Source organism: Amycolatopsis plumensis, assembly GCF_042652605.1.
In the GTDB taxonomy this organism is placed as follows: Bacteria; Actinomycetota; Actinomycetes; order Mycobacteriales; family Pseudonocardiaceae; genus Amycolatopsis; species Amycolatopsis plumensis.
Window position 1 is genome coordinate 5,682,839 of sequence record NZ_JBHSJY010000001.1, and the last position, 56,697, is coordinate 5,739,535.

Here is a 56,697-nt window from a genome sequence, read left to right on the forward strand (position 1 = left end):
TCATCGAGCGGTCGATCACCGACGAGATCATGTACGCCCTGATGGAGCTGTCGGGCCAGGAGTACGTCGACATCTACGCGGCGAAGGCGAAGGAGCTCCTGGCGGCGGAGGCGGCCGGGGTCAAGCCCGCGGTGCCCGCCCAGCCTTCCGCGCGCGACGCGGCCCGGGTGCCGGATTCCAAGGTCGGCTGAGCCACCACTCTCCGCCTTCCTCCCCACCACCACCCTCAACGGAGGCGCTTCGCGCCGCTGCTACCTTCCCGAAGTGCGTTTTTTCTACGACACCGAGTTCATCGAAGACGGCGTGACCATCGATTTGGTGTCGATCGGGGTGGTGGACGAGCAGGGCCGCGAGTTCTACGCGGTCTCGACCGAGTTCGACCCCTCGAAGGCGGGGCCGTGGGTCCGGGACAACGTCCTGGACAAGCTGCCCTCACCGGCCGACCGGGCGTGGCGGAGCAGGGAGAGGATCCGCAACGACCTGCTGGAGTTCTTCGGCAAGCCCCCGGGCGGCATCGAGCTGTGGGCCTGGTTCGCGGCGTACGACCACGTGGCGCTGGCCCAGCTGTGGGGCCCGATGCCGGCGTTGCCCCGGCAGCTGCCGCGGTTCACACGGGACCTGCGCCAGCGGTGGGAGGACGCGGGGAAGCCGAAGCTCCCGGCGGCACCGACGGACCAGCACGATGCGCTGGCGGACGCGAAGCACAACCTGGCGCGGTGGGAAGTCATCGAGAGCTACTTCCCGCGGCGCTGATCCTGTCGGCCGAGAGCCGGGGCCGCGGGGGCGCCCCCCGTTTTCCACGCTACCGGCAGGCACCGACACTTTCGCGCCGCTGACGCCCGGCTTGCCGGGGGTCCGAACGCAGTGAATGACTCATTCCTGGCATGGCACGCCAGGAATGAGTCATTCACTGCATCGCGACGGCGGCGCGAGCCCGGCCCGAACGTCGTGAATGACTCATTCAGGACCTCCGACGCCAGGAATGAGTCATTCACTGCACACGATCGAGCCCCGCCCACCCGGCCGCCCGGCACCTCGGAAGCGCGCAGAGCCACCCAGAGCCACCCGGAATTGTCGGTGCTCTCCGGTAACGTAAAAACCGGGGGACCCCCAGGCCGGGGACCTCTCAGCGCCGCGCCCGCACCGCCGAGGCCAGCTCGTCCAGCAGCGGCGCGGTGTCGTCCCAAGCCAGACAGGCATCCGTGATCGACTGCCCGTAGGTCAGCTCCGCGGCGTGCCCCAGCGAAAGCTCCTGCCGCCCACCGGCCAGGAAGCTCTCCATCATCAGCCCCGAAATCCCGCGCTCACCCGCAGCCAGCCGCGCGGCCAGCTCGGAAACCACCACACCCTGCCGCACGTGGTCCTTGCCGCTGTTGCCGTGCGAAGCGTCGATGATCACCCGCTCCGGCAGCCCCGCCTTCGCCAGCCGCGCCAGGGTGTCCGCGACAGTGGCGGCGTCGTAGTTCGGCCCGCCGTTGTGGCCGCGCAGGATCACGTGGCAGTCCGGGTTGCCCGACGTCGTCAGCAGCGCCGCCAGCCCGTCCGTGTTGATGCCCGGGAACACGTGGCTCGCCGCCGCCGCGCGGGTGGCGTCGATCGCCACCTGGACGTCGCCCTCGGTCGAGTTCTTGATGCCCACCGGCATCGACAGCGCGCTGCACAGCTGGCGGTGCACCTGGCTGGCCGCCGTGCGCGCGCCGATCGAGCCCCACGTGACGATGTCCGCGATGAACTGCGGCGTGATCGGGTCGAGGAACTCACACCCCACCGGCAGGCCGAGCGCCGACACGTCGAGCAGCAGCTTGCGGGCCATCCGGAGGCCCTTGTTGACGGCGAACGTGCCGTCGAGGTCCGGGTCGTTGATCAGGCCCTTCCAGCCCAGCGTCGTGCGCGGCTTCTCGAAGTACACGCGCATCACGATGTGCAGCTCGCCGCGCAGCTCCTCGGCCTTCGCGGCCAGGCGGCGGGCGTAGTCGAGGGCCGCCTCGGGGTCGTGGACCGAGCACGGGCCGACCACGACGAGCAGCCGGTCGTCGCGGCCTTCGAGGATGTCGACCGTCTCGGCCCGGCCCTGGCGCACCACCTTGGCGACGGCGGCGTCGACCGGATGGTCTTCGCGCAGCAGCGCGGGCGAAATGAGCGGACTGATCGACGTGGTGCGCGCGGCGTCGAGGTCACCGATGGTGGCCGGTCCGGCGGAGAGCGTCATGGCGGGGGTGTTCCTTCCTGGTGGACACCGACCCGCGGGGGACTCGCCGAGCCGGTTTCGAAATCCGGCTCGGGGTGGGAGTCAGCGCAGGTTCACGCCGCCGCGCCCACCCGGGGCCGGCTTCGTAAACCAGAAATAGCGCTGCACGGGGTCAACGTAGCACAGCCGCCACGAAGACCGATCCGGCAGGTGGTACGCCCTGCACCGATCAAGACGAGAGCCGCTACTCTGACGTCTGACGAAATGTGACTGTCATCTCCCGAGAACAGACGGAGGCTTCTCATGCGTGTCGGTGTGCTGACCGGCGGCGGCGACTGCCCGGGGCTCAACGCGGTGATCCGCGCGGTGGTGCGCAAGGGCATCGAGGTGCACGGCTGGGACTTCGTGGGCTTCCGCAACGGCTGGAACGGCCCGCTCACCGGCGACAGCCGCCCGCTGGGCCTGAACGACGTCGAGGACATCCTCACCCGCGGCGGCACCATCCTGCGGTCCTCGCGCACGAACCCGTACAAGGTCGACGGCGGTGTCGACAAGATCAAGCAGGTCCTCGCCGACCAGGGCGTCGACGCGCTGATCGCGATCGGCGGCGAGGACACCCTCGGCGTCGCGAAGCGGCTGACCGACGACGGCGTCGGCGTCGTCGGTGTACCGAAGACGATCGACAACGACCTCGGCGCCACCGACTACACCTTCGGCTTCGACACCGCGGTCTCCATCGCCACCGAGGCGATCGACCGGCTGCACACCACGGCCGAGTCGCACCACCGCGCGCTCGTCGTCGAGGTCATGGGTCGGCACGCCGGCTGGATCGCGCTGCACTCCGGCCTGGCCGGCGGCGCGAGCGTCATCCTGGTGCCGGAGAAGCACTTCAACGTCGACCAGGTCGTCTCCTGGGTCGAGCGCCGCTTCGAGAAGGAGTTCGCGCCGATCATCGTCGTCGCCGAGGGCGCGCTGCCCGAGGGCGGCGAAGAGAAGCTGCTCACCGGCGAGAAGGACGCCTTCGGGCACGTCCGCCTCGGCGGCATCGGCACCTGGCTGGCCGACGAGATCGCCCACCGCACCGGCAAGGAGTCCCGCGCCGTGGTCCTCGGCCACGTCCAGCGCGGCGGCACCCCGACGGCCTACGACCGCGTCCTGGCCACCCGCTTTGGCCTCAACGCGGTCGACGCGGTCGCGGACGGCGACTTCGGCGTGATGGTCGCCCTCAAGGGCACGGACATCGTCCGCGTGAAGCTGTCCGAGGCGACGGCCGAGCTGAAGACGGTCCCGGTCGAGCGCTACCAGGAAGCCGAAGTCTTCTTCGGCTGAGCCATCCGCCGAAGGGCCGCTCCGGGATTCCCGGGGCGGCCCTTCGCGCGTTCAGGGCCGCTGCCGCACCGCGTCGACGATCCCCTGGCTCACCACGGCATCGGTCCCGGAGCCGCGGTAGGCGAAGGTGACCGGGTCGAACAGGAACTCGGCCTGGTTGCCGATCCCGTGCACGGTCGTGCTGTCCCAGGTGACGCCGAGGACGGTCCGGCCGGTGGCGTCCTTCGCGTCGGCGCGGGCCACCAGCCCGGGCACCTTCGCCACGGCTTCGTAGAGCGCGGCCCGCACCGCCGGGCGCAGGTAGCCCTCGGCCAGCTCGATGATTTCGCTGCCGAGGTCGTGCAGGGTGTCGCCTTCGCCGTGGGTGCGCTGGTGCAGGTAGGCGAGCATGGCGTCGGCGTCGGTGGGCAGGTCCGTGGGGGCGGCCGGGTGCGGCACGCACCGGTTCGTCACCGTCCTCCCGTGGCTCTCGTGCTGCACGCGCTTCCCGTCGCGGCACCCCGCCAGCGAGGCTTCGTGGCCGTAGAGGAACTGCAGCCCGTCGTGGGTGCCGTCCACCGACGCCCACGTCTCGTTCTCCCGGCCGTCCGCGAGCCGCGTCCTCGTGTAGACGAACTGGTCCGGCCGCGGGACGACGTCCGCCACGGCGCGCGCCTTCGCGGCCGCGGCGTGCAGGATGCGCACCGGTTCGGGCTCGGGATCCGGCGGGACCGGGGTCGCGGCCGGAGTCAGGACGACGGCGGCGGCCGCGGCCGCCGCGAGCCCGGCCGCCGTGACCCCGCCCCAGAGCACCCGACGACGCCGGGGACGGACCGAGGCGGCGGCGAGCAGTTCCGCTCGCTTCCGGGCCAGGTCTTCGGGCCCCGGCAGCCCGGCGGGGCCGGCGAAGTCGCGCAGCAGCTGCATCTCATCCATGGTTCGAGACCTCCTCGGGTGCCAGCGCGGTGCGGACCTTCCTGCGGGCCCGGTTCAAGCGCGACCGGACGGTGCCGACCGGGATCCCCAGCGCGGTCGCGACCTCCTCGTAGGCCAGCCCCTCCCAGGCGATCAGCAGCAGGACGTCGCGGTCCCCGCGGGCCAGCCCGGCGAGCGCGGCGGCCAGCCGGCCGTTCATCGCCTGGGCCGTCACGCGCTCGGCGACCCGGTCCGCGTGGCCGTCCTGCTCGGCGGGCGGCCCGAGCGCGGCGCGCAGCCGGTATTCGCGGGCCTCTTCGCGGCGGCGCTGCCCGACGAGGTTGGTGGCGATCCCGTAGAGCCACGGCCGCGCGCTCGGGAACGCCGGGTCGTAGCGGGCGCGCCCGCCGAACGCGACGAGGAACGTCTCGCCCATCAGGTCGTCGGCGGCCTGACCGCCGAGCCGCCGGGCGAGGTAGCGATGGATGTGCGGCGCGTGGCGGTCGAAGACCACCGCGAACCGCTCGGGGTGCTTCAGCGACGCGGTGATGACGTCCGCGTCATCCCCGGCTTCACCTGGTGAACTCAAGGAACCGCCTGCCTGTCGTGAGGCCATCTGCCCCGTTGTTGGCGGAACGGGCGATCCGGGTTCACGGCTAGATGCGGGCGAGGGAGTCCAGTACCCCGCCGGCGGCGGCGATGTCGTCGGTGAGCGGCCGGTCGTCGAGGCCGGGATCGAGCACTTCCGACGCCGCTTCGAAGGCGTCGCGCACCGGCAGCTCCACCAGGTCCGCCTCCCGCATGCGCAGCGCGCGGACCGCGGCCACCAGCTCGCACGCCAGCACCTGCTGGTAAGCCGAGCACGCCGCCGTCGCCGCGCGGGCCGCCTGGGTCGAGAAGCTCGCGTGGTCCTCGATGCCGCGCGAGACCACCGCCGTGCCGAGGGTGGCCGGGAGCGCCGCCTGCCGCAGCTCCGTCAGCGCGTCGTGGGCCACGTACTCCAGGATCATCACGCCCGAGCTGCCCGGCGGCCCCGCCGCCAGGAACGGCCGCAGGCCGGTGAACTCCGGCTCCACCAGGTCGCCCAGGCGCGCCACCGACAGCTCCGCCACCTGGTGCACGGTCGCCCGGGCCTGGTCCAGGGCCGTCGACACGTACGCGGTGTGGAAGTGCGCGTGGTGGTAGGCGTCGCCGTGGACGGCCGAGATCATCGGGTTCTCCGTGCTCGCGTTGATCTCGACGGCGAGCACGTCCCGCAGATAGTGGATCGCGTCCAGCGCCGGGCCCTGGACCTGCGGGAACGCCCGCAGGCCGAACGGGTCCTGGATCCGCCGTCCCGGCTTCGGCGTCTGGTGCATGCCCAGCAGCCGCCGCATCTCCGCGGCACAGGCGACCTGCCCCGCGTGCGGCCGTGCTTCGTGCACCGGCGTTGCGTACGCCTCCGGGTTGCCGTCGAGCGCGACGTACGTCAGCGCCGCGACGGCGTGGCTCGCGCGGGTCAGCGTGTCGAGCCGCATCGCCGCGAGGGTCGCTTCGGCGAGCGTCGCGGCGTTGCTGCTCATGAAGGCCAGCGCGTCGCCTGCCCGCACCGGCACCGGCGGCACGTGCCCGGTGACCCACGGCCGTTCGCCGGTGAGCGCCAGCGCCGCCTCGGCCAGCGGCGCCAGGTCACCGGTACCGATCGCGCCGAGCCGGTGCACCAGCGGCCGCGCGCCGGTGCGGACCGCTTCGGCCAGCGCGCCGATCAGTTCGGGGCTGATCCCGGAGCGGCCGGCCAGGAGCTGGTTGAGCCGGATCAGCAGCATCGCCCGCACCTGGCCGGCCGGCAGCTCGTCGCCGCTGCCACCCGCGTGGCTGCGCAGCAGCCGCAGGCCGTGTTCCACCGAGCTTTCGACGGTGTCGTCCTTGTTGGCCCCGACGCCGGTGGTCCGGCCGTAGACGACCCGGCGCGTGCTCAGTTCTTCGGCGAGCTTCCACGCGTGCTCGGCCGCCCGCAGCGCGGCGATCGAGACGTCGATGCCCAGCGGGCCTTCGGTGCGCGCCGCGGTCACGACGTCCGCGCACCGCAGGGTCCGGCCGTCCACCCGGATCAACGGCAGCCTCCTTCCGGCTGCCCTCACTATGCGGCTAGGCCGACGGCGGCTGCCAGGGGGGCTTCGCCCAGTCCCACCGCGGCACGGGTTCGTGCGGGTCCGGTTCGGCGCCGGGTGCGGAGAAGATCACGGCCAGGCGGCTGCCCCACTCGAGGTAGCCCGCGAAGGAGGCCCGGAACTCCGGGTCGTCCGGCAGGCCCGCCTCGTCGGCGGCGTCGAGCAGCAGGGTGACCCAGCGGCGGCGCTGCTCTTCGGTGATCCCGCGGCCCAGGTGGCGGCCGACCATGTGGGCGTGCCCGCCGTGGCTCGCGGAGTACTCGGCGGGTCCGCCGAAGACCTCGCCGAGCCACACCGCGACGTGCTTCGGGTGGTCCGGGTCCATGCCGCGGAAGACGGGTTCGAGCAACGGGTCTTCCAGGACGTGGCCGTAGAAGATGGTCAGCAGCTTCACGAGGGCTTCGTGGCCGCCTGCCCAGTCGAAGAGGGTGGGGCTTTCTGGCACGATCACCGGATCAGGCAACCAGGGGTGCTCCGGCCGGGCAACCACGTACTTTCCGGTGCGTAGGGGGGAGCGGGATGAAGCGGTACCACTGCGCGACGGAACTGGCGGTCGACCTGATCGGCGGCAAGTGGAAGCCGGTGATCCTGGCGCACCTCAAGGAGGGCGCCCACCGCTACGGCGAGCTGCGGCGCCGGATGCCGGGGGTGAGCGAGAAGATGCTGACCCAGCAGCTGCGCGAGCTGGCCGCGGACGGCCTCGTCCGCCGCGAGGAGTTCGACGGCCGGGTCCCGCACGTCGAGTACCACCTGACGGACGTGGGGGAGGAGCTCCGGCCGGCGCTGCAGGCACTGTACGAGTGGGGCGAGCGCCGCGCGGCCGAGCGGGGGATCACCTTCGAGCCGGCGCCGGAGCCCGAACGCCCCTGACCCAACGCAGTGAATGACTCATTCCTGACGCTGGACGCCAGGAATGAGTCATTCACTGCGGTCCGGAAGGGCTCAGGCGGGGTCGGTTTCGTCGAGACGGCGTTCCAGGGCGTCCAGCCGGTCCGACCAGAAGCGGCGGTAGGGCGCCAGCCAGGCGTCCACCTCGGCCAGGGGTTCCGGGCGCAGGGCGTAGCACCGCCGCTGCGCCGCGACCCGGACCGTCACCAGGCCGGCCTCGCGCAGCACCCGCAGGTGCTTCGACACCGCGGGCTGGCTCAGCTCGAGCCGCTCGACGAGCTCGCCGACCGAGCGCTCGCCGTCGCGCAGCAGGTCGAGGATGGTCCGGCGCCGGGGTTCGGCGAGGACGTCGAAAGTCTGCATCACCCCTGAAATGTGCTCTGCCGGGCATATTCCTGTCAAGGAATGCGCACCTTCGCTGGTCTGGACCATTGACCTAGTGGTCTAGTCCACTTACGGTGAGTGTGGTCCCCACCACTCCGGCAGCGTTGCCGTGAGTAATTCCCGGGAGGAAGAACGCATGTCCCGTTTCCGCAGGAAGAGCTTCTCGGCCCTGCTGACCGTGGCGGCCGCCGCGGGGCTCGTCGCGGGCGGTGTGAGCGCCCCCGCCGCCACCGCCGCGACCGAGACCGCGGAGGCCTCCGTCGGCAAGGTGGTCGGCTACTTCACCGAATGGGGTGTCTACGACCGCAACTACCACGTCAAGAACATCGAGACGTCGGGCTCGGCGAGCAAGCTGACCCACATCAACTACGCCTTCGGCAACGTGACGAACGGCGGCTGCGCGATCGGCGACGCCTACGCCGACTACCAGAAGACCTACGACGCCGCGGGCAGCGTCGACGGCGTCGCCGACACCTGGGACCAGCCCCTCGCCGGCAGCTTCAACCAGCTCAAAAAGCTCAAGGCCAAGCACCCCGGCCTGAAGGTCCTCTGGTCCTTCGGCGGCTGGACCTGGTCGGGTGGCTTCGGGCAGGCCGCGAAGAACCCCACGGCGTTCGCGAACTCCTGCTACAACCTGGTCAACGACCCGCGCTGGGCCGGCGTCTTCGACGGCATCGACATCGACTGGGAGTACCCCAACGCCTGCGGCCTGTCCTGCGACACCAGCGGTGCGGCGGCGTTCAAGAACCTCCTCCAGGCCCTGCGCGCCAAGTTCGGCTCGAAGCTGGTGACGGCGGCGATCACCGCCGACGGCACCAGCGGCGGCAAGATCGACGCCGCCGACTACGGCGGCGCGGCGCAGTACGTCAACTGGTACAACGTGATGACCTACGACTACTTCGGCGCCTGGGCGGCGCAGGGCCCGACCGCTCCGCACTCCCCGCTGACGTCCTACTCCGGCATCCCGACCGCGGGCTTCTACTCCGACGCGGCGATCCAGAAGCTCAAGAGCAAGGGCGTTCCGGCGAGCAAGCTGCTGCTGGGAATCGGCTTCTACGGCCGCGGCTGGACCGGCGTCACGCAGAGCGCCCCGGGCGGCACCGCGACCGGCCCGGCGCCCGGCAAGTACGAGCAGGGCATCGAGGACTACAAGGTGCTCAAGACGTCCTGCCCGTCGACCGGCACGGTCGCCGGCACCGCGTACGCCAAGTGCGGCAGCAACTGGTGGAGCTACGACACGCCCGCGACGATCGCGGGCAAGATCTCCTACGCCAAGACCCAGGGCCTGGGCGGCGCGATGTTCTGGGAGCTCTCGGGTGACACCACCAACGGCGAGCTGATCACGGCCGTCGCGAAGTAACCCTTCGGGGGCACCGGCGAAAGTCGTCGGTGCCCCCGTTTACTGTCGTCCGCGTGAAGTTCAGCGGATTCGGCGAGTACGCCATCGACTTCTACGACGGTCTCGTGCAGGACAACTCCAAGCCCTACTGGGACGACCACGTCGAGACCTACAAGAGCGACGTGCGGGCCCCGATGGAAGCGCTGCTGGCCGAGCTGGCGCCGGAGTTCTCCGACGGCTTCGGCGAGCCCAAGGTGTTCCGCCCCTACCGCGACGTCCGCTTCGCCAAGGACAAGACGCCGTACAAGACCCACTGCGGCGCGGTGATCGAGCAGGGCCGCGGCGGCGGCGCCTACTACGTCGAGGTCGGCCCGGACGGCCTGCGCGTCGGCGGCGGCTGCTTCCACCTCGCGTCCGACCAGATCGCGCGGTTCCGCAAGGCGGTCGACACCGAGCTGCACGGCGAAGCGCTGCAGAAGATCCTCGCCAAGCTGGAGCGCGCGGGCTGGGAGGTCAAGGGCGACCGCCTGAAGTCGAAACCGCGCGGGTTCCCCGAGGACCACCCGCGCCTCGATCTCCTGCGGTACCGCTCGGTGTACGCGGTGCGCGGCTGGGAGCCCGACGACGTGCTGCACGAGCGGGGTGCCCTGGACCGGGTCCGGAAGGCGTGGCGGCAGTTGCGGGAGTTCAACGAGTGGGCCCGCGACCGCGTCGGCCCGAGTGAGCAGCCTCGTCGCTGAGTTCGCGGCGCGGCGGCCGGTGTCGGGCCAGGCCGAGCCGGGTGAGCGCCGCGCAGGCGGGCGTGACCGCGCCGGCGGTGATGAAGGCGGTGTCGAGGTCGGCCCGGCGGCAGTTGTGGGAGTTCAACGAGTGGGCCCGCGACCGCGTCGGCCCGAGCGAACAGCCGCGTCGCTGAGGTCGCGGCGCGGTGGCCGGTGCCGGGCCAGGCCGAACCCGGTGAACCCCGCGCAGACCAGCGTGACCACACCCGCCGTGACGAAGGCGGTGCCGAGGTCGGCCGAACCGCCGGCGACGGCGCCGAGCACCGCCACGCCGAGCACCGCGCCGATCTGCCGGGCCGTGCTGCTGATCCCGGAGGCCAGGCCGCCGTCGCGTGGGTCCACCGCCTGGATGGCCGCCGCGGTCAGCGGGGACATGGCCAGTGCGAACCCCAGGCCGGCGACGGCCAGTCGCCACCACACGGCCCCATAGCCGGTGGCGGCGTCCACCCGGCCGAGCGTCACCAGTCCGAGCCCGGCCAGGACCAGGCCGGCGGTGACCACGACTCGAGGGCCGTGGCGGGCGGCGAGCCGCCCCGCGAACGGGCTCGCCACGACCATCGCCACCGGCGTGGGCAGGGTCTGCAGGCCGGCGCGCAGCACCGAGCTGCCCTGGACGTGGACGAAGAACTGGGAGAAGAAGAACGACGAGCCCATCAGCGCGAAGCCGACCACGAGCATCGCCGTGACCGGCACCGCGAACGGACGCCGCCGGAACAACCCCGGCGGCAGCATCGGCGCCGGGCTCCGCCGCTCGACGATCAGGAAGCCCCCGAGCAGCACCGCCGCGGCGGCGAACGCGCCCAGGACGGACGGCGACGTCCAGCCGCGGGACCCGCCCTCGATCAGCCCGTAGGTCAGCGCGCCGACGCCGAGGACGGACAACACCGTTCCCGGGACGTCGATCGCCGGGGCGCCGGGTGCGCGGGACTCGCCGAGGACCCGGAGCCCGGCCACCAGCAGAACCACGCCGATGGGGATGTTGACGAGGAAGATCGCCGGCCAGCCGGCCGCTTCGGCGAGCACGCCGCCGGCCACCGGGCCGGCGGCCAGGCCGATGCCGCTGAGCCCGGCCCACAGCCCGATCGCCCGCACCCGATCGGCCGGCACCGGGTGGGCGGCGGCCAGGAGGGCCAGCGAGGCCGGGCTCAACGCGGCCGCCCCGACGCCCTGCAGCACCCGGCCGGCCACCAGCCAGCCCAGCGACGGCGCGGCCGAGCACACCGCCGAGGCGGCGGTGAACACCGCGACCCCGGCGAGGAACACCCGCTTCCGGCCGAAGCGGTCGGCGAAGACACCGCCGGAGAGCAGCAGCATCGCGACCAGCAGCACGTAGGCGTCGACGATCCACTGCAGGCCGCTCAGCCCCGTGCCGAGCCGCCACTGCATGTCGGGCAGGGCCGCGCCGACGATCGTGCTGTCGAGCAGCACCATGAACTGGCCGAGGCCGGTCACCGCGAGCAGGGCCGCCCGTCCGGTGCGCACTTCCGTCTGCACTGTTCGATCCCCCCAGAGGTCCGCTGTTCGCCGCCAGAATAGTTCGACAATCCCGAAATGTCGAAGGATAGGTACCATCGGGGCATGCGACCGCTCCCTCAGCCCGCGCGCGACGCCTTCGCGCTCCCGGCCGTGCTGCACGCCCTCGGCGACCCGGTGCGCCTCGAGCTGGTGCGCCGGGCGCACGCCCGGCCCGAGTCGACCTGCGCGGTGCTGGCCGGCGGCCTGGGCGTGCCGCTCTCGACGGTGTCGAACCACTTCCGGATCCTGCGCGAGGCCGGCGTGGTCGGGATGACCGCCGACGGCAGGCACCGCCGGGTCCGGGTGCGCGCCGAAGACCTGCGGGAACGCTTTCCCGGCCTGCTCGAACCGATCCTCCGCGGGGCTGCGGAAGAGCGGCCGCCGGGAACCTGACCGGACAGGTTTCTGAACATCTTCTTGAACATTCGGGATCGGTACAGACGAACGCGCGAAGAGGGTCTACGCTATGTGGACGTGAGCCGACGCGCGAAGATCGTTTGTACCCTGGGCCCTGCCACCGCGACCCCGGACAAGATGCGGGCCCTGGTGGATGCCGGCATGGACGTGGCCAGAATGAACTTCAGCCACGGCAGCCACAGCGACCACAAGCAGGTCTACGACCTGATCCGGGCCGCCGCCGCGGAGAGCGGGCGGGCGGTCGGCATCCTCGCCGACCTGCAGGGCCCGAAGATCCGCCTGGGCACGTTCGCCGGCGGGCCGGTCGAGTGGCACAACGGCGATGTCGTCCGGATCACCGTCGAGGACGTCGCCGGCACGCACGACCGCGTCTCGACCACCTACAAGGGCCTGGCGAAGGACGCCAAGCCCGGCGACCGCCTGCTCGTCGACGACGGCAAGGTCGGCCTGGTGGTCAAGGGCGTCGAGGGCCCGGACGTCGTGTGCGAGGTCACCGAGGGCGGCCCGGTCAGCAACAACAAGGGCGTCTCGCTGCCTGGCATGGACGTCTCCGTGCCGGCGCTGTCCGACAAGGACATCGAAGACCTCGAGTTCGCGCTCGAGCTGGGCGTCGACTTCATCGCCCTGTCCTTCGTCCGCTCGCCGGCCGACATCGACCTGGTCCACCAGGTGATGGACCGGGTCGGCAAGGGACGGCTGCCGGTCGTCGCGAAGATCGAGAAGCCCGAGGCCGTCTACAACCTCGAAGCCATCGTGCTGGCCTTCGACGCGGTGATGGTCGCCCGCGGCGACCTCGGCGTCGAGCTGCCGCTGGAGCAGGTCCCGCTGGTGCAGAAGCGCGCCATCCAGATCTGCCGCGAGAACGCGAAGCCGGTCATCGTCGCGACGCAGATGCTCGAGTCGATGATCAACAACTCCCGGCCGACCCGCGCCGAGGCCTCCGACGTCGCGAACGCGGTGCTCGACGGCGCGGACGCGCTGATGCTCTCCGGCGAGACCTCGGTCGGCCGGTACGCCATCGAGGTCGTGGAGACGATGGGCCGGATCATCGAGGCGGTCGAGACCGACTCGCCGATCGTGCCGCCGCTGTCGCACGTCCCGCGCACCAAGCGCGGCGTCATCTCCTACGCCGCCCGCGACATCGGCGAGCGGCTGAACGCGAAGGCCCTGGTCGCGTTCACGCAGTCCGGCGACACTGTGCGCCGCCTCGCGCGGCTGCACACGCGGCTGCCGCTGCTGGCGTTCACGCCCGAGGAGTGCGTGCGCAGCCAGCTGTCGATGACCTGGGGCACCAACACCCACATCGTCCCGCAGGTCAGCTCCACCGACCAGATGATCCAGCAGGTCGACCACGCGATGCTGGAGATGGGCAAGTACCAGAAGGGCGACCTGGTCGTCATCGTGGCCGGCTCCCCGCCGGGCACCGTCGGGTCGACCAACCTGATCCGCGTGCACCGGCTCGGTGAAGACGACCACGCTTGAGAGACCGACCGCTCAGTATGCACGTAAATTCCGCCTTCCTCCCCGCCGCCACCCTCAGCGGAGGCGCTTCGCGCCGCTGTAGTTTTCTGTCATGACTGAAATGGCCAGGGCCGCCGCCGAAGACGAACTCCCCGGTGGCGGCCAGCCGGTGCTCGACCGCCTGATCGCGCTGCTCGACCTGGAGAAGATCGAAGAGAACATCTTCCGCGGCGTCTCGCCCGCCCACTCGCCGGTGCGGGTGTTCGGCGGGCAGGTCGCCGGCCAGGCCCTGGTGGCGGCCGGGCGCACGGTGCCCGAGGAACGCCGGGTGCACTCGCTGCACGCGTACTTCATCCGCGGCGGTGACCCGAGCGTGCCGATCGTGTACGAAGTCGACCGGATCCGTGACGGCCGGTCGTTCACCACCCGGCGGGTGGTCGCCATCCAGCACGGCAAGGCGATCTTCTCGCTCTCGGCGTCGTTCCAGACGGACGAGCCGGGCATCGAGCACGCCGAGGTCATGCCGGAGGGCGTTCCGGCGCCGGAGACGCTGCCGACGCTGATGGAACGCGCCGAGGGCTACGCGATCGGCGCGCACGCCCGGCCGCGGCCGATCGACCTGCGGTACGTCAACGAGCCGCCGTGGGTCACCCGCGAAACCGGCGAGCGGCCGGCCCGCAACCAGGTGTGGATGCGCGCCGACGGGAAACTGCCCGACCAGCAGCTGCTGCACGTCTGCGTGCTGACCTACGCCTCGGACATGACGCTGCTCGACTCGGTGCTCGCGCGCCACGGCGTCTACTGGGACACCGACAAGGTGCTCGGGGCCAGCCTCGACCACGCACTGTGGTTCCACCGCCCGTTCCGCGCGGACGAGTGGTTCCTCTACGACAGCGCCTCGCCGACGGCCTCCGGCGCCCGCGGTCTGGCCACCGGCCGGTTCTTCGCCCAGGACGGCACGCTGATCGCGACGGTCGTCCAAGAAGGACTCCTGCGCGTCTTGTGAAGTTCGCCGGGAAATCACCCTCACGGGCGACGAATGGCCCGAATATCGGCCGCGGGAAAAGGGCATTCGGCCCGGGTGAGGGGGCCGGGACCGATCGGGGGACGGCCCCGGACCCCTCCGTGTGATGATCGCGCGGCACTTCGCGCGGTCATCGTCTACCCTGCTCAGAGGCCGGTCGAGAGCACGGCTGGCCGACTGACGGGCGCCCGGTGCAGTGCAGGGTGCGAGGATACAAGAGCATTCTGCAAATTGCAGATTCCGGCGCCGGAATCGACTCGGGTTAATGCTCCACCGACTCCGCGCCCGGATGGTTGGATACAGGTAGCACTCGACATCCGGAGGTGCCGCGATGGCAAGGGGACAGAGCCCCACGGTTCGCCGCCGGAGGCTGGCGGGAGAGCTGCGCCGGCTCCGCGAGGCCGCCGACCTCACCATCGACGAAGTCGGCGAGAAGCTCGAGTGCTCGGCCTCGAAGATCAGCCGCATCGAGACCGGCCACGTCGGCGTCACGCCGCGTGACGCCCGGGACATGCTGGCCCTCTACGGCATCATGGGCGACGAGCAGGAGGCACTCGTCCAGCTGGCCAGGGAAGCCCGCAAGCGCGGCTGGTGGCACGCGTACAACGAGGTCTTCACCGGCACCTTCGTCGGCCTCGAAGCCGATGCCAGCTCGCTGCGCGCGTTCCAGGCGCTGCTCGTGCCCGGGCTGCTGCAGACCGAGCGCTACGCCCGCGCGGTGATCCGCGCGCTGCGGCCGGACGCCGACGAGGCCGAGATCCGCCGCCGCGTCGCCGCCCGGATGGCCCGCCAGGAACTGCTGTCCGAGACCCCGCCGCCGGAGTACTGGGCGGTGATGGACGAGGCCGTGCTGCGCCGCGTGGTCGACAGCCCCGAAGTGATGGCCGAGCAGCTCTACCGGATGGTCGCCGTCGCCGAGAAGCCGAACGTGACCGTCCAGGTCGTGCCGTTCGGTGCGGGCGCGCACCCCGGCATGGAAGGCCCCTTCCTGATCATGGGGTTCCCCGAGCAGGCCGACCCGGACGTCGTCTACGTCGACGACAGCACCTCCAGCGGCCTCTACCTGGAGGAACCCACAGACGTCCGGCGCTACGGGCTGATGTTCGACCATCTGCGCGCGGCCGCACTGAAGCCGGACGACTCGGTGGAGCTGATCGCCGAGGCGGCCGGACGGTTCGCCGAACAGGCGGCCGTACCGGCTCCGGTGCACCATCCGGAACCGAGGACACAGTAAGGAGTGGGGACCATGGAAGCAGAACTCTCCGGGGCGCGGTGGCGCAAGAGCAGCCACAGCGGCGGCGGCAACGACTGCGTCGAGGTGGCGTTCGTCGGCGGCGGCGCCGCGGTGCGCGACTCGAAGGACCCCGAAGGGGGTGCGTTCCGCCTGCCCGCGTCGGGCTGGCGGGGGCTGCTGGCCGCGGTGCGGACCGGCGGCCCGGCCCTCGACTGAGTCACTGAGACACGAGGCGCTCGGGAAGACCCCTTACCCCCGCCGAGCTGGGCTCGGCCGGGAGTAAGGGGTCTTTTCGCGCCCAGGCCTGCGTGATCACCCGATGCCCGGGGTGTGCCCTCAGGACGAACCTGAGTGCTACCAACCGAGGAACAGGGGAACACGATGCACAGCGATCTGATGCTCGACGCGGTCCGTGCCGAAGCGGCCTACCGGGCCGAGGAACTGCGGAAGGCCGGGCGCAGCGCCTGGGCCGCCCGCGCCCGCCGCGCCGCCCGGCACTTCAGGGCCACGAGGACGGATGTCGAGGTACCGGCTCAGCAGCGCCGGGAGGCGTCGCGGGCGACCGCCGAAACCGCCCGGTAAGGGCAGCGGGATGGTGTCGAAGGCGATAAGCGGTCGGAAACTGTCGGTGGGGTAGGCAACAATGCTCCTCGTGCCCCGACTCGGCTCCGGAATCCCGCTCGTCGCCCGTACCCACGAGATGCGGCGGCTCCGCGCTGCCTTCGCCCGTGCCGAACGTGGCGAGGCCGGCGCGGTGCTGCTCTCGGGGGACGCCGGGGTCGGCAAGACCCGGCTGCTGACCGCGCTCGGCGAGCACGTCGCGGCGTGCGGTGGGCTGGTGCTCACCGGCCGCTGCATCGACGTCCGCGAGGGCGGTCTTCCTTATCTTCCGTTCGCCGAGGCGCTCGCCCCGCTGGGCAGCGCGACGGATCCGGCGGTCGCCGCCGCGGTGCGGGCCCGGCCCGCGCTCGGGCGGCTGCTGCCGCAGGGCCCGGGCTTCGAGGAGCCCCGGGCGGCCGAACACCCGCCGATGACCTCCAACGACCGGGAAACCATGGTGCGTCCCCGGCCGGAGCAGGACCTCGGTCAGCTGCAGTTGTTCGACGCGGTACTGGGGGTGCTGACCGAGGTCGCCGAGGCGCGCCCGGTGGTGATCCTGCTGGAGGATCTCCACTGGGCCGACGCCTCGACCCGCAACCTGCTGTCCTTCCTGCTCACCCGGCTGCGGGCGCAGCGGCTGCTCGTCATCGGCAGCTACCGCGAGGAGGACGTCCACCGGCGTCACCCGCTGCGCGGCGTGCTGGCCGAGCTGGTCCGGCTCGCCACGGTGGAGCACGTCGACCTGCGGCCCTTCGGCGCGGTCGACGCCCGCAAGTTCGTCGAGGCGCTGGCCGACGAGCCGCTGCCGTCGGACGTCGTGGCCGACATCGTCAGCCGCTCCGAGGGCAACCCGTTCTTCGCCGAGGAGCTGCTCGCCACCAAGACCGAGTGCAACGACCTGCCCGCCGGGCTGGCCGAGGTGCTGCTGTCCCGGCTCGAGCGGCTCTCCCCGGACGCCCGCCGGGTAGCGCGGGTGATCTCGGTGGCCAACGAGCCCGTCATGCACGCCGCGCTCGCCGAGGTTTCCGGGCTGGGGGAGCTCGAGCTCGACGACGCGCTGCGCGAAGCCGTCCAGCACCACGTGCTCGTGGTGCTTTCGGACGGCTCGTACACGTTCCGGCACGCGTTGCTGCAGGAAGCCGTGTACGGCGATCTGCTGCCGGGGGAGCGGTCGCGCACGCACGCGGCGTACGCGGCGCGGATCAAGGCGCGCGCCCAGGGCCGCGGTCATGACGCGAAGCTGGCCTACCACTCGATGCAGAGCAGCGATCTGGCCACCGCGCTGCCGGCGTTGCTGCGCGCGATGGACGAAGCCGAGAAACTCGGTGCGCCCGGGTCGGCGCTGCAGCACGTCGAACAGGCGCTGTCCATCTGGGACGCCGTCACCCCGGCGGACCGGCCCGAAGGCGTCGACGAGCTGAAGCTGCTCTACGAAGCGTCGTACTTCGCGGGCACCTCCGGCGAGCCCGAGCGGGCCGCCGCGTTCGCCCGCTCGGCCACCCAGGCGCTGACGCCGGAGATCCCCAACGACCGGGCCGCCAAGGTGTGGCGGCGGCTGGCGGACGCGCTGCTGGCGCTGGAAGGCACGCTCGACGAGGCGGTCGCCGCCATCGACCGGGCCTGGGACCTGGTCAAGGACACCGATCCCAGCTCCGCGCGCGCCTGGGTGCTGGCCAGCCGGGCCGGCTTCCTCCGGATCCTCGACCAGCCCGAGGCGGCGCTCGACAGCGCGCTCACCGCGGTCGCCGACGCCCAGGCCGTGGGCGCGACGGGAGCGGAGGCGTCGGCGCTGGTCACCCTGGGCACGCTGGCCGACTCGCGCGGCGACGCCGCCGAGGCCCGGGAGCGGCTGCGGCAGGCCCAGCGCAAGGCGCGGGACGTCGGCGCGTACAACACCGAGATCCGCGCGACCTACTTCCTGGCGTTGAGCCACGACGACCAGGGTGAGTTCGCCGAAGCGCTGGAGCACGCCACCCACGGCGTCGCCCGCGCCGAGGAAGCCGGGCTGAGCTGGAGCGTCTACGGGCTGGAACTGCGGGCGCGGCAGCTGATGCTGCGGTACCTGATGGGCGACTGGCCGGACGAGAGCGCCGGGCGTGCCGGGCGCGGGGTGTCCAACGCGGTCGCCGCGCGGATCCTGGCCATCTGGTCGCTGTTCGTCGTCGCCCGCGGCCGGTCGGACGAGGCCGCGAAGCTGCTGTCCGGGCTGCGGCAGCACTGGACGGCGGACATGCAGATCCCGCTCTCGGCCGGCGCCGCCGGGATCGAGCTGGCGTACTGGCGCGGCGACCACGCCGACGCCGTGCGCCAGGCCGAAGACCTGATCGGCTGGCTGGAGCGGATCGAACCCGGGCTGCTGGCCGGCATCCGGGTGGCCGCGCTCGGCGTGTCCGCGGCGGCCGCGCTGGCCGCCGAGGCCCGGCTCCACGGTGACCAGACCGCCGCCGAAGCCGCGGTGGCGGCCGGCGAGCGGCTCCTGGCGCACGGCCGGATGTGCGCGGTCGTCGGCCAGCCGCGCTCGGGCACGCTCGGACCGGAGGGCCGCGCGTGGCTGGCCCGCCTGGAAGCGGCGGCCACCTGCCTGTCCGGTCGCGGCGACGCGGACAAGTGGGCGACCGCGGCGGAGGCGTTCGGCTACGGCGCCGTCTACGAGCAGGCGGTCTGCCGCTGGCACGAAGCCGAAGCGCTGCTGGCGGCCGACATGGACGCGGGCACGGCCCTGGAGGCGGCCCACGAGGTGGCGGTCCGGCTCGGCGCGATCCCGCTGCGCGACGCGGTCCGCGACCTGGCCCACCGCGCCCGCGTCGAGCTGGACGGCGTCGAGCCGTCACCCCCGGCCCGCACGGTCACCGACCCGCTCACCGACCGCGAGCGCGACGTCCTGGAGCGCGTCGCCCTGGGCCGCACGAACCGCCAGGTCGGCGAAGAGCTCTACATCAGCGAAAAAACGGTGAGCGTCCACCTTTCCCGCGTGATGGCCAAGCTGGGCGCCAGCCGCCGCGCCGAAGCAGTGGCCATCGCCTACGACCGAGGCCTCCTCACCGCCCCCACCGCCGAACACGCGTGATCAGAGAGTCGACACGCGTGATTGGAAGGTCGACACGCGTGATTGAAGGGTCGACACGGCCGGGCCCGCGGGTTTCGCCGTGTCGACCCTCCAATCACGAGTGATGACCTTCCAATCACGCGTGCTGACCCTTCAATCACGTCAGCGGGGGAGGCGGCGGAGGGCTTTGAGGCCGAAGGTCATGCCTCGGGACCACAGGGAGCCGGGGACCGCGCGCGGGGGACGCAGGGCGAGGCCGCGCTGGAGGGCGATCGACTGGGACTCCGTGTACTTCAGCAGGCCTTCGGCGCCGTTGCGGCGGCCGACGCCGGAGTCCTTCATCCCGCCCATCGGGACGCCGACGCTGCCGAACGTCGCCGCGTAGCCCTCGTTGACGTTGACCGTCCCGGCCTTCAGCCGCGCCGCGACCTCCCAGGCGGCGCGGCCGTTGCGCGACCAGACGCTGGCGTTGAGCCCGAACGGCGTGTCGTTGGCCCGCTCGATCGCGTCGGTGACGTCGGTGTAGCCGTAGATCGACACGACCGGCCCGAACGTCTCCTCCGCGAACGGCAGCATGTCCGGGGTGACGCCGGAGAGCACCGTCGGCTCGTAGAACAGCGGCCCGAGGTCGGGCCGCGCGCGGCCGCCGGTCAGCACCGAAGCACCCTTCGCGCGGGCGTCCTCGACGTGCTTCGAGACCGCCGCGAGCTGCTCTTCCGACGTCAGGGACCCCATCTGGACCTGGTAGTCCAGCGCCCCGCCGAGCCGCAGCGCCGCGGTCCGCGCGACGAACGCGCGGGTGAACTCGTCGCGGATGTCCTCGTGGACGTAGATCCGCTCGACCGACACGCACAGCTGCCCGGCCGAGGAGAAGCACGCGGTCACCGCACCCGTCGCGGCCTTCGCGACGTCGGCGTCGGGCAGCACGATCATCGGGTTCTTGCCGCCGAGCTCCAGCGAGTACGACGTCAGCCGCTTCGCCACCTGGCCGGCCAGTTCCTTGCCGGTCGGCGTGGACCCGGTGAAGCACAGGTAGTCCGACTCCTCGACCAGCGCGGTGCCGATCTTCGAGCCGCGGCCGAGCACGATCTGCCACGTCCCCGCGGGCAGCCCGGCCTCCTCGGCGAGCTCGTGCAGCCACAGCGCCGAAAGCGCGGTCTGGTTGTCCGGCTTCTGTACGACGGCGTTGCCCGCGGCCAGCGCCGGCAGGACGTCCATCGCGGTCAGGGCCAGCGGGTAGTTCCACGGCGAGATGATCCCGACGACGCCCTTCGGGTGCCGGACCTCGCCCGCGCGGGTCAGCCCCGGGATGACGCCGGCGACGCGGCGGGGCGCGAGGAGCTTCGCCGCGTGCTTGCCGTAGTAGGCCGCCACCAGCGCGGTCGCGCTGACCTCGTCGAACGCGTCGAGCCGCGCCTTGCCCGCTTCGACCTGGACCAGGTCGAGCACCTCGTGCTGCTTCGCGAGCACCAGGTCGTGCAGGCGGGTGAGGACGCGGGCGCGCTCGGCGGGGGAGCGGTCCGCCCACGCTCGCTGGGCGGTGCGCGCGTCCGCGAACACCGCGCGGACGTCGGCGTCGGTGGCCTGCGGGAGGGTCGCGATGGGCAGCCCGGTGAACGGCGCGGTCATCCGGATCGGAGCGGAGTCCGCGCCGCCGGTCACGCGGGCGACGAGCCGGGCCGCCCGCGCCGCGCCCGGCGCCCCGGCGACGCCGCCGACGGTCGGCGGCAACGAGGTGTCTTCGACTGCGTTCGCGGGGGTCGTGCTGGTCATGACGTCTCCGTTCCGGCGGAGTCCGCGCGACGTCGCGCGGGGGTTACCGACGAGTACACCATACCGTCGGTACGTCAGATGTCCAGCGTGATACGAATAAGATTCACGTATTGGGCGGGTGGAGCGGCGGCAGCTGGTAGTTCGGCTGGGTCGGATCCTGCTGCGCCGGGTGCGGCTGGGCCTGCGTCGCGCCGCCGTACGGGTCGTCGGGCTGCTGCGCCGGGAAGGGGTGCGACGCCGGACCGCCGTACGCGGGCGGCGGCTGCGGGCCGGTCTGCGGCGGCGGGGCCTGCGCGGGGAACGGCTGCGACGCCGGGTACCCCGGGGGGTGAGGCTGCGCGAACTGCTGCGGCGGTCCCGGGTACGGCCGCGGCTGCTGCTGGTACGGCCCCGGCGGCGGCCCGCCCGGTGCGGCGGCCGGGGTGTGCCGCCCGGCGAGCACCGCGGACACCAGCGCGATCAGGGCGACGATCCCGCCGCCGATCAGCAGCCAGAAGCCGATCCCGGTCGTGTAGTGCGACTTGATCGTCCCCTCGTCGGTCTCGTAGCTCAGCGTCGCCGAGACGTCCATGCCGAGCATCCACACCGCCGCGGCCGCCCCGGCGGCCCCGGCGACCAGTGCGGTCCGGGCGCCCGCGCGCACGCCGGGCCCGGCCGAGCGGCGCGCCCCGGCGAACGCCAGGCCGGCCCCGGCGAGCAGGACGACCGCGCAGGCCGTGAGCGGGATGCCGTACCGGGCGACGTGGGTCTGTTCGTAGAACTTCTTCGTCTCCTCGCCGGGGTCGACGGAGAACGAACGCGACCAGGCGCTGACCGTCTGGCTGCTCTCGGTCTTGCCGTTCACCACCTGCTCGAACGACGTCTGCGGCAGGAACGACCCGGCGATCACCAGCACCGCGGCGAGGACGCCGAGGATCGCGGCGAACAGCCGGAAGACGGCGCCCGGGTCGGCCTGCTGCGGTGCGGGCGGCGGGCCGTAGGAGTACGGGTACGGGGCGGCGGTCATCGGAACTCCCCTCGTTCGGAGGGGATTGGACCACGAAATCCGCCTGCGGATAAGGGGCAAAGCACCCTGGTGGTCAGCTCGGCGCAGCGGTGGCGTCCTGGTAGAGCAGGATGGCGATGCGCTTCCACTCCTCGAGCAGCTGCCGCCGCCGGTGCGGGTCGCCGCCGAGCTCGGCGTCCAGCGCGAGCCCGCGGGTGAGGTTCACGGTGAGCCAGAACAGCATTTCCGCGCGTTCCGGCGGGAGTTCGCCGGCGACCTGGGTGACGTGCTCGAGCGTGGCGCGGCCGAGCGCGCGGTCGACCGGGCGGATGGCCGCGCGCAGCTCGGCGTCGGTGCGGGCGGCGACCCACAGTTCGGTGACGGCGGTCGAGAGCGTGCCCGAGTAGCCGGCCCACAGCAGGTCGATCGCCGCGGCGACGCCGGTGCCGCCGCTCGGCAGATCGTCGAGCGAGGCCGCGAGCTGGCGGCGCAGCTTGGTCGTCAGGTGCTCGACGGCGGCCGCCATCAGCTCGGCCTTCGCGGTGAAGTGGTGCTGCACCGCGCCCTTCGACACGCCCGCGCGGGCGCAGATCTCCTGCACCGACGTGCGCGCGTAGCCGACCTCGACCAGGCAGTCGATGGTGGCGTCGAGCAGTGCCGTGCGGGTCTGCTCGCGCCGCTGCGCCTGGGTCCGGTGCGCCGTCTCGGTCACCGCGGCCTCCCTGCTTTACCTACCGGACGGAATGGATGTACATTCCGATCAGAACTTACATGCTGATCGGAATGTTTTCCAGCAGGAGGGTCCCGTGCCACTGCAACTGCCGAAGAGCTCGTGGAGCACGACCGAGCTCGATGACCTCCGCGAGCTCGCGCGGTCGTTCCTGCAGAAGGAAGCCGTCCCGCACCAGGAGCGCTGGGCGGCGGAGAAGAAGGTCGACCGCGAGCTGTGGACGAAGGCGGGCGACGTCGGCCTGCTCTGTCTGTCCATCCCCGAGGAGTACGGCGGGGGCGGCGGCACCTTCGCCCACGAAGCCGTCCTCTACGAGGAGCAGGCGCGGGCCGGCGACAGCGCGTGGGGCGTCACCGTCCACAATGGAATCGTCGCGCACTACCTGCTCGCCTACGCCTCGGAAGAGAAGAAGCGCGAGTGGCTGCCGAAGCTGGCGAGCGGCGAGATGGTCGGCGCGATCGCGATGACCGAGCCCGGCACCGGCTCGGACCTGCAGGGCATCAAGACGCGCGCGGTCCGCGACGGCGACCACTACGTCATCAACGGCGCGAAGACCTTCATCACCAACGGCTTCCACGCCGACCTGGTGGTTGTCGCGGTGAAGACCGACCCGGACGCGGGCGCGCAGGGCGTCTCGCTGATCGTGGTCGAGACGGACACGCCGGGCTTTCGCCGCGGCCGCGTCCTCGACAAGGTCGGGCTCAAGGGCCAGGACACCGCCGAGCTGTTCTTCGACGACGTCCGCGTGCCCGCGGCCAACCTCCTCGGCGACGCGGAGGGCCAGGGCTTCTTCCAGCTGATGCTGCAGCTGCCACAGGAACGGCTGATCATCGCCGTCACCGCGGTGGCCGGGCTGGAGGCGGCGGTCGACCTCACGCTCGAGTACACCAAGGAGCGCACGGCGTTCGGCCGGCCGATCTTCTCCTTCCAGAACACCAAGTTCACCCTCGCCGAGGCGGCGACCGAAGCCGCGGTGGCCCGGGCGTTCCTCGACCAGTGCATCGAACGCCACCTCAAGGGCGAGCTCGACGTCCAGGGCGCGGCGATGGCCAAGCTGTGGACCACCGAGCGCGTCAACAAGGTGATCGACGACTGCGTGCAGCTCTTCGGCGGCTACGGCTACATGACCGAGTACCCGATCGCGCGCGCGTGGGCCGACGTCCGGATTTCGCGGATCTTCGGCGGCACCAGCGAGATCATGAAGGAAATCATCTCCCGCTCGCTCTGAAAGGACCTCGGTCATGAAAGCAGGTCCGCTCAGCGGCCTGAAGGTGGTGGAGCTCGCCGGTCTCGCGCCCGGGCCGTTCGCCACGATGATCCTCGCCGACCTCGGCGCCGACGTCGTCCGCGTCGACCGCGCGCAGCCGGGGGAGGACGTGCTCGGGATCGGGACCGACCCGCTGGCCCGCGGCCGCCGGTCCGTCGGCATCAACACCAAGACCCCCGAAGGCGTCGAGCTCGTGCTGAAGCTGTGCGACACGGCCGACGTCCTCATCGAGGGCTTCCGGCCCGGGGTCGCCGAGCGGATCGGGCTCGGCCCGGACGTCGTGCACGCCCGGAACCCGCGGCTGGTCTACGGCCGGATGACCGGCTGGGGCCAGGACGGGCCCCTGGCCACGGCGGCCGGGCACGACATCAACTACATCGGCATCGCCGGCGCCCTCGAACCGATCGGGCGCGCCGGCGAGCGGCCGGTCCCGCCGCTCAACCTCGTCGGCGACTTCGGCGGCGGCGGGCTACTGCTGGCGATGGGCATCCTGGCCGCGCTGTACGAACGGAACACGTCCGGGCGCGGCCAGGTCGTCGACGCGTCGATGGTCGACGGCGCCGCGCTGCTCACCACGAGCCTGCACGGCATCAAGGCGGCCGGCCTCTGGTCGGAGGGCCGCGGCGAGAACATGCTCGACGGCGGCGCGCCCTTCTACGACACGTACGAAACGGCGGACGGCAAGTACGTCGCCGTCGGCGCGATCGAGATGCGGTTCTGGAGTGCGCTGGTGCAGGTGCTCGAGCTGGACCCGGCGGAGCTGCCGCTGCACGTCGACCGGACGCAGTGGCCCCGCCTGCGGGAAATCGTGGCGGGGGCGATCGCCAAGCACACGCGCGACGAGCTCGTCGCGCGCGCCGAAGGCACCGACGCGTGCCTGACGCCGGTGCTGTCGCCCGAAGAAGCGGCCTCGCACCCGCACAACGCGGCGCGCGGCACGTTCGTCGAGATCGGCGGCATGGTCCAGCCGGCCCCGGCACCGCGGTTCGACCGCACGCCGCCGTCGACGCCGGAAGCGCCGCGGGCCAAGGGGTCCGACACCGAAGCCGTGCTCGCCGAACTGGGCGTCACGGACCTCGGTGGCCTGCGGGCAGCGGGGGTGATCGCCTAGGGCTTCGCCAGGTCGGAGCGCACGACCGAGTACATGACGTGGTCGCGCCACTCGCCGTCTCGGAAGTCGTAGCCGCGAAGGATGCCTTCGCGCGTGAAGCCGGCTTTCTCGAGCGAGCGCTGTTCGGCGCGGTTGCCGGCCTCGGTCGTCGCTTCGACCCGGTTGAGCTGGGTGTGGGCGAAGAGGTACTCGACGAGCAGTCGCTGGGCCTCGGTGCCGTAGCCGTGGCCGCGGGCCTCCGGGGCCAGCACCAGCCCGATGTTCCAGCAGTAGGACGCCGGCCCGGTGCGGGTCCGGTGCCAGGAGACCAGGCCGAGCACGCGCCCGCCCAGCGTCGGCACGAGCATGCCGGTGTCGGTGGTCAGCATCCCGGTCTCGAGCCACCGGCGGCGCAGGTAACCGGGATCGTGCCAGCCGAACCACTGGTGCTCGCCGGCGGCGACGGGATCGTTGGTCAGCCGTTCCAGCAGGCCGAGATCGCTTTCGGCCACCGGCCGGAGCTCGACTCTGACACCGTCGTCGTCCATCCGGAGACCTTATCGGCCGCTTGACCGGAAACCGGGGGGCCCACGCGCGATCCAGCCGGTCCGGTGAACGACGGCTGCGGACCGTGGCCGCCCGCGTCAGTCGAAGCTGCCGTGGCGGCCCGCGCCGCCCGCGAACCGGGCCGCGCCGTCCACCGCCTCCGCCGCGAGCACCCCCGTGCCCATGGCCGCCGCGAACTCCGCGGCCAAAGCGTCCTCTTCGGACTTGCCCCACTGGGCCAATGCCGAGAGCCGGTCGCCGCGCAGGCACGCCTGGGGGAACGCCGCGAGCTGCCGGGCCAGTTCCTGCGCGGCCGTCACCGCTTCGCCCGCCGGGACCAGTCGGTTGGCCAAGCCGATCTCGAAGGCCTCGGCCGCCTCGACCGGGCGTCCGGTGAGAATCAGGTCCATCGCGCGGGACTGGCCGATCAGCCGGGGCAGCCGCACCGTCCCGCCGTCGATCAGCGGGACGCCCCAGCGGCGGCAGAACACGCCGAACACCGCCGTCGTGTCCGCGATGCGCAGGTCGCACCACAGCGCCAGCTCGAGCCCGCCCGCGACGGCCGGTCCGTGCACCGCCGCGACCACCGGCTTGCCGAGGGTCATCCGGGTGGGCCCCATCGGGCCGTCCCCGTCCGGGTGAGTGCGGTTCACCCGGTCGGTGCCGATGGCCTTCAGATCGGCTCCGGCGCAGAACGCGTCACCCGCTCCGGTGAGGACCGCGACGGCCGCGTCCGGGTCGGCGTCGAAGGCGTGGAAGGCGTCGGCCAGCTCCGCCGCCGTCGGTCCGTCGACGGCGTTGCGCGCCGCCGGCCGGTCGATGGTGATCGTCGTCACCACGCCGTCGCGCTGCACCAGCACGTTGCGGGACATCGCCGCTCCCGGGGTTGATCGAGGTGTCTTCCGTGGACGCCTTCCCTACAGTATTGGGGTGGCCACTCCCAGGACGGGGACGGCGAGCCGGGGAGGAAGCTCATGTCGGGCGGCGTGAAGAAGATCCTGATCGTCGGCGTGGTCGCGCTCGTGCTCTTCTTCCTGATCACCCAGCCCACCCAGTCCGCCGATTTCGTGCACCGCGTGCTCGGCTGGCTCAAGGACGGCGCCGAAGCGATCGTCACGTTCTTCCGGGCGCTGTTCTCCTGACCTGGTGCTTCTCCGTGCCGGCGCCGCCACGGGCGGTGCCGGTGACTACTCTGCGTCTTAACGGACGGTAAATCACCCAGTGTCACCAATCCCGGATTTCGGACTCCACCACTCGACCATCCGGGTGGATTGCGGCCGAAAACACGCAGGTCGTCGAATTCGTGGCATCCGGGGTCTGGCGAAGACGACCACCCCGGCCCTACGGTGCTCACATTGCGTGATCGGGTGGTTCGCCATCCCCCCGGAGAACCCCGGTACGCAGGCAGTTTCCACTCAGCAAGGTGCAGGTTGGTGCGTGCGGCACCACCGCGTGGGACAGGCGTCAGGGCCTGTCCGTCGGGGACCTACAAGGAGGCAGGGATGACCGGAGATCCCGGAGTGGACGCGTTGATCCGGCAGTGGGCCGCCGAGCGCGAGAGGACTCCCGAGGAGCAGGAGGTCGACCGCATCGCTTCCGCGTGGCTGGCCGACGCTCCCGCGCAGGCTCCGGGCATCCCCGGCCAGCGCGCCCGGACCGGGCAGTCGCGGTTCGTCCCGGTCGAGTCGGCCGATCCCGGCTACCTCGCCGCGATGCGCAGCCGGCTGCCGGAAGTGCCCGAAGAGCTCCTCACCGCCGCCGCGGGCTGGTGGCAGATGGTCGGCGGCGTCGCCGAGGCCGAGGAGTGGTGGGACGCCGGCATCAGCCCGCTCGACCAGCGGGCCCTCGACTACCGGGCGGCCGGGCTCGCGCCGTCCGACCTGAGCCGGCGGCTCGGGCCGATGACCGTTCTGCAGCACCTGCGCCGCGGCAGCGCCCCGGCCTGGTGCGTCGCGCGGCTCGCGCGGCAGCAGAAGTCCGCCTGATTTTCCACTCGGCCGGGTGACCCGGTGTGATGAGACGATCGTGACGGCCCGCGTAACGCTAGCCTGCGCGGGCTCGTTGACAGTTCGTCGACATCACGCTGGAGGACCGGAGTTTCGTGCGCACCAGGACCGGAAAGCCCGAGGACGACCCGACCGGCGCTGAAGCCGAGCAAGCCGTCCCCGACCCACCGGCACCGCGCTCTCCGGGCGTGGCCGTGCTCACCCGGCTGCTCGTGGTCCTCGCCGTGCTGGCCGTGGCCGGCGGCGGGATCTGGCTCGTCACCCGCGCCTCGACGCCCGAGGCGAGCCCGACCACCACCGAAATCCCCGCCTTGCAGGTGAAGGCGGCCGACGTCCGCCCGGGCTCGGTCGCCCCGGCCGGTGGCGCGGTGGCGGGCGGGGCCGAGCAGCAGACGTCACCCCAGCAGGCCCGTCCCCGCGAGACGGGCCCGGCGACGCTGACCCAGTGGGCGGCCCAGGTCGCCGGGGCCACCGGCGTCCCGGCACGGGCGCTGCAGGCGTACGGCAACGCGGAACTGGCGATGCGCGCGGACCAGCCGGGCTGCAAGATCTCCTGGGCCACGCTCGCGGGCATCGGCCGCATCGAGTCCAACCACGGCCAGTACGCGGGCGCGGTCCTCGGAGCGGACGGCCGCCCGTCCAAGCCGATCATCGGCGTACCCCTCGACGGCTCGGCGGGAGTGCAGGCCATCGGCGACACGGACGGCGGCCGCTACGACGGCGACCCGAGTGTCGACCGGGCGGTGGGCCCGATGCAGTTCATCCCGGGCACGTGGCGCAAGTGGGCCTCGGACGGCAACGGAGACGGGCTGGGGGATCCCCAGCAGATCGACGACGCGGCCCTGGCGGCGGCGCGGTACCTGTGCGCGGGTGGGCGGGACATGGCCAGCCCTAGCGGGTGGTGGGCCGGGATCCTGTCGTACAACAACTCGACGGAGTATGCGCAGAAGGTGTTCGGGCTGGCGGATGGGTATGCGAAGGCGGCCCAGGCGGCGCGGAAGCAGGGGTGAGGCCGGGCTGGTGGGCTGTGCTTCCGGGTCCCGCTCTTAATCAGACAGGCCCCGAAGGTTGGGCGCGGTCCGAAGGTGCGGCTGGCTTGGGTGGGTCCAGGTCGCCGTGGCCGGCGAGCTTGGTGCCCACCACCCCGAAGCCGCGATTGTGACTACGGCCGGCAGTGCCGCGTCAAGGCGGGAAAGCGTGCCTTGACCCGGCACTGCCGGCCGTGTTGTGGCTTCGGATCGGGGTGGCGGGGAGGCCTGGGTGGGGTGCGGGTCCGGCGGTCAGCGTCCCGTCACGTCGGAGAGGCAGCTGCGGGGCCCCGCTCGTAACCAGACACCTATTCCTCAGCTTTCCGGCAAAGTCGGTCGCTGGTGAAAGCCGGGGCTCCCGCCGGTTCGCGCGGTTCGAAGGTGCGGCTGGCCTGGGTGGGTCCAGGTTTTTGTGGCCGGCAAGCTTGGTGCCCACCACCCCGAAGCCGCGATTGTGACTACGGCCGGCAGTACCGCGTCAAGGCGGGAAAGCGTGCCTTGACCCGGCACTGCCGGCCGTGTTGTGGCTTCGGATCGGGGCGGCGGGGGGGTCTGGGTGGGGTGCGGGTCCGGCCGTCGGCGTCCCGTCACGCCGGTTAGGCAGCTGCGAAGGGCCCCGCTCGTAAGCCAGACAAGCCCGAACGATTCTTCAGGGTTCCGGCAAAGTCGGTCGTGTTGAAAATTGGGGCTGTCGCCGGTTGGGCTCGGTTCGGAGGTGCGGCTGGCCTGGGTCAGTCCAGGGCGCCGTGGCCGGCAAGCTTGGTGCCCACCACCCCGAAGCTGCGATTGTGTTCTGGCTTCGGATCGAGGTGGCGGGGGAGGTCTGGGTGGAGTGCAGGCCCGGCCGTCGGCGTCCCGTCACGCCGGTGAGGCAGCTGCGAAGGGCCCCCCTCGCGACCAGACAAGCCCCACCCGATCCCTGGGGGCTGACCCCGGATCCAGTCTATCGGCGCCCCCCGACGAAGAGCCGGAATCCGGTGCCGGGTGGCCGAGCTGTCCACAACCGTCCCGGATTGGGGATTGCTGCCGCTCGCCCGGAGCCTCGACCTGCGCTGAGAGCCCGGCCACCTCGCGCGCGACCGCGCGCCGGCTCTCAGCTGCCCAGTGCTAGCGTCGGAGCGTGCCAGCTTCCGAGACCGCCTCTCCCTGGGGGCGCCGGATCGCGATCGTCGCGACCTGCCTGGTGAGCCTGCTCGTCTGCTGCGGGCTCGCCTGGTGGCAGTGGGACCGCTTCACCTCCGCGAACGGCACCTTCCAGAACCTCGGCTACGTCCTGCAGTGGCCGCTGTTCGGGCTCTTCCCGGCCTTCATGTTCTGGCGGATCCGCAAGCTCAACCGGAAAGCCGAAGCCGCAGCCCCGGTGGAAGAGCGACCCGAGGTGCCCGCCCCCCGTCCCCGTCCGGAAGTGCCGAAGCACACCGACGAGGACGAGGAGCTGGCCGCCTACAACCGTTACCTGCGTGAACTGAACGCCCGCGACGAGCAGGCAGCAGAGTGAGGACCACCCGATGACCACCAGCACCGAAGGCGCCCGGACCGCCGTTCCCCTCGCCGGCCCCCTGGTCCGGTTCCGCACCGCCGCCTACGTCACCGGTGTCGGCCTGCTCGGCCTGTGCTTCGTGATGGTGCTGCGGTACGGCTTCGACAACCCGACGCCGTCCGCGGTCTACTCGCCGATCCACGGTGTCCTCTACATGATCTACCTCGTGCTCACCATCGACCTGGCGATCAAGGCCCGCTGGTCGATCAAGGGCACCGTGCTCGTGCTGCTGGCCGGCTGCGTCCCGTTCGTCTCGTTCCTCGTCGAGCGCCGGGTGACGCACAAGGTCAAGGCCGGGCAGAAGCTGTAACGCGCCGGAACGTCAGCGCCACCAGCACCGTGCAGACCGCGAACGCCGCGGACGTCGCGAACGCGGCGGTCATCCCGTCGACCGTGAGCTGAGCGCCGGTCGCGGCCGATGAGCGGGTCACCGAGCCGAACACCGTGATCAGGACGCCCAGCCCGAGCGTGCTGCCGACCTGTTGCATGGTCTGCAGCACGCCGCCCGCGGCGCCCGCGTCCTCGGTGGGCACGGTGGCCATCACGATCACGTTGAGCGGCGCGAACGCCAGCCCGACGCCCAGTCCCATCAGCAGCAGCGGCCCGAACAGCGCCGGGAAGTACTCGCTGTCCGTAGTGAGCATCGCGAGCCAGGTGAGGCCGGCGACCATCACCAGTGACCCGGTCACCGCCAGCGTTTTCGGCCCGTAGCGGGGGAGCAGCCGCGGCACGAGCCGGCTCATCGTGAAGATCAGCACCGCCATCGGGAGGAACGCGAACCCGGTCGCCAGCGCGGCGTAGTGCCGGATGTCCTGCATGAACTGGGTCAGGAAGAAGAACATCGACATCATCGCCATCGGCCCGAGGAAGAAGTTGACGTAGGCCGCGCTGCGGTTGCGGTCGGCGAACAGCCGCAGCGGGACCAGCGGCATCCCGGTGCGGGCTTCGATGGCGACGAACCCGGCCAGCACCGCCAGGCCGGCGCCGAGCGAGCCGAGCGTCACCGGGTTGCCCCAGCCGTCGGACGCGGCGTGGGTGAAGGCGAACACGAGCGCGCCGACGCCGAGGGTGCCGGTGACCGCGCCGGGCAGGTCCAGGTGCGCGCGCCGTCGCTCGGGGTCCGGCACGAAACGCGGGGCGAGCAGGACGATCGCCAGTCCGAACGGGACGTTGATGAACAGCCCGGCGCGCCACGAGATCCATTCGGTGAGCAGGCCGCCGACGATCAGGCCGATCGCGAAGCCGCCGCTGGACATCGCGGAGAACAGCGCCAGCGCGCGGACGCGGGACTTGGTCTCGGTGAACGTCGTGGTGATCAGGGCCAGGGTGCTCGGGCCCGCCATGGCGGCGCCGACGCCCTGCAGGGCGCGGGCGGCGATGAGCAGCGCGGCCGAGTCGGCGAGGCCGCCGGCCAGCGACGCGAGGGTGAACACGGCGGTGCCCACGACGAACATGCGGCGCCGCCCGAACAGGTCGCCCGCCCGGCCGCCGAGCAGGAGGAGACCGCCGAAGACGAGGCTGTAGGCGGTCATCACCCAGGACAGGCCGGTGGGCGTGAAGCCGAGGTCGGCCTGGATGCGGGGCAGCGCGACGTTGACCACGGTCGCGTCGAGGATGAGCATGAGCTGGCAGGTCAGGATGATCGCGAGGACCAGCCCGCTGCGCTTGCGCGCCGCCGGTGCGGGCGCGCGGTCGAGCGTTTGTTGCGACAAGGGATACTCCCCCAAGGAGTAAGAGAAGAAGCGGAGATGTTCTCCACTTGGCTGTGATCCGATAATATGGAGAGCGTCTCCGGATGCGCAAGTGAATTCGGAGAATCTCTCCGGTTAAGTGGTGAGGAGGCCGGGATGCCGGACAGCGAGCGTCCGATGCGGGCGGACGCGCGGCGTAACTACGAGCGCATCGTCGCGACGGCGAAGGACCTCTTCACCACCCACGGCGCCGACGTGCCGCTGGACGACGTCGCCAAGAAGGCCGGGGTCGGTGCCGGGACCCTGTACCGGCACTTCCCGACGCGCGAGAAGCTGTTCGAAGCGGTCTACCGCGACGAGATCACGGTGCTCGCCGACCGCGCGTTCGTGCTGCACGACGAGCTGCCGCCGTGGGAGGCCCTCGAAGCGTGGCTGCGGGCACAGGTGACCTGGGTCGTCGAGCGGCACAAGCTGGCGACCATCCTCAAGGAGTCGATCGACTCCGGCTCGGAGACCTTCCAGTACTGCCAGAAGCGGCTGCGCGAAGCGACCGGCGTGCTCGTCGAAGCGGCGCAGGAAGCCGGGCTGGTCCGGCCGGACGTCGTCGGGGCCGACGTCCTCCGCCTCGGCCACGGCGCCGGGATGGCCGTGCGCAACTGCAGCCCGGAGGACGGCGAACGCGTGCTCGACGTGATCCTGGACGGCCTGCGCGCCTGACGCAGGCCGTCCGAAGTCAGCTGCCGATGCCGGTCATCGAGCGGACCTCCATCTCCGCCTGCTTCTCCGCGTCGGCCTTCGGCCTGCCCACCAGCGTCCCGACGAACCCGCAGAGGAACGAGAACGGGATCGACACCAGGCCCGGGTTCTTCAGCGGGAACCAGGCGAAGTCGACGCTCTTGAAGATCGCGTCCGGGGCGCCCGAGACGACCGGCGAGAACAGCACGAGCAGCAGGCACGCGATCAGGCCGCCGTACATGCCCCACAGCGTGCCGGTCGTGTTGAACCGCTTCCAGAACAACGAGTAGAGCAGCGTCGACAGGTTCGCCGACGCCGCCACCGCGAACGCCAGCGCCACCAGGAACGCGACGTTCTGCCCGTTCGCCAGCACCCCGCCGACGATCGCCAGCACGCCGACCACGATCGCGGTCGTCCGGGCGACCCGGACCTCGTCGGCCGGTTCGGCCTTGCCCCGCTTGAAGATGTTCGCGTAGACGTCGTGGGCGAAGGAGGCCGACGCGGTGATCGTCAGCCCGGCCACCACCGCCAGGATCGTCGCGAACGCCACCGCGGCGATCACGCCCAGCAGCAGCGTCCCGCCGATGTGCAGCGCCAGCAGCGGCGCCGCCGAGTTCTCCCCGCCCGGGGCGGCCTTGATCTCGTCCGCGCCGACCAGCGCCGCCGCGCCGAAGCCGATCACCAGCGTGCACACGTAGAAGATGAGCATGCACACCGTGGCCCAGACGACCGAGCGGCGCGCCTCCAGGGAGTTCGGCACCGTGTAGAAGCGCATCAGCAGGTGGGGCAGCGAGGACAGGCCGAGCACCAGGGCCAGCGCGAGCGACACGAAGTCGAGCTTGGTGGTGTCGTCCTTGCCGTAGGAGCCGCCCGGTTCCAGCAGGTGCTCACCCAGCGGGCTCTTCTCGGTCGCGGCCGAGAGCAGGTTCGAGAAGCTGAAGCCGTACTTGCCGAACAGGAACACCGCCATCAGCACCACGGCGAGCATCAGCACGCCGGCCTTGATGATCTGCACCCACGTGGTGCCCTTCATCCCGCCGACCAGCACGTACAGGACCATGACCAGGCCGACCACGCCGATCACCAGCGCCTGCCCGAGCCGGGTGTGGATGTCGAGCAGCAGGGCCACCAGGCCACCGGCGCCCGCCATCTGCGCCAGCATGTAGAACAGCGAGATCACCAGGGTCGACGTCGCCGCCGCGGCCCGGACCGGGCGCTGGTTCATCCGGAAGCTGACGACGTCGCCCATCGTGAACCGGCCGGTGTTGCGCAGCAGCTCGGCGATCAGCAGCAGGTCGACCAGCCAGGCGACGAGGAAGCCGATCGAGTAGAGGAACCCGTCGTACCCGTGGACGGCGATCGCGCCCGCGATGCCGAGGAACGACGCCGCCGAGAGGAAGTCCCCGGAGAGCGCGATGCCGTTCTGGCGTCCGGTGAAGGCGCTGCCCGCGGCGTAGTAGTCCGACGTCGAGGAGTTCCGGCTGCCGGCCCGGTAGACGACGTACAGGGTGATCGCCACGAACAGCGCGAATACGACGGTGTTGACGACGGGGTCGCTGGCGGTCAGGCCGCCCTCGGCGAGCGCGGTCATCGGCGCTTCTCTTCCACCAGGCCCGCGCGTGCGCGCAGCTCGGCGACCCGCGGGTCGAGCCGGCGGCGGGCGTAGCGCAGGTAGAGCCAGGTGATCAGCGCGGTGCTGGCGAACTGGCCGAGGCCGAGCAGGATGGCCACGTTGACCTGGCCGAACACCTTGCGGCTCATGAAGTCGTGCGCGTACGCGGCCAGCAGCACATACGTCATGTACCAGGCGAAGAAGGCGAAGCTGAGCGGGAAGACGAAGCCGCGGAACCGACGGCGCAGCGAGACGAACTCCGGGCTGGCCTGGATCGCGGTGTAGTCGGGCTCGGCGGGCCGGCGGGGTGGAACGCCGGCCGGGGCGGACCCGGCGGGCAGGACCGGGATCCGGCTGGTCTCCTCGAGGGCGTTGCCCGGCGAGGGCCGCGCTACGTCGTACATGGTGCCTCCGGCAGAGTGCCTCCGTGGCGGCGGGCCCGGGCGACCAGGGCGCCGGGCCGCCCTTGCGGACTGCGAGGGCACATCGTAACTACGCCATCCGGCGGCTGCGGAAGGCGGCCGACCGTCCGGTCGGTCCGCGCGGTGGTATTCGTTTTCCGCGCGCGCGGCGTCGAATGGGTGACCGGCGACAACGCGGCGCGGAGAACGTCTGCAATGCCGAAAAGAATTGTGACGGCACGTTGTCGGGAGCGCGGTACGCTGCGGCGAACGGGCTAACGGCGCTGGTCGGCTTGCCAACGGGGTCACGGAAAGTAGCCGATTCGCGGGCTTGATCCTGCTCGAGGGTGGCTCCGGAAGCCGTCCGGCGGGCGAAGATCCACTGGTCAGCGCCGGGTTTCGAAAGAAACCACCAGGTCGAGGCAGGGGAACGCGCAACGCCACAACATCGGGCACATCTTGAGACTTGACCCACCCGTTGGTGGTACGGAGTGTAGATCGACCGAGGGATGCTGCTACCCTGCATGGGCTAATCGGGTGACCGCCGGATGCGACCGCTCTCCAGTCCGGTAACCGGAATTCCCTCTTCGGCGGCGGTGAGGTGGAATGTCTTGGCCCGTGTCCGGTTGCGAAAGCACTTTTCGCAGGTCAGCGCCCGAACGGGGAACACAATTGACCGGCCGGGCATCGGGGGTACGATTCTTTGGCCCAGCTGACCGCAGCGATCGATTGGCACCGATAAAGTTGATCTCGATCACCGTGCACAACGCAACTTGCGACCTGCACGTGCATAGTCCCGGGCAGCATCCCGGGCACGGGACGACGAGGCGGTGCCTGCCCGGCGACGGGCGCGCGGACGGCCGGGCGGCCGGGGACGAGCGAGGGCGCCGGGGAAGCGGCAGGGCGGGGACGGCACGGCCGTCCGGCAGCCCGCTGCGAGCCGGGACGCCGCGCCGCCGACGCGGATCCATGACGCCGGACAGGGAGTCACTCACGTGACCGTTGCAGGAGAAGGTCAGGTGCCCGTCGGGGAACTGCTCGGCCGAGCGCCCCGGCGGTCCAGGGGAAGGGCCGTGTGGCGCGCACTGGTGCAGTGGCGCGACTGGAGCCTGCCCGTCAAGCTTTCGGCCGTCACGGTCGTGCCCATCGTCCTCGCGCTCGTGCTGGGCGTCGCGACGATCGCCGCGCAGGTCGGCCGTTCCGGCGAGTACCAGCGGCTCGACCGGCTCGTGGCGCTCGGCGGCGGGGTGCGCACCCTGACCGCCGCCCTCCAGCAGGAGCGCACGGTCACCGCCGCGATGCTGACCGAGGGCACCGTCGGCGGCACCCCCGAGCTGGCCGCCGCGCGCAAGGCCACCGACGCCGCGATCGGCCCGTTCACCGCGGAGCAGGCCCGCGCCTCCGAAGCCGAGCCGGGCGTCTCCGGAGCCGCGGGCGCGGCCTCCGCCCAGATCGGCAACCTCTCCTTCCTGCGCCGCCAGGTCGACGGCGGCCAGCTCGACCCGAGCCAGGCCATCACGGCGTACTCCGCGCTCACCGGCTCGCTCGTCAGCCTCGACACGGCGGCCACCGCGGGCGCAGGCGACGGCACCCTCGGCGGCCTGCCCGCCGGGCTGCACGAACTGCTGGTCGCCGGCGAGCAGGTGTCGATCAGCCAGGCCCTCGTCTCCTACGGCATCGGGCGCACCGGCCTGACGCCGAGCGAGCTGGCCACCCTGCGTGCCGCCGAGCTGCGGCTCGCCGACCGGCTCGTCGACTTCCGCTCCGCGGCGGGCGACACGCTGCAGCGCGACTTCGCGGCGATCGCCGAGGGCACCCAGGCGCAGAGCCGATCCCGGATGGTCGAGACGGTGCTGAACGCGCAGAGCAGCACGGTGGACGACGCCTTCCGCGCGCTGTCGGCCGCGGACTGGACCGCCGCCTCCGCGGCGATGCGCACGCAGATCGGCTCGATCGCCGACCGGCTCGGCGCCTCGGCGTCGCAGACCGCGGCGGACCTGGTCGACTCCTCCAGCAGCGGCGCCGGCCTGCTCGCGGTGGTGCTGTTCGCCGCGATGGTGCTGGCCGTCGCGGTCGTCTTCCTCATCACCCGCCAGCTGCTGCGCTCGCTGAAGGTGCTGCGCCGCAGCGCCCTCGACGTCGCCGAAACCGCGCTGCCGGAGGCGGTCCGCAACATCCAGGAGGGCCGCGCGCAGGGCACCGACGTCCGGCCGGTCCCGGTGCACACCGACGACGAGGTCGGCGAGGTGGCGCGGGCCTTCGACAAGGTGCACCACCAGGCGCTGCGGCTGGCGACCGAGCAGGCCGCGATGCGCACCGGCTACGGCAGCGTGTTCGTCAACCTCTCGCGGCGCAGCCAGAGCCTGGTGCAGCGGCAGCTGCAGCTGATCGAGCAGCTCGAGCGGGACGAAGAGGACGCCGACCAGCTGGCGACGCTGTTCCAGCTCGACCACCTCGCCACCCGGATGCGGCGCAACAACGAGAACCTGATGGTGCTTTCGGGCGCCGAGCCGGGCCGCCGGTCCGGGAAGCCGGTCGGCACCACCGACATGCTCCGCGCCGCGGTGTCGGAAATCGAGCAGTACCAGCGCGTCCAGGTGCAGCCGCCGCCCCCGGCCCGGATCGTCGGCTACGCCGCCAGCGACCTGATGCGCCTGGTCGCCGAGCTGCTGGACAACGCCGCGGCGTTCTCCGCGCCGGAGACCACGGTGACCGTCGCGTCGCGGCTGGGCGAGGACGGCTCGCTCCACATCGACATCCTGGACAAGGGCATCGGGATGAACGAGTGCGAGGTCATCGAGGCCAACACCCGGCTGACCGAGGCCGGGTCCGTCGACCTGGTGACGTCGAGGCGGATGGGCCTGTTCGTCGTCGGCAGGCTGGCCAGCAGGCACCGGATCGGGGTGTCGCTGCACGGCGGCAAGGACATCGTCGGCGTCCGCGCCACGGTGATCGTCCCGGCGGAGCTGGTGATGCCGGTGACCGACGGCCCGGCGACCGGCCCGATCGGCGCCCTGCAGCAGCACCCGGCGAGCCCGGCGGCCGGCAACCGGCTGCCGCGCCGCCCGGTCAACGGCGCGGCCCGCCCGCAGCCGGTGGTGCCGCAGCAGCCGGCGATGGGCGAGGAGCGGTGGCCGTCGGCGAGCGACCTCGCCGGGCTGTCCGGCGTGCGCCCGCCGTCGGACCTGGAGATCTCCGGGACGGCGCTGTTCGCCCCGATCGAGAAGGACGACGACACCCCGCCGCCGCCCCCGGCCCTGCCGCCGGTGCCCGCGGTGCTCTCGGTGCCGCAGCCGCCGCGGGCGGACGACCTGCCGGCGGGCAAGGACCTCTTCACGGCGAACGAGACGACCCTCAGCGACTGGTGGCAGGAGGCGACGGCCGGCTCGGAGCCGCCCCCGCCGCCCCCGGCAGCGGACCGTTCGGAGACGACGCCGATCTTCGACGAGATGCTGTCGGCGTGGTTCCGCGAGGACAAGCCGGCCGTTTCCGACGAGGAACCGGCGACGGCCGCGTCGGAGGAGGCGCCGCCGGAGGAGCGCCGCAGCTGGGACTTCGCGAGCGACGAGAACTTCCGCACGGTCCAGGAGCGGACGAAGGCCGAGCCGACGGCGTTCACCGAGGCCGGGCTGCCCCGCCGCCGCCGCGGCGAGCAGCTGCTGCCGGGCAGCGCCACGCCGGCCTCCCCGGCGGCGGCCCCCCAGCCGGCCCCGGCCCGCCCGGACCTCCCGGTCCGCGACCCGGCCGACGTGCGCGGCCGGCTGAGCAGCTTCCAGCAGGGCGTGAACCGCGGCCGCCGCCAGGCGGCGGCCAAGCGCGCCCGGCCGGCCCAGCCGTCCCCGGGAGCGGCGGCGGGCCAGGGGCTGGGAACGGCTCAGTCCGCGGGCCAGGCGGCGCAGCAGCAGGCGGCGGGTTCGGCTGCCGGGCAGGGTTCGGCTCAGGTCGGGCCGGAGTCGGCTGGGCAGGCGGCGGGCTCGGCGCAGGCGACCGGTTCGACTGCCGCGCAGGGCGCGGCTCAGGCTGCGCCGGAGTCGGCTGGGTGGTCGGCGGGTTCGGTGCAGGCGGCGGGTTCGGCGAAAGCGACCGGTTCGGCTGCCGGACAGGGTGCAGCTCAGGCCACCCCCGAGCAAGCCGGGTGGTCGGCGGGGTCGGTGCAGGCGGCCGGTTCGGCTGCCGGGCAGGGTTCGGCTCAGACTGCGCCGGAGTCGGCTGGGTGGTCGGCGGGCTCGGTTGCTGGGCAGGGTTCGGCTCAGGTCAGGCCGGAGTCGGCCGGGCAAGCGGCGGGTTCGGTGCAGGCGGGCTCGGCTGCCGGGCAGGGTTCGGCCCAGGCCACCCCGCAGGTGACGGGTCCGGAGACCGCGCCCGGGGCCACCGGGCAGCCGGCGGGCTCGGTGCAGGCCGGGCCGGAGACATCCGGGCAGCCCGGGCAGGAGCCCGCGGCGGCGCAGCCGACCGCAGGCTCGACTCAGGCCGTTCCGGAGGCGCTCGCCGGATCAGCCCGCCAGGCCGCGGCTTCGCCCATCTCGGAAGCCCTCGCCGGCCTGGCCCCGGGGCAGCCCGCCGACGTGCCGGGGGAGCAGCACCAGCCCGGAACCGCGCAGGAGGCGGGGACACCCGAGCAGGCCGGCCCGCAGCAGCCCGCACCCCGCCCGGAGGACGAGACATCCCGGCCCCCCGCGGGCGGCGCCCTCCCGAGCCGCCGTCCGGCGGCGACCGGGTCGACCTCCGGCACCCTCCCGCAGCCCGCCCTTCCGCAGCCCACCCGCCGCCACCCGGACGTCTTCCAGGAGTCCGGTCAGCTGCCCCTCCCCAACGGCCGTCCCGCCGCTCCGCCCTCCTCGCTCCCCAGCAGGAAGGCCACGGAGACACCCGCTCCGCGCCGCGAAGAGTCCGTGGTCGAAGCCACCACCGAGTGGAACTTCGGCACGGACGACGGCTGGCGCGCGGTGCAAGCGGTGTCCCAGTCGGCACCCTCCACCTTCACTTCGGCAGGATTGCCCCGGCGCCGTCGCGGGGAGCAGCTGCTCCCGGGCAGCGCCGGACCGTCCACCGGGGCCACGGCCCCCCGACCACAACGGGACGCACACGACGTGCGCGGCCGCCTGCGGAGTTTCCAGCAGGGCATCGAGCGCGGACGCCACCGCACCGCGCAGGCGGCCGAGAACAACCACGAGACCTTGGAGGGTGAATGACCTCGCCGAGTAGCGCTCAGCCGACGCAGAACCAGTTCGGCTGGCTGGTGAACGACTTCGCGGAGCGGGTGCCCGGCGTGGCCCACGCCGTGGTCGTCTCGGCGGACGGCTTGCTGCTGACCGCGTCGAACCGGCTCCCGCTCGACCGGGCCGACCAGCTCGCCGCGGTCGCCTCCGGGCTGGTCAGCCTCACCCAGGGCGCGGCCCGCTGCTTCGAAGCCGGCGCGGTCAACGAGACCGTCGTCGAGATGGAGCTCGGGATCATGGTGCTGATGTCGATCAGCGACGGGTCCTGCCTGGCCGTGCTCGCCGCCCCCAACTGCGACATCGGGCAGGTCGCCTACGAGATGACGATGCTCGTCGACCGGGTCGGCCAGATCCTCACCCCGGAGCTGCGCGCTCAGCTTCAGGGCTCCGGGGGGTCGCTGATCGGCGAACCGGTGGGATGATGGCGCGATGAGCACGGGGTCCGGATTCGACGGCGAACCACCCGCGGGGCACAGCTCCGCCGGGCGTGGGGACGACGGCACGTTCGCCGACGTCCTCAACGGGTTCTCGCTGGATTCCGGCCGTGCCCGCCGGAAGCGCAAGAAGACCAAGGAGTCCCCGCAACCCCCGGCCGCCGGTGCGCACGCGGCCGCGGATCCGGCGGCGTTCCCGCCGCCGGCCGACCAAGGAGATCGTGTGACCTCTTTAGTCTCTCCACCCGGCAGTACCGACGGGGACAGCCCCAGACCAGGCGGTTTGTTCGACCCGGGCCCGCCCAGCGGCGAATTCGTCATGCCCGCGGTGTTCGAGCAGCCGCCCGCGCCCGAGGAGCTGACGGCGATCGTCCGGCCGTACGCGCTCACCGGTGGCCGCACCCGCGCGAACTATGCCCTGGAGCTGGAGACACTGATCTCCGCGAAGGACTACGCTGCCACCGGTGGCTTCCCCGAAGTGGCCGCGGAGCAGATCGAGTGCATCTCGATCATGGAAGAGTGCCGGACCCCCCGTTCGGTCGCCGAGATCGTCTCGGCGCTGCGGGTGCCTCTGGGCGTGGCCCGGGTGCTGATCAGCGACGCGGCCGACGCGGGGCTGGTCACGGTGCACAAGACGATTACGGGCAATGACGGCGCCGAGGCACATCTGGTGTTGATGGAAAGGGTTTTGAGTGGACTCCGTCGGCTTTAAGGCACCGCGGGACACCGCGCCCCCGACCATGACCTCCGCCAAGATCGTGGTGGCCGGCGGATTCGGCGCGGGGAAGACGACGTTCGTCGGGTCGGTGTCGGAAATCGTGCCGCTGACCACCGAGGCGATGATGACCGACGCCAGCGTGGGCGTCGACAACCTCGACCACACGCCGGGCAAGTCGACGACGACCGTGGCGATGGACTTCGGCCGGGTGTCGCTGGACGCGGACCTGATCCTCTACCTGTTCGGCACGCCCGGGCAGCAGCGGTTCTGGTTCATGTGGGACGACCTGGTGCGCGGCGCCATCGGCGCGGTGGTGCTGGCCGACACGCGCCGGCTGGCCGACTCGTTCGCGCCGATCGACTTCTTCGAGGACCGCGGGCTGCCGTACATCGTCGGCATCAACACGTTCGACGGCGTGCTGGAGCACGACATCAACGACGTCCGCGAGGCGCTGTCGATCGACCCGAACATCCCGATCGTCCGCTGTGACGCGCGGGACCGCGAGTCGACCAAGCAGACGCTGATCACGCTGGTCGAGTACGCCATGCGGCAGTGGATCGCGCTGCGGGCGGCCAACGCGCGCTGACCGTGGTGGAGCCAGGGCCCGGGACACGCCCGGGCCCGCCGCTCACGCACGGCGGAAGCGCAGCAGCACGGCCTGGCCGTCGAAGGTGCGCGACTCCACCAGCTCCAGGCCGAGCCGCGCGGTGCCCTCGGCGAACGGCCGCTTGCCGCCGCCGAGGACGACCGGGTGCACGACCACCTGGTACTCGTCGATCAGGCCGCGGGCGGTGAGCGCGGCCGCCAGCTCCGCGCCGCCCATGAGCAGCAGGTTCCCGCCCGCTTCGGCCTTCAGGGACGCCACCGCTTCGCTCAGGTCACCGCCGAAGACGCGGGTGTTCCAGTCCGCCTTCTCCAGCGTCCGGGAGAACACCACCTTCGGCGTCTCACGCCACACCGGCGCGAACGCGATGTCGTGCGGGTGGTCCGAGATCGACTCGGCGTTCGGCCAGTACGCCGACATCATGTCCCAGACCTTCCGCCCGTAGGCGAACTCGCCGGCTCGCGCGCTCAGCTCCTGCGAGTAGGCCGACAGCTCCGGACCCATCACCGGCCAGTCGAACTCGCCGTCCGGGCCCTCGACGCAGCCGTCGAGCGAAGTGTGGACCAGGTGGACGATCTCGCGCATTTTCGTCTCCTCTGTCGGGGTCTGACATCAGGAGGTCGGAGCCGCGGCCGCCGACCGGACACGCCCCCGAAGAAAATTCTCAGTACTCGTCGTGGCGGCGCCACCAGGAGCTGGGAGCGTCGTTGCCGCGGCTTTCCTCTTCCCAGGCCTCCTGGCGGCCCAGCGGCGTGATGTCGAGGTACCGGTGCGACGCCAGGAACGCCTCACCGCCCCGGCCGGAGGTGAAGTAGGTCCGGTAGACGTCGTCTCCGTCGCGGAAGAAGACGCTGACGCCGAAGCCGGTGCCGACCCCGCAGTCCTCGGTGAAGCTGCTGCCGTGCGCGGACACCCAGGGCACGTCCCAGCCCATGCGCGTCTTGTACCGCTCGATCTCGGGCAGGGTCGCGGGCGCGACGACGGTGAGCGTGACGTCACGGGCGTGCAGGTGCGCCAGGTGCGGCAGGTTGTCGACGAGCAGCGAGCAGCCCGGGCAGCCCGCCTCATCGCCCGGGCGGAGCATGAAGTGGTAGACGATCAGTTGGCGGCGGCCCTCGAACAGGTCGAGCAGGCTCTTCGTCCCCTCGGCCGGCTCGAACTCGTACGGCCGGGGGAAAGGCACCATCGGCAGCCGGCGGCGTTCGGCGGCGAGGCGGTCATCGGACGTCCTTTCCTCGGGTGCAGCCGGTCGGGTCCTCGAAGCCGGAGGTCCGGCCTCCCCAGCTACCGGCCCGGGCCGGCGAGTGTCAAGGTTGTCCCGGACAGCCCTGAGAGCCGCGTCACCGGCCCTCGGGTTTCCAATAGTAGGAAGTCAAAGTATTTTGTAGGCATGAGCAGCGAGCTGTACCGTCCCGTGCACCCCGTTCGGTTCGTCACCGCGTCCAGCCTCTTCGACGGGCACGACGCGTCGATCAACATCATGCGGCGGATCCTGCAGTCGCAGGGCGCGGAGGTCGTCCACCTCGGCCACAACCGGTCGGTCGACGAGGTCGCGACCGCGGCCATCGCCGAGGACGTGCAGGGTGTCGCCATCTCGGCTTACCAGGGCGGCCACGTCGAGTACTTCTCCTACCTGGTGGAGCTGCTGCGCGAGCGCGGCGCCGGCCACATCAAGGTCTTCGGCGGCGGGGGCGGGGTGATCGTGCGCGAAGAGATCGAGCTGCTGCACTCGCGCGGCGTCGCCCGCATCTTCTCGCCCGAGGACGGCTACGAGATGGGCCTGCCGGGCATGATCAACTTCATGATCAAGGCCTGCGACGTCGACCTCGCGGCCGAGGCCCCTTCGCTGGACAAGGTGCTCTCTGGGGACGTCGCCGCGCTTTCGCGGGTCATCACCCAGCTGCAGGCCGGGCGGCTGTCCGCGGACCTGCTGGCCGGCCTCACCGAGGCCGCGGGCACGGGCGAGGTGCCGGTGCTCGGCATCACCGGCACCGGCGGCTCGGGCAAGTCGTCGCTCACCGACGAGCTGATCCGCCGCTTCCGCCTCGACCAGGAGGACAAGCTGCGGATCGCGGTGCTCGCCGTGGACCCGTCGCGGCGCAAGGGCGGCGGGGCGCTGCTCGGCGACCGCATCCGGATGAACTGCCTCGACGGCTCTCCGGTGTACTTCCGCTCCCTGGCCACCCGCACGACGTCGGGGGAGATCCCGGCCGGGCTGAGCGAGTCGATCCTGGCCTGCAAGGCCGCCGGGTACGACCTGGTCATCGTCGAGACGCCGGGCATCGGCCAGGGCGACGCCGGGATCGTCGACTTCGTGGACGAGTCGCTGTACGTGATGACGCCGGAGTTCGGCGCCGCGTCGCAGCTGGAGAAGATCGACATGCTCGACTTCGCCGACGTCGTCGCGATCAACAAGTTCGAACGCCGCGGCGCCGAGGACGCCCGCCGCGACGTCGCGCGCCAGCTGGTGCGCAACCGCGAGGCGTTCTCGTCGGCGCCGGAGGACATGCCGGTGTACGGCACGAGCGCGGCGAAGTTCAACGACGACGGCGTCACCGCGCTGTACCAGCACCTGCGGGGCATGCTGGCCGAGCGTGGCCTCGGCGTGTCCGCGGGGACGCTGCCGCAGGTCGAGGGCAAGGTCTCGACCGACGCCTCGACGGTCATCCCGGGCAATCGGGCTCGGTACCTGGCCGAGATCTCCGAGACCGTGCGCGGTTACCACGCCAAGACGCAGGCGCAGATCGCCGCGATCCGCAGGCACGAGGCGCTCGCCGTCGCGCGCGCGGAACTGTCCAAGGTGGACGCCTCGACCGACGCGCTGGACGGCCTGCTCGCCGCGGCCGAGTCCGATGTGGACGCCGAGTCGACGAAGCTGCTCGAGCGGTTCCGCGCGCTTGCCGAGGAGTACCGCCAGGACGAGCTCGTCGTCAAGGTCCGCGACAAGGAACTGCGCACGCAGCTGTGGCGCGACACGCTGTCCGGCAACCGGATCCCGCGGGTTGCCCTGCCGAGGTACGCCGAGTCCGGCGAGCTGCTGTCGTTCCTGCGCCGCGAGAACCTGCCGGGCTACTTCCCGTACACCGCGGGGGTTTTCCCGTTCAAGCGCGACGGCGAGGACCCGGCGCGGATGTTCGCCGGCGAGGGCGACGCGTTCCGCACCAACCGCCGGTTCAAGCTGCTCTCGGCCGACTCGGAGGCCAAGCGGCTCTCCACGGCGTTCGACTCGGTGACCCTCTACGGCCACGACCCCGACACGCGCCCGGACATCTACGGCAAGGTCGGCACGTCGGGCGTGTCCATCGCGACCCTCGACGACATGAAGGTCCTCTACGACGGCTTCGACCTGACCGCGCCGAACACGTCGGTGTCGATGACCATCAACGGCCCGGCGCCGACGATCCTCGCCTTCTTCCTCAACACGGCGATCGACCAGAAGCTGACGGCGTTCCGCGAGGAGCACGGTCGCGAGCCGTCGGACGCCGAAGCGGCCGAGCTGCGCGAGTGGGTGCTGCGCAACGTCCGGGGCACCGTGCAGGCCGACATCCTCAAGGAGGACCAGGGCCAGAACACCTGCATCTTCTCCACCGAGTTCAGCCTCCGGATGATGGCCGACATCCAGGAGTGGTTCATCGAGCACGGCGTCCGCAACTTCTACTCGGTGTCCATTTCGGGCTACCACATCGCCGAGGCCGGGGCGAACCCGATCTCGCAGCTGGCGTTCACGCTGTCCAACGGCTTCACCTACGTCGAGTCGTACCTGGCGCGCGGCATGGACATCGACGACTTCGCGCCGAACCTGTCGTTCTTCTTCTCCAACGGCATGGACGCGGAGTACTCGGTGCTCGGCCGGGTGGCGCGGCGGATCTGGGCGGTGGCGATGCGCGAGCGCTACGGCGCGAACGAGCGCTCGCAGAAGCTCAAGTACCACGTGCAGACGTCCGGCCGGTCGCTGCACGCGCAGGAGATGAGTTTCAACGACATCCGCACCACGCTGCAGGCGCTGTGCGCGCTGTACGACAACGCGAACTCCCTGCACACCAACGCCTTCGACGAGGCCATCACGACGCCGTCGGAGTCGTCGGTGCGCCGCGCGATGGCCATCCAGATGATCATCAACAAGGAATGGGGCCTGTCGAAGAACGAGAACCCGCTGCAGGGTTCGTTCATCATCGACGAGCTGACCGACCTGGTCGAGGAGGCCGTCCTGGCCGAGTTCGACCGCATTTCCGAGCGCGGCGGCGTCCTCGGCGCGATGGAGACGGGCTACCAGCGCGGGAAGATCCAGGACGAATCGATCCTGTACGAGCGCAAGAAGCACGACGGCTCGCTGCCCATCATCGGCGTCAACACGTTCCGCAACCCGCACGCGGGCGAGGAGGACGTCGAGGTCGAGCTCGCGCGGGCGACGGAGGCCGAGAAGCAGTCCCAGCTCGACCGGCTCGCGGACTTCCAGCACCGCCACCACGAAGAGGCCCAGCAGGCGTTGAAGACGCTGCGCGAGGCCGCCACCCGCGGCGGCAACCTGTTCGGGGTGCTGATGGACGCGGCGCGGGTGTGCTCGCTGGGCCAGATCACGGAGGCGTTCTTCGAGGTCGGTGGCCAGTACCGGCGCAACGTCTAGCGGCGCACCGTCGCAGGTTCTTCGCCGTCCGGGCCGATGCGCCCCAAGGCCACCTTGGGGCGGTTGAGCCGGGGCCGCTGTCAACGCATCTCGGACCCGCGACACACTAGCGGCGCACCGCTTTCAGCTGCCAGACCGGGACGAGGACCCGGCCGTCGGCGTCGGTCCCCAGTGCGGACAGGTCGGCGGGGTCCTCGTCCAGCACCACCTGGACGCTCTGCCGCAGCTCCTCCGGCGTCATCGACGTCGTGTACACAGCCGGCTCCAGACGCTCGATCGTCCAGTCCGTCCCGACCGTCTCCCGCAGGTTCGCCTCGCTGATCAGGTACGGCGCCGGGAAACCGGCCGGGACGTCCACCGAGAAGCAGAACAGGTGCAGCCGCGCGCCCGGCCGGGTTGCGCGGGTCAGCGCCGCCAGGTACGCGTGGCGCGCTTCTTCGGACAGGCAGTGGTAGAGCGCGCTGTCGAGGACCGTGTCGAAACGGCCTTCGTAGCCCTCGAGCTTCGTCGCGTCGGCCACGGCGAAGGTGACGCCCGGCGCCCGCGTGCGGGCCTGCTCGACCGCCGACGGCGCGCCGTCCAGGCCGGTCACGGTCAGGCCGCGGGAGGCCAGGAACGCCGAGTTGTCCCCGAGGCCGCAGCCGATGTCGAGGACGTCGCCGGTGAATTCCCCGGCGTCGGCCAGCGCGACGACCGCGGGCTGCGGGGCGCCGAGGTCCCACGGCATCTTGCGGCCGATCGGCGTCGCGCCCTGGTACAGCTGTTCGAAGTCGACGTCCCGCGCGTCCATGTCCGCCCCTTTATTCAACATGTGATGAGATCACTCCATCATGCACCCCCGGCCGCCCCGGTGGTAGTCCTTGTCCATGAAATTCGGGATTTCGACGTTCGTGACCGACGAAGGCATCCGGCCCGACGTGCTCGGGGCCGCGCTGGAAGAACGCGGCTTCGACTCGCTGTTCCTGGCCGAGCACTCGCACATCCCGGTCAGCCGGGAAACCCCGTACCCGGGCGGGGGCGACCTGCCGCGCGTGTACTACCGCACCCTCGACCCGTTCGTCGCGCTGACCGCCGCGGCCACCGCGACGTCGGAGCTGCTGCTCGGCACCGGGATCGCCCTGCTGATCCAGCGGGACCTGATCCACACGGCCAAGGAGGTCGCTTCGCTGGACCTGATCTCCGACGGCCGCGCACTGTTCGGCGTCGGCGTCGGCTGGAACCGGGAGGAAATGCGCAACCACGGCACCGACCCGAAGACGCGCGGCGCGCTGATGGACGAGCAGCTCGCCGCGCTCAAGGAGATCTGGACGAAGGACGAAGCCGAGTTCCACGGCGAGCACATCGACCTCGACCCGATCTTCAGCTGGCCGAAGCCGGTGCAGAAGCCGCACGTCCCGATTTACATCGGCGGCGAGAGCGAAGCCGCCCTGAACCGGCTGGCCAAGTACGGCGACGGCTGGCTGCTCCGGGGCTACACGAAGTACCAGGAGGCGCAGCGGGTGCGCGGGTGGCTGGCGGACCAGGGCCGCGAAGACGTGCAGTTCGCGGTCTTCGGCGGGCCGACGACGCCGAAGGTCATCGACGGCTTCCGCGACGCCGGCGTCGAGCGGTACACGTTCCTGCTGGACACGCTGCCCGAGGCCGAGACGCTCAAGGCGCTCGACGAGCTGGCGGAGGTGGCCGCCGCGCACCGCTGACGCCCGGCCACGGGCCCAGCGGCGGGAGGTCGCCGGTGAGGCCGCCGCCGTCGGCCCGGCCGGACAGCCAGGCGGCCAGTTCCCGCACCGGACCGGTGACTTCGGTGCTCCCGGAGCCCCAGCGGCGGTCGCCGGCCCGGACGGTGACGCCGCCGGGCAGGCGGCCGGCCAGGAAGTCCACCGCGTGGACGCAGAAGCCTTCGGGCCAGTCGGCCACGCCGATGCCGACGTCGAGGTCGACGGCGTGGATCCAGACCTCGCGCCAGCGCGCGAAGACCGTGCTGGACAGCTTGCCGTCGCGGTAGTCGACGTGCTGGTCCCAGTCGCGGACGCGGGCCCAGGCGTCTTCCAGCCGGACGGAGTGCCGCAGCAGGGCGCGCCGGTGCTCGTCGGCGGTCCGGCCCGCGGTGGCTTCGATGATGCCGTCGCGGTCGTGCGTCCGCGGGTCGTAGAGCGGGATCAGCACCCCGAGCAGCGCGTTCTCGACGAGGTCGGCGAGCGCGCGGCCGGCGTCGGTGACGTGGGCCAGGACGTGGCCGCGCGTCCACCCCGGCAGCGGCGAGGGCGCGCGGACCTGCTCGTCGGTCAGGCCGTCCAGGGCCCGGTGCAGCCGGCGGTGCGCTTCGGCGACCGCCGCCGTCGGGATCACTTGTCGAGCAGCAGGTGCACCGACAGTTCGAGGCGGTTGGCGACGTCGGCCGCGGAGGCGCGGCGGGTCACCCAGGCCACCAGGTTCGCCATCCAGACGTCGGCGACCACGTGGAAGATGTCGCGGTCGGCCTCGGCCGGCTCGGCGATGCCCATCGCCTTGGCGAACATGTTCTCCATCAGCCGCCCGACCTGCTCGACCTCGGCGGCGGCGGAGGTGTCGGCGAACATGAACGCGCGGACCATGGCCTCGGTCAGGTGCGGGTCGCGCTGCATCAGGCGCGTGTTGCGGCCGAGCACGAACATCAGCCGCTCGGCGGGCGTGTCGCCCGGGATGGCCTGGCGCTCCAGCTTCTCCTGCGCGCGCTCGAACTCGCGGGCCAGCCCGGAGACCAGCAGGTGGATCTTCGAGGGGAAGTACCGGTAGAGCGTGCCGAGGGCGACGTCGGCCTTCTCCGCGACGGCGCGCATCTGGACGGCGTCGTAGCCGCCCTTCGAGGCGAGTGCGAGGGTGGCGTCGATGATCCGGCGGCGGCGGTCGCGCTGGGCGGCCGAGCCGAGTTCGTCGGCCCCGATCGCGCTCAGGCCGTTGCCGCGGGCCTTGGTTTTGCCTGGCATCGGCATTCCCCCGTCCTTCGGAACTTGTTCCAGTTCACGACGTAGATTACCTGTCCTGGCGAACCTCGCGACAATTGACCCACTGGCCGGAAAACTGTAACACGTTCTACACTCGCGAGTAGTGTCCCGTCCCGCGAGGAGGCCCCATGCCGGTCGCGCTCACCGAGGAACAGCTCGCGCTGGCCGAGGCGGTCCACGCCTGGTCCGCGGCGCACCACCCGCGGGAGGCGGTGCGCGCCGCGGAAACCGGCCCCGGCGCGGGCATCCCGGCCGGCTTCGCCGGCCTCGGCCTGTTCGGCGTCGCGTTGCCCGCGGCGGTCGGCGGGGCCGACGGCGGTGTCGCCGACCTCGCCGCCGGGCTCGCCGCGGCGGCGGAAGAACTCGTTCCCGGGCCGGTGCTGGGTACCGCCCTCGCCGGGCTCCTGCTCGCCGAAGTCCCCGAGGCGAAGGAGCTGCTCCCGGCCATCGCCGAGGGGGAAGCCACCGTCGCGGTGCTGCTGGACGCCGTGTCCCTCGAGGACGGCGTCAGCGGACCGGTGCCGGGGGCGCACCCGGACGCCTGGCTGCTCGTCCCGGCCGACGGCGGGCACGTGCTGCTCGCGCCCGGCACGCCCGGGGTGAGCGTCGAGCCCCTGGCTGCGTTCGACTTCTCCCGCCCGCTGGCGCGCATCCGGTTCTCGGGGGTCCGTGCCGACCTGCTGACCTTGCCGCCGGTCGACGCGCCGGCCGCGATCCTGGCGGCGGCCGAGGCGGCGGGCGTGGCGCGGCGGTGCCTGACCGTCGCCGTCGAGTACGCCAAGGTCAGAGAGCAGTTCGGCCGGCCGATCGGGGCCTTCCAGGCGGTCAAGCACCTGTGCGCCGAAATGCTCTGCCGCGCCGAAGCCGCCGAAGCGCTGGCCTGGGACGCGGCGGCCGGGCAGCACCCGCTCTCGGTGGCGAGCGCGGCCGTCGTCGCCCTCGACGCGGCCGTCGCCAACGCCAAGGACTGCGTCCAGGTCCTCGGCGGGATCGGGTTCACCTGGGAGCACGACGCCCACCTGTACCTGCGCCGGGCCGTGGCCCTGCGGCAGTGGCTCGGCGGGACGTGGCGGCGGCGGGCGGCGTCGCTGGCGCTGTCCGGGAGCGAACGCACGCTGAGCGTCGACGTCGGGGACGATCCCGCGCTGCAGGACGAGGTCGCCCGGATCGCGGCCCTGCCTGCCGATGCGCAGCGTGCCGCGCTGGCCGACGCGGGGCTGCTGACGCCGCACTGGCCGTCGCCCTACGGCCGGGGTGCCGATGCCGCGGAGCAGCTGCGGATCGACGCGGCCTTGGCTGCGGCGGGCGTTCGCCGTCCGGACCTGGTGATCGGCGCGTGGGCGGTGCCGACGATCCTCGAACACGGCAGCGACGAGCAGCGGGAGCGGTTCGCCCGGCCCACCCTGCGCGGCGAGCTGACCTGGTGCCAGCTGTTCAGCGAGCCCGGCGCCGGGTCCGACCTGGCGGCCCTGCGGACGGCGGCCCGGCGCGTCGACGGTGGCTGGCGGCTGTCCGGGCAGAAGGTGTGGACGTCGCTGGCCCGCGAAGCCGACTGGGGCATCTGCCTGGCCCGCACCGACCCGGACGTGCCCAAGCACCGGGGCATCACGTACTTCCTGGTCGACATGCGCGCCGACGGCATCACGACGCGGCCGCTGCGCGAGATCACCGGCGAGGCGGTGTTCAACGAGGTGTTCCTCGACGACGTGTTCGTGCCGGACGCCGACGTCGTCGGCCCGCCGGGCGGCGGCTGGCGGCTGGCGCGCACGACCCTGGCCAACGAGCGGGTGGCCATCGGGAGCGGCTCGGCGGTGGGCGAGAGCGTGCAGGCGTTGGTGTCCACAGTGGACGCCGCGGAGCTGGACGACGTCGCGCTGGACCGGCTCGGCTCGCTGGTGGCCGACGGGGTGGCCGGGTCGGTGCTGGACCTGCGGGCGGCCCTGCGCCGCCTGGAGGGCCAGGATCCCGGCGCCGAGTCGAGCGTCCGGAAGCTGCTCGGCGTCCAGCACCGGCAGGACGTCGCGGAGTTCGCGCTCGAGCTCGCCGGCTCGGGCACCCTGCTCGCCGACGGCCCGCCGCAGCACGAATTCCTGCTGACCCGCTGCCTTTCCATCGCCGGCGGCACCACGCAGGTCCTGCGTTCCCTGACGGCTGAACGCCTCCTCGGCCTGCCCCGCGGCTGATGCCCCCGCAATCACGCGTGATGCCTCTCCAGTCACGCGTGATGCCCCTCCTCGCACGAGTGGGTTGCGTTGAGAAACGGTGCGAAGGGACCGTTCGCGCCGCCGAGGGCAAAACTGTCGGGGTCGTGTTCTAGCGTTGCGGTCGTGGAGTTCAGCGCAGATACCCAGGCCACCTACCTCCCCGCGGATCCCCCGCGGGACGGGGTGCTGGCCCTGTGGGGCGAGGACGTGGCCGGCGGGACCACGATCGAGCTCGTGCTGCCCCGCGGAGCCAAGTTCGCGCGGACGAAGGTCGAGGCCGAGCTGGTCCCGCTGGAGCGGGCGCTGCCCCGGCTGCTGTCGGTGGGGGAGCAGGCCAGCCCGGCGGTCGCGGCGTGGTCGGCGGCCGTCAACGCCGGGGTGAACCTCGTCGCGCGGGGGCGGCTGCGGCCGGCCGCCTCACCGGGCGGGGCGGCGGCCTGGCGGATCGGCCCGCTGGACGCCGCCGACGAGGAACTGCTGCGGGGGCTGGCCGGCGCCCTGCCACCGGAGGCGTACGCGCTGCCGTTGACCGGGCTGAAGCGCATCCGCCTGCACTCGCCGGACTCTTTGGTCCGCGCGCTCTGGGACGGGACGGCCGACCTGCTGGTGCGCAGCCCGGCGGCGCCGGTGGGCGCGGGCGATCCGGCGTTCGCGGCGCGCGAGCCTGCCCTGCTCGGCCCGGACGGCGCGGCGTGGCTCGCGGAGCTGGAGGCCCGCGAGCCCCGCGGAATCCAGGTGCTCCTGCGGGTCGAGGGCTCCGGCGACGAGTCGTTCGCCGGGGTGCTGGCGGTGCGCAGCATGGCGGAGCCGAGCCTGGTGGTGGAGGCGGCCACGCTGTGGGACGCCCCGGACGCGGTGCTGAACCGCCTCGGCGACCAGGTCGAGACGCAGCTGCTGCTCGGCCTGCGCCGCGGCGCGCGGGCCTGGACGCCGCTGGGCCGGGTGCTGACCCAGGCAACACCCGCTTCGCTGGCCTTGTCCGACGACGAGGTGGTCGACCTGCTCACCGACGGCGCCCGCGAGCTCGGCGGCGCCGGCATCGAGGTCCTCTGGGCGAAGGGGCTGTTCGCGGGCGAGGTGAAGGCTCGGGCGAGCGCCACCCAGGCGCCGGCGAGTGTGGCGGAGGCGGAGTTCGCGCTGCGGTCGCTGCTGGAGTTCCGCTGGCAGCTCAGCCTCGGCGGCGAGCAGCTGACCGAGGCCGAGGTGGCGGCGCTGGCGGAGGCCAAGAGGCCGCTGGTCCGCCTGCGCGGGCAGTGGGTACGGGTCGATCCGCAGCTGCTGGCCCGGGTCCGGGGCCGCACCCGCAAGCTGGACGCGGGCGAGGCCCTCGCGGCGGCGTTGACGGGCGAGCTGGAGGTCGACGGCGAGCGGGTCGAGTTCGCGGCCCCGCCGGCGCTGGGTGGGCTGGCTTCGCGCATCCGCGACCGGGCGGGGGCTTTGGTGGCCCCGCCGCCCGGGTTGCAGGCGACGCTACGGCCGTACCAGCAGGCGGGGCTGTCCTGGCTGGCCACGATGACGGGGTTGGGGCTGGGTGCCTGCCTGGCGGACGACATGGGGCTGGGGAAGACGATCCAGCTGATCGCCCTTCACCTGCATCGCCGGGAGCTGACGAGGGCAGGGGAGCTGGGGCCGGGCTCGATGGAGTCCGGCGAGGTCGCTCGCTCGGTGGTTGCGGGGCCGGAGCCGGGTGGGGCGCAGCCCGGCCCGCCTGGGCACCTGGCAGCCGAGGCGGCGCAAGCCGGCGCATCCAGCCGCTCGGCGCCTGAGCCGCTGGAACCCGACCCGGCGCAGTCGGGCGGCCCTGACCAGGTCGGCGCATCGAAAGCCGAGCCTCCGCGCACCGGCGCCGGCGGGCCCACCCTCGTCCTCTGCCCCACCTCGCTCCTCGGCAACTGGGAGCGCGAGTTCGCCCGCTTCGCCCCCGGCATCCCCGTCCGGCGGTTCCACGGCGGCCGCCGCCACCTCGGCGACCTCGCGCCCGACGAGGTCGTCCTCGCCACCTACGGCGTCCTCCGCCGGGATCGCGAAACGCTGTCCGAAGTGGACTGGGGCCTCGTCGCCGCCGATGAAGCGCAGCACGTCAAGAACCCGCTCTCCGCCACCGCCAAGGAACTGCGCAAGATTCCCGCGCAAGCCAGGGTCGCCCTCACCGGCACGCCCGTCGAAAACCGGCTCACCGAGCTGTGGTCCATTGTGGACTGGACCACTCCCGGTCTGCTCGGCCCGCTCGACCGCTTCCGCCGCACCGTCGCGCGCCCGATCGAACGCGACCGCGACAAGGCGGTCACCGAGCGGCTGGCCGCCACCGTCCGGCCGTTCCTGCTGCGGCGGCGCAAGACCGATCCGGACATCGCCCCGGAACTGCCGCCCAAGACCGAGACCGACCGGTTCGTCCCGCTCACCGCCGAGCAGACCACGCTCTACGAGGCCGTGGTGCGCGAAAACCTCGCCGCCATCCGGGAAAAGGAGGGCATCGAACGCCGCGGGCAGGTGCTGCGGCTGCTCACCGAACTCAAGCAGATCTGCAATCACCCCGCCCAGTTCCTCAAGGAGCCGCACGGCGCGCTCACCGGCCGCTCCGGCAAGCTCGCGGCGTTCGAAGAACTCCTGGACGTCATCCTCGACGAGGGCGAAAGCGTCCTGGTGTTCAGCCAGTACGTGCAGCTCTGCCGCCTGCTCGAGCGGCGCCTCAAGGATCGCGGCCTGCCCACCGAGCTGCTCTCCGGCGACAGCTCCCCGGCGAAGCGGCAGGACATGGTCGACCGGTTCCAAGTCGGCGAGATCCCGGTGTTCCTGCTCTCGCTCAAGGCAGGCGGCGTCGGGCTCAACCTGACCCGGGCCACCCACGTCATCCACTACGACCGCTGGTGGAACCCCGCCGTCGAAGACCAGGCCACCGACCGCGCCTACCGGATCGGGCAGGACCGGCCCGTCCAGGTGCACCGGCTGATCGCCGAGGGCACCCTCGAAGAACGGATCGCGCAGGTCCTCGAAAAGAAACGCGGCCTCGCCGAATCGATCGTCGGGGCGGGGGAGGACTGGATCACCGACCTGTCCGACGACGAGCTCGCCGACCTCGTCCGGCTCGGGAGCGGGTGATGCCGCCGAGGCGGAACTTCGGCACGACGTGGTGGGGCCGGGCCTGGGTCGAAGCGCTGGAGCGGCGCGCGAAGCTCGACCCGAACCGGCTGCCGCGCGGGCGGACGTACGCGCGCAAAGGCACCGTCAGCGAGCTGCACTTCGGCGCCGGCGAGATGACGGCGTGGGTGCGCGGCAGCCGGCCGGAGCCCTACCAGGTCACCATCACCATGCGCACCTTCACCGACGGCGAGTGGGACACGCTGCTCGGCGTGGTCGGCACCCAGCTCGGCCACGCGGCCGCGCTGCTCGACGGCGAGCTCCCGGGCGCGCTCACCGAGCAGGCGCGCGAAGCGGGCGTCGACCTGCTGCCGGGCCCGGGCGACCTGCGGCCGCGGTGCTCGTGCCCGGACTCGGCGAACCCGTGCAAGCACGTCGCGGCGGTGTACTACCTGGTCGCCGACGAAGTGGACCGCGACCCGTTCACGCTCTTCCTGCTGCGCGGACGCCCGCGGTCGGACGTCCTGGCCGAACTCCGCGCCCGCCGGTCGCCGGCGCGCGGCGAGAAGCCGAAGCTCCCGAAGCGGGCGGACGAGGGCCTCACTCCGCGGGCGGCCTACGCGCGACGGCCGGGCGCCATCCCCGCGCTGCCGCCACCACCGCGGGTTCCCGGACCGCCGGCGGTCCTGGACCTCGACCCGCCCCCGGGTACGGGCTGGACGGCGGCGGCGCTGTCCGCCCTCGCGGCGGACGCGGCCTCCCTCGCCCGCGACCTCCTGACCGGCGGCCCGACCCCGGCGGAGCTGACGTTCGAGGAAGACCTCGCCCGCCGCGCGGCCGGCCGCACGAGCGCGGAGATCACCGCCCTCGCCACCGCGGCGGGAATATCCCCGAAGGATCTGACCCGCTGGGCCGAGGCCTGGCGCGAAGCAGGCCGCGGCGGCCTGGCCGCCCAACGCGAGACGTGGCAACCCGGCCCGGGCCCCTTAGCCGAAGGGCAGGAAACCCTGACCGACGCGGGCCTGCCGGGCAAGCCGAAGATCTGGCGCAACCGGGTGACGCAAGGCGAGCTGCAACTGCGCTACGGGCGTGACGCGCGCTGGTACCGCTTCGTCCGCGAAGGACCGGAGTGGCGCCTCGACGGCCCACCCTCGGCCAGCCCGCTGGACCTCGTTTACTGAGCGGCTTTCCAAGCGTTGTACGTGTAGTCCAGGAACCGGGCCACCCCACGCACCACGTGCGCTGACCGCACCGACGTGAACACGTCGAAGGCGTGCTGCGCCCCGGCCAGCTCGGCGTACGCCACCGGCTGCCGGGACTTCTCCCGCAGCCGCGAAACGAACTCGCGCGCCTCGCGCACCGGCACCAGCGAATCGTCCCGGCCGTGGATCACGAAGAACGGCGGCGCGTCCGACGTGATCCGGTCCAGCGGTGACGCCGCGATGTAGTCGTCCAGATGCGCCACCGGGTCGCGGTCCGGCGCGAACACGCGGCGGGCGATCAGGCTCTCCAGCCGGTACTTGCTCGCCGGTGCGCCGGACGTCGCCGCGAAGTCGTACACGCCGTAGTGCGGGACGCACGCCTGGATGCTCGTGTCCGCGTCCTCGAACGACGGCTGCAGCGCCGGGTCGTTCTGCGACAACGCCAGCAGCGCCGACAGGTGCCCGCCCGCCGAGCCGCCCGTCACCGCCACGAACCGCGGGTCGCCGCCGTACGAGGAGATCGAAGAGCGGATCCAGGCCAGGGCCTGCTTCGCCGCGACGATGTGCGCCGGCCACCGGTGCGCCGGCGAGAGCGGGTAGTTGATCGCGACGCACACCCAGCCGCGACGAGCCAGGTAGCGCATCAGCGGCCGGCCCTGCTCCTCCTTGTTGCCGATCACCCACGCGCCGCCGTGGACCTGCAGCAGCACCGGGGCGCCGGAAACCGGTTCGGAAGGGTGGTAGACGTCCAGCAGGAACCGCTTGCCGCCCGGGGCGTAGGCGATGTTGCGGTCGACGCGGACGTCCGGGGCGCCCATCCGGAACGGCAGCGCCAGCTCGCCCCAGGGCAGGCCCAGGTCCGACCGGCCCAGCTCGTCGGCGTAGTCCGCACCCAACGCGGACGTCAGCGCCTTCTCGATCTCCTCGCGGGCGCCGTGCCCGGTGCGGACCAGCGTGGCCAGGCCCGCGGCGGACGCC

Annotated in this window: 50 protein-coding genes and 1 pseudogene (2 of these 51 only partly in view); 30 read left to right on the forward strand and 21 right to left on the reverse strand. The window is 72.1% G+C overall.

The features are described from left to right. Positions 1–191 carry the final stretch of a lysophospholipid acyltransferase family protein gene (locus tag ACFPLC_RS27830; RefSeq protein ID WP_378192841.1) on the forward strand. It extends 571 nt beyond the left edge of the window, so 191 of the gene's 762 nt are visible here — the last part of the coding sequence; its start codon lies beyond the left edge, outside the window; the stop codon is at positions 189–191. 73 nt (positions 192–264) lie between these two features. Beyond that, complete coding sequence (locus ACFPLC_RS27835; RefSeq protein ID WP_378192843.1) at positions 265–753, forward strand: polyadenylate-specific 3'-exoribonuclease AS; 489 nt, start codon at positions 265–267, stop codon at positions 751–753. Positions 754–1,126: 373 nt separating this feature from the next. Here the strand turns inward: ACFPLC_RS27835 and ACFPLC_RS27840 are convergent, their stop codons facing one another. Beyond that, on the reverse strand, positions 1,127–2,209 hold the full coding sequence (locus tag ACFPLC_RS27840) for a 3-deoxy-7-phosphoheptulonate synthase (RefSeq protein ID WP_378192845.1): 1,083 nt from the start codon (positions 2,207–2,209) through the stop codon (positions 1,127–1,129). A 282-nt stretch (positions 2,210–2,491) separates the two neighbouring features. Between ACFPLC_RS27840 and ACFPLC_RS27845 the strand changes: the two genes are divergently transcribed. Beyond that, positions 2,492–3,517 (forward strand): 6-phosphofructokinase, encoded by a 1,026-nt coding sequence (locus ACFPLC_RS27845; RefSeq protein ID WP_378192847.1) that lies wholly within the window; start codon positions 2,492–2,494, stop codon positions 3,515–3,517. Positions 3,518–3,568: 51 nt separating this feature from the next. On the opposite strand, the gene ACFPLC_RS27850 is transcribed toward ACFPLC_RS27845, so the two are convergent. The 4 genes from ACFPLC_RS27850 to ACFPLC_RS27865 form a co-directional block, all read right to left on the reverse strand. Beyond that, complete coding sequence (locus ACFPLC_RS27850) at positions 3,569–4,432, reverse strand: CU044_5270 family protein (protein WP_378192849.1); 864 nt, start codon at positions 4,430–4,432, stop codon at positions 3,569–3,571. Beyond that, positions 4,425–5,000 carry an RNA polymerase sigma factor gene (locus ACFPLC_RS27855; protein WP_378192851.1) on the reverse strand — a complete coding sequence of 192 codons (576 nt, stop codon included), beginning with the start codon at positions 4,998–5,000 and terminating at the stop codon, positions 4,425–4,427. The genes ACFPLC_RS27850 and ACFPLC_RS27855 overlap by 8 nt, the downstream gene beginning before the upstream one ends. Positions 5,001–5,067: 67 nt before the next feature. After that, a complete protein-coding gene (locus ACFPLC_RS27860) occupies positions 5,068–6,504 on the reverse strand; it encodes an aromatic amino acid ammonia-lyase (protein ID WP_378192853.1) in 1,437 nt (478 codons plus the stop codon). Between the two features lie 34 nt (positions 6,505–6,538). Further along, complete coding sequence (locus ACFPLC_RS27865; RefSeq protein ID WP_191314926.1) at positions 6,539–7,012, reverse strand: group II truncated hemoglobin; 474 nt, start codon at positions 7,010–7,012, stop codon at positions 6,539–6,541. Between the two features lie 68 nt (positions 7,013–7,080). Between ACFPLC_RS27865 and ACFPLC_RS27870 the strand changes: the two genes are divergently transcribed. Further along, positions 7,081–7,431, forward strand: a complete 351-nt coding sequence (locus ACFPLC_RS27870) for a winged helix-turn-helix transcriptional regulator (protein ID WP_378192855.1) — start codon at positions 7,081–7,083, stop codon at positions 7,429–7,431. A gap of 72 nt (positions 7,432–7,503) precedes the next feature. Here ACFPLC_RS27870 and ACFPLC_RS27875 read toward each other — a convergent pair whose 3' ends face one another. After that, positions 7,504–7,812, reverse strand: a complete 309-nt coding sequence (locus tag ACFPLC_RS27875) for an ArsR/SmtB family transcription factor (protein WP_378193158.1) — start codon at positions 7,810–7,812, stop codon at positions 7,504–7,506. A gap of 157 nt (positions 7,813–7,969) precedes the next feature. Between ACFPLC_RS27875 and ACFPLC_RS27880 the strand changes: the two genes are divergently transcribed. After that, complete coding sequence (locus ACFPLC_RS27880; protein WP_378192856.1) at positions 7,970–9,193, forward strand: glycoside hydrolase family 18 protein; 1,224 nt, start codon at positions 7,970–7,972, stop codon at positions 9,191–9,193. Positions 9,194–9,246: 53 nt separating this feature from the next. After that, the gene (locus ACFPLC_RS27885) at positions 9,247–9,912 is read left to right on the forward strand and encodes a DUF2461 domain-containing protein (protein WP_378192857.1); all 666 of its coding nucleotides are present in this window, start codon (positions 9,247–9,249) and stop codon (positions 9,910–9,912) included. Between the two features lie 123 nt (positions 9,913–10,035). Here ACFPLC_RS27885 and ACFPLC_RS27890 read toward each other — a convergent pair whose 3' ends face one another. Next, positions 10,036–11,448, reverse strand: coding sequence for a DHA2 family efflux MFS transporter permease subunit (locus ACFPLC_RS27890; protein WP_378192858.1), 1,413 nt, complete (start codon positions 11,446–11,448; stop codon positions 10,036–10,038). 84 nt (positions 11,449–11,532) lie between these two features. On the opposite strand from ACFPLC_RS27890, the gene ACFPLC_RS27895 reads away from it, so the two are divergent. The 7 genes from ACFPLC_RS27895 (at position 11,533) to ACFPLC_RS27925 (ending at position 19,272) form a co-directional block, all read left to right on the forward strand. Next, positions 11,533–11,862 (forward strand): ArsR/SmtB family transcription factor, encoded by a 330-nt coding sequence (locus tag ACFPLC_RS27895; RefSeq protein ID WP_378192860.1) that lies wholly within the window; start codon positions 11,533–11,535, stop codon positions 11,860–11,862. Between the two features lie 81 nt (positions 11,863–11,943). Then, the gene (gene pyk / locus ACFPLC_RS27900; RefSeq protein ID WP_191314920.1) at positions 11,944–13,368 is read left to right on the forward strand and encodes a pyruvate kinase; all 1,425 of its coding nucleotides are present in this window, start codon (positions 11,944–11,946) and stop codon (positions 13,366–13,368) included. 91 nt (positions 13,369–13,459) lie between these two features. Next, entirely contained in the window at positions 13,460–14,353 is an 894-nt protein-coding gene (gene tesB / locus ACFPLC_RS27905) for an acyl-CoA thioesterase II (protein ID WP_378192862.1), read from the forward strand. Positions 14,354–14,702: 349 nt separating this feature from the next. After that, positions 14,703–15,605 (forward strand): helix-turn-helix domain-containing protein, encoded by a 903-nt coding sequence (locus ACFPLC_RS27910; RefSeq protein WP_191314918.1) that lies wholly within the window; start codon positions 14,703–14,705, stop codon positions 15,603–15,605. Between the two features lie 12 nt (positions 15,606–15,617). After that, positions 15,618–15,821 carry a DUF397 domain-containing protein gene (locus ACFPLC_RS27915; RefSeq protein WP_191314917.1) on the forward strand — a complete coding sequence of 68 codons (204 nt, stop codon included), beginning with the start codon at positions 15,618–15,620 and terminating at the stop codon, positions 15,819–15,821. A 165-nt stretch (positions 15,822–15,986) separates the two neighbouring features. Next, positions 15,987–16,187: a hypothetical protein gene (locus ACFPLC_RS27920; RefSeq protein ID WP_378192864.1), complete on the forward strand. Its 201-nt coding sequence runs from the start codon at positions 15,987–15,989 to the stop codon at positions 16,185–16,187. Between the two features lie 61 nt (positions 16,188–16,248). Further along, entirely contained in the window at positions 16,249–19,272 is a 3,024-nt protein-coding gene (locus ACFPLC_RS27925; RefSeq protein WP_378192866.1) for a helix-turn-helix transcriptional regulator, read from the forward strand. Between the two features lie 141 nt (positions 19,273–19,413). On the opposite strand, the gene ACFPLC_RS27930 is transcribed toward ACFPLC_RS27925, so the two are convergent. The 3 genes from ACFPLC_RS27930 to ACFPLC_RS27940 all read right to left on the reverse strand — a co-directional run bounded on the left by ACFPLC_RS27930 (position 19,414) and on the right by ACFPLC_RS27940 (position 22,721). Then, positions 19,414–21,024: a succinic semialdehyde dehydrogenase gene (locus tag ACFPLC_RS27930; RefSeq protein WP_378192868.1), complete on the reverse strand. Its 1,611-nt coding sequence runs from the start codon at positions 21,022–21,024 to the stop codon at positions 19,414–19,416. A 103-nt stretch (positions 21,025–21,127) separates the two neighbouring features. Then, positions 21,128–22,030 (reverse strand): hypothetical protein, encoded by a 903-nt coding sequence (locus ACFPLC_RS27935; RefSeq protein WP_378192870.1) that lies wholly within the window; start codon positions 22,028–22,030, stop codon positions 21,128–21,130. A gap of 73 nt (positions 22,031–22,103) precedes the next feature. Further along, a complete protein-coding gene (locus ACFPLC_RS27940; RefSeq protein ID WP_378192872.1) occupies positions 22,104–22,721 on the reverse strand; it encodes a TetR/AcrR family transcriptional regulator in 618 nt (205 codons plus the stop codon). A gap of 94 nt (positions 22,722–22,815) precedes the next feature. Here ACFPLC_RS27940 and ACFPLC_RS27945 point away from each other — a divergent pair, with 94 nt between their 5' ends. Both ACFPLC_RS27945 and ACFPLC_RS27950 read left to right on the forward strand, forming a co-directional pair. Then, complete coding sequence (locus ACFPLC_RS27945; RefSeq protein WP_378192874.1) at positions 22,816–23,967, forward strand: acyl-CoA dehydrogenase family protein; 1,152 nt, start codon at positions 22,816–22,818, stop codon at positions 23,965–23,967. A 13-nt stretch (positions 23,968–23,980) separates the two neighbouring features. Continuing rightward, on the forward strand, positions 23,981–25,117 hold the full coding sequence (locus ACFPLC_RS27950) for a CaiB/BaiF CoA transferase family protein (RefSeq protein WP_191317134.1): 1,137 nt from the start codon (positions 23,981–23,983) through the stop codon (positions 25,115–25,117). On the opposite strand, the gene ACFPLC_RS27955 is transcribed toward ACFPLC_RS27950, so the two are convergent. Beyond that, entirely contained in the window at positions 25,114–25,644 is a 531-nt protein-coding gene (locus ACFPLC_RS27955) for a GNAT family N-acetyltransferase (protein WP_378192876.1), read from the reverse strand. The genes ACFPLC_RS27950 and ACFPLC_RS27955 overlap by 4 nt on opposite strands. Before the next feature lie 96 nt (positions 25,645–25,740). Continuing rightward, on the reverse strand, positions 25,741–26,514 hold the full coding sequence (locus ACFPLC_RS27960; RefSeq protein ID WP_378192879.1) for a crotonase/enoyl-CoA hydratase family protein: 774 nt from the start codon (positions 26,512–26,514) through the stop codon (positions 25,741–25,743). A gap of 102 nt (positions 26,515–26,616) precedes the next feature. Here ACFPLC_RS27960 and ACFPLC_RS27965 point away from each other — a divergent pair, with 102 nt between their 5' ends. The 5 genes from ACFPLC_RS27965 to ACFPLC_RS27985 all read left to right on the forward strand — a co-directional run bounded on the left by ACFPLC_RS27965 (position 26,617) and on the right by ACFPLC_RS27985 (position 30,526). After that, complete coding sequence (locus tag ACFPLC_RS27965) at positions 26,617–26,784, forward strand: hypothetical protein (protein ID WP_191317131.1); 168 nt, start codon at positions 26,617–26,619, stop codon at positions 26,782–26,784. Between the two features lie 360 nt (positions 26,785–27,144). Beyond that, positions 27,145–27,627, forward strand: a complete 483-nt coding sequence (locus ACFPLC_RS27970) for a hypothetical protein (RefSeq protein ID WP_013224355.1) — start codon at positions 27,145–27,147, stop codon at positions 27,625–27,627. 116 nt (positions 27,628–27,743) lie between these two features. Beyond that, positions 27,744–28,658 carry a lytic transglycosylase domain-containing protein gene (locus ACFPLC_RS27975; protein ID WP_378192881.1) on the forward strand — a complete coding sequence of 305 codons (915 nt, stop codon included), beginning with the start codon at positions 27,744–27,746 and terminating at the stop codon, positions 28,656–28,658. A gap of 1,138 nt (positions 28,659–29,796) precedes the next feature. Continuing rightward, entirely contained in the window at positions 29,797–30,174 is a 378-nt protein-coding gene (locus ACFPLC_RS27980) for a hypothetical protein (RefSeq protein WP_378192883.1), read from the forward strand. A gap of 10 nt (positions 30,175–30,184) precedes the next feature. Beyond that, on the forward strand, positions 30,185–30,526 hold the full coding sequence (locus tag ACFPLC_RS27985) for a DUF3817 domain-containing protein (RefSeq protein WP_086857625.1): 342 nt from the start codon (positions 30,185–30,187) through the stop codon (positions 30,524–30,526). On the opposite strand, the gene ACFPLC_RS27990 is transcribed toward ACFPLC_RS27985, so the two are convergent. Next, the gene (locus ACFPLC_RS27990; RefSeq protein WP_378192886.1) at positions 30,504–31,928 is read right to left on the reverse strand and encodes an MFS transporter; all 1,425 of its coding nucleotides are present in this window, start codon (positions 31,926–31,928) and stop codon (positions 30,504–30,506) included. The genes ACFPLC_RS27985 and ACFPLC_RS27990 overlap by 23 nt on opposite strands. Positions 31,929–32,063: 135 nt before the next feature. Here ACFPLC_RS27990 and ACFPLC_RS27995 point away from each other — a divergent pair, with 135 nt between their 5' ends. Further along, positions 32,064–32,624 (forward strand): TetR/AcrR family transcriptional regulator, encoded by a 561-nt coding sequence (locus ACFPLC_RS27995; protein ID WP_191317128.1) that lies wholly within the window; start codon positions 32,064–32,066, stop codon positions 32,622–32,624. Between the two features lie 16 nt (positions 32,625–32,640). Here ACFPLC_RS27995 and ACFPLC_RS28000 read toward each other — a convergent pair whose 3' ends face one another. Continuing rightward, the gene (locus tag ACFPLC_RS28000) at positions 32,641–34,233 is read right to left on the reverse strand and encodes a solute symporter family protein (RefSeq protein WP_378192888.1); all 1,593 of its coding nucleotides are present in this window, start codon (positions 34,231–34,233) and stop codon (positions 32,641–32,643) included. Beyond that, positions 34,230–34,658, reverse strand: a complete 429-nt coding sequence (locus ACFPLC_RS28005) for a DUF485 domain-containing protein (protein WP_378192890.1) — start codon at positions 34,656–34,658, stop codon at positions 34,230–34,232. The genes ACFPLC_RS28000 and ACFPLC_RS28005 overlap by 4 nt, the downstream gene beginning before the upstream one ends. Positions 34,659–35,674: 1,016 nt before the next feature. On the opposite strand from ACFPLC_RS28005, the gene ACFPLC_RS28010 reads away from it, so the two are divergent. From ACFPLC_RS28010 to ACFPLC_RS28025, 4 genes are read left to right on the forward strand one after another with little or no spacing between them, the layout of a single operon-like run. Then, the gene (locus tag ACFPLC_RS28010) at positions 35,675–39,847 is read left to right on the forward strand and encodes a sensor histidine kinase (RefSeq protein ID WP_378236284.1); all 4,173 of its coding nucleotides are present in this window, start codon (positions 35,675–35,677) and stop codon (positions 39,845–39,847) included. Next, a complete protein-coding gene (locus tag ACFPLC_RS28015) occupies positions 39,844–40,296 on the forward strand; it encodes a roadblock/LC7 domain-containing protein (RefSeq protein ID WP_004561253.1) in 453 nt (150 codons plus the stop codon). Before ACFPLC_RS28010 ends, ACFPLC_RS28015 begins: the two co-directional genes overlap by 4 nt. Positions 40,297–40,303: 7 nt before the next feature. Further along, positions 40,304–41,020: a DUF742 domain-containing protein gene (locus tag ACFPLC_RS28020; protein ID WP_378192892.1), complete on the forward strand. Its 717-nt coding sequence runs from the start codon at positions 40,304–40,306 to the stop codon at positions 41,018–41,020. Continuing rightward, on the forward strand, positions 41,001–41,612 hold the full coding sequence (locus ACFPLC_RS28025; protein ID WP_043783495.1) for a GTP-binding protein: 612 nt from the start codon (positions 41,001–41,003) through the stop codon (positions 41,610–41,612). The genes ACFPLC_RS28020 and ACFPLC_RS28025 overlap by 20 nt, the downstream gene beginning before the upstream one ends. A 42-nt stretch (positions 41,613–41,654) precedes the next feature. Here ACFPLC_RS28025 and ACFPLC_RS28030 read toward each other — a convergent pair whose 3' ends face one another. Further along, on the reverse strand, positions 41,655–42,215 hold the full coding sequence (locus tag ACFPLC_RS28030; protein WP_378192894.1) for a dihydrofolate reductase family protein: 561 nt from the start codon (positions 42,213–42,215) through the stop codon (positions 41,655–41,657). A 79-nt stretch (positions 42,216–42,294) separates the two neighbouring features. After that, positions 42,295–42,849: pseudogene (locus ACFPLC_RS28035) on the reverse strand (DUF899 domain-containing protein); the annotation flags it as partial. 171 nt (positions 42,850–43,020) lie between these two features. Between ACFPLC_RS28035 and icmF the strand changes: the two are divergent. Continuing rightward, the gene (icmF, locus tag ACFPLC_RS28040) at positions 43,021–46,254 is read left to right on the forward strand and encodes a fused isobutyryl-CoA mutase/GTPase IcmF (RefSeq protein WP_378192896.1); all 3,234 of its coding nucleotides are present in this window, start codon (positions 43,021–43,023) and stop codon (positions 46,252–46,254) included. Between the two features lie 106 nt (positions 46,255–46,360). On the opposite strand, the gene ACFPLC_RS28045 is transcribed toward icmF, so the two are convergent. After that, positions 46,361–47,044 (reverse strand): class I SAM-dependent methyltransferase, encoded by a 684-nt coding sequence (locus ACFPLC_RS28045; protein WP_378192898.1) that lies wholly within the window; start codon positions 47,042–47,044, stop codon positions 46,361–46,363. Positions 47,045–47,120: 76 nt separating this feature from the next. Here ACFPLC_RS28045 and ACFPLC_RS28050 point away from each other — a divergent pair, with 76 nt between their 5' ends. Further along, positions 47,121–47,951 carry an LLM class F420-dependent oxidoreductase gene (locus tag ACFPLC_RS28050; RefSeq protein WP_378192900.1) on the forward strand — a complete coding sequence of 277 codons (831 nt, stop codon included), beginning with the start codon at positions 47,121–47,123 and terminating at the stop codon, positions 47,949–47,951. On the opposite strand, the gene ACFPLC_RS28055 is transcribed toward ACFPLC_RS28050, so the two are convergent. Together ACFPLC_RS28055 and kstR are read right to left on the reverse strand one after the other, a co-directional pair. After that, entirely contained in the window at positions 47,905–48,600 is a 696-nt protein-coding gene (locus tag ACFPLC_RS28055) for a maleylpyruvate isomerase family mycothiol-dependent enzyme (RefSeq protein WP_378192902.1), read from the reverse strand. The genes ACFPLC_RS28050 and ACFPLC_RS28055 overlap by 47 nt on opposite strands. Next, positions 48,597–49,223, reverse strand: coding sequence for a cholesterol catabolism transcriptional regulator KstR (kstR, locus tag ACFPLC_RS28060; protein WP_308670047.1), 627 nt, complete (start codon positions 49,221–49,223; stop codon positions 48,597–48,599). Before kstR ends, ACFPLC_RS28055 begins: the two co-directional genes overlap by 4 nt. Before the next feature lie 140 nt (positions 49,224–49,363). On the opposite strand from kstR, the gene ACFPLC_RS28065 reads away from it, so the two are divergent. The 3 genes from ACFPLC_RS28065 (at position 49,364) to ACFPLC_RS28075 (ending at position 55,698) form a co-directional block, all read left to right on the forward strand. After that, positions 49,364–51,418: an acyl-CoA dehydrogenase family protein gene (locus ACFPLC_RS28065; RefSeq protein ID WP_378192904.1), complete on the forward strand. Its 2,055-nt coding sequence runs from the start codon at positions 49,364–49,366 to the stop codon at positions 51,416–51,418. Positions 51,419–51,562: 144 nt separating this feature from the next. Then, positions 51,563–54,538 (forward strand): DEAD/DEAH box helicase, encoded by a 2,976-nt coding sequence (locus ACFPLC_RS28070; protein ID WP_378192906.1) that lies wholly within the window; start codon positions 51,563–51,565, stop codon positions 54,536–54,538. Continuing rightward, entirely contained in the window at positions 54,538–55,698 is a 1,161-nt protein-coding gene (locus tag ACFPLC_RS28075; RefSeq protein WP_378192908.1) for an SWIM zinc finger family protein, read from the forward strand. The genes ACFPLC_RS28070 and ACFPLC_RS28075 overlap by 1 nt, the downstream gene beginning before the upstream one ends. Here ACFPLC_RS28075 and ACFPLC_RS28080 read toward each other — a convergent pair. Then, positions 55,692–56,697: the 3' portion of an alpha/beta hydrolase gene (locus ACFPLC_RS28080; RefSeq protein WP_378192910.1), read on the reverse strand. The gene runs 227 nt beyond the window's last position; the window shows 1,006 of its 1,233 coding nt (coding positions 228–1,233); the start codon falls outside the window, past its right edge; it ends in the stop codon at positions 55,692–55,694. The genes ACFPLC_RS28075 and ACFPLC_RS28080 overlap by 7 nt on opposite strands.

Coding starts and splice junctions, on each gene's coding strand:
- ACFPLC_RS27840 (WP_378192845.1), bottom strand. CDS start 2,209: ATGACGCTCTCCGCCGGACCGGCCACCATCGGTGACCTCGACGCCGCG.
- ACFPLC_RS27845 (WP_378192847.1), top strand. CDS start 2,492: ATGCGTGTCGGTGTGCTGACCGGCGGCGGCGACTGCCCGGGGCTCAAC.
- ACFPLC_RS27850 (WP_378192849.1), bottom strand. CDS start 4,432: ATGGATGAGATGCAGCTGCTGCGCGACTTCGCCGGCCCCGCCGGGCTG.
- ACFPLC_RS27870 (WP_378192855.1), top strand. CDS start 7,081: ATGAAGCGGTACCACTGCGCGACGGAACTGGCGGTCGACCTGATCGGC.
- ACFPLC_RS27875 (WP_378193158.1), bottom strand. CDS start 7,812: ATGCAGACTTTCGACGTCCTCGCCGAACCCCGGCGCCGGACCATCCTC.
- ACFPLC_RS27880 (WP_378192856.1), top strand. CDS start 7,970: ATGTCCCGTTTCCGCAGGAAGAGCTTCTCGGCCCTGCTGACCGTGGCG.
- ACFPLC_RS27895 (WP_378192860.1), top strand. CDS start 11,533: ATGCGACCGCTCCCTCAGCCCGCGCGCGACGCCTTCGCGCTCCCGGCC.
- tesB (WP_378192862.1), top strand. CDS start 13,460: ATGACTGAAATGGCCAGGGCCGCCGCCGAAGACGAACTCCCCGGTGGC.
- ACFPLC_RS27910 (WP_191314918.1), top strand. CDS start 14,703: ATGGCAAGGGGACAGAGCCCCACGGTTCGCCGCCGGAGGCTGGCGGGA.
- ACFPLC_RS27915 (WP_191314917.1), top strand. CDS start 15,618: ATGGAAGCAGAACTCTCCGGGGCGCGGTGGCGCAAGAGCAGCCACAGC.
- ACFPLC_RS27920 (WP_378192864.1), top strand. CDS start 15,987: ATGCACAGCGATCTGATGCTCGACGCGGTCCGTGCCGAAGCGGCCTAC.
- ACFPLC_RS27925 (WP_378192866.1), top strand. CDS start 16,249: ATGCTCCTCGTGCCCCGACTCGGCTCCGGAATCCCGCTCGTCGCCCGT.
- ACFPLC_RS27930 (WP_378192868.1), bottom strand. CDS start 21,024: ATGACCAGCACGACCCCCGCGAACGCAGTCGAAGACACCTCGTTGCCG.
- ACFPLC_RS27935 (WP_378192870.1), bottom strand. CDS start 22,030: ATGACCGCCGCCCCGTACCCGTACTCCTACGGCCCGCCGCCCGCACCG.
- ACFPLC_RS27950 (WP_191317134.1), top strand. CDS start 23,981: ATGAAAGCAGGTCCGCTCAGCGGCCTGAAGGTGGTGGAGCTCGCCGGT.
- ACFPLC_RS27955 (WP_378192876.1), bottom strand. CDS start 25,644: ATGGACGACGACGGTGTCAGAGTCGAGCTCCGGCCGGTGGCCGAAAGC.
- ACFPLC_RS27960 (WP_378192879.1), bottom strand. CDS start 26,514: ATGTCCCGCAACGTGCTGGTGCAGCGCGACGGCGTGGTGACGACGATC.
- ACFPLC_RS27965 (WP_191317131.1), top strand. CDS start 26,617: ATGTCGGGCGGCGTGAAGAAGATCCTGATCGTCGGCGTGGTCGCGCTC.
- ACFPLC_RS27970 (WP_013224355.1), top strand. CDS start 27,145: ATGACCGGAGATCCCGGAGTGGACGCGTTGATCCGGCAGTGGGCCGCC.
- ACFPLC_RS27985 (WP_086857625.1), top strand. CDS start 30,185: ATGACCACCAGCACCGAAGGCGCCCGGACCGCCGTTCCCCTCGCCGGC.
- ACFPLC_RS27995 (WP_191317128.1), top strand. CDS start 32,064: ATGCCGGACAGCGAGCGTCCGATGCGGGCGGACGCGCGGCGTAACTAC.
- ACFPLC_RS28000 (WP_378192888.1), bottom strand. CDS start 34,233: ATGACCGCGCTCGCCGAGGGCGGCCTGACCGCCAGCGACCCCGTCGTC.
- ACFPLC_RS28005 (WP_378192890.1), bottom strand. CDS start 34,658: ATGTACGACGTAGCGCGGCCCTCGCCGGGCAACGCCCTCGAGGAGACC.
- ACFPLC_RS28015 (WP_004561253.1), top strand. CDS start 39,844: ATGACCTCGCCGAGTAGCGCTCAGCCGACGCAGAACCAGTTCGGCTGG.
- ACFPLC_RS28020 (WP_378192892.1), top strand. CDS start 40,304: ATGAGCACGGGGTCCGGATTCGACGGCGAACCACCCGCGGGGCACAGC.
- ACFPLC_RS28030 (WP_378192894.1), bottom strand. CDS start 42,215: ATGCGCGAGATCGTCCACCTGGTCCACACTTCGCTCGACGGCTGCGTC.
- icmF (WP_378192896.1), top strand. CDS start 43,021: ATGAGCAGCGAGCTGTACCGTCCCGTGCACCCCGTTCGGTTCGTCACC.
- ACFPLC_RS28045 (WP_378192898.1), bottom strand. CDS start 47,044: ATGGACGCGCGGGACGTCGACTTCGAACAGCTGTACCAGGGCGCGACG.
- ACFPLC_RS28050 (WP_378192900.1), top strand. CDS start 47,121: ATGAAATTCGGGATTTCGACGTTCGTGACCGACGAAGGCATCCGGCCC.
- kstR (WP_308670047.1), bottom strand. CDS start 49,223: ATGCCGATGCCAGGCAAAACCAAGGCCCGCGGCAACGGCCTGAGCGCG.
- ACFPLC_RS28065 (WP_378192904.1), top strand. CDS start 49,364: ATGCCGGTCGCGCTCACCGAGGAACAGCTCGCGCTGGCCGAGGCGGTC.
- ACFPLC_RS28075 (WP_378192908.1), top strand. CDS start 54,538: ATGCCGCCGAGGCGGAACTTCGGCACGACGTGGTGGGGCCGGGCCTGG.